The organism is Candidatus Amarolinea dominans, assembly GCA_016719785.1.
Lineage (GTDB): Bacteria > Chloroflexota > Anaerolineae > SSC4 > Amarolineaceae > Amarolinea > Amarolinea dominans.
On sequence record JADJYJ010000013.1, the window covers coordinates 1 to 56,754 of the forward strand.

Consider the following 56,754-nt stretch of genomic DNA (forward strand, 5'->3'; position numbering starts at 1 on the left):
TAAACACCGCTGCTAAGTTCATGTCCCTGGTCATCAGCCCGATCTGATCTCCGAAATCCCCGCGAGGATGCCGTCGCCTGCGGTGGCAGGTGGTCGGGTCCTTGCTGATCCTGTAGGGGCCTCACCTCTCTTTCTAATCCACACGGATCTGTGCCCAGACTCACGTTGCATTACCCCGAGCCAGTGGAATCTCATACACCTCCCACAGACGTCCCTTGGTGCCGGGAGCTTCGACCTTATGTGCTCACTCTATACCGGGAAGTGATCCTCTGGACGACAACCGGATCGAAATATAGCCTTTTTTCTTGTTCGAGATAGCATCCGAACAGGATTTGCGAACCTGGAGTAATGCCCACGTACCATTGGTCGCCCGCGGGTGCCCGACACCGAAGTAGTCCAGAGTCAAGTGCTCGTAGAATCAACCGGTGTTCTCAGACGGGTTCTTCACTCCTTGCGCACAACCGAAATCGGCCCATCGCAAGCCGTTGAGTGCCACGCAGGCAGCAACCTGGTTCTATCCATCAGCGCACCTATACCCCCGCTGACTACCTGACTTCGCTGCTGAACATGATTTCCGATTCTATTGAGTTCCCACTGGGCGCCACAGGAACCTCAACGAGCTTTTTGGCCGCAACGAGTCATGGCGCTTCGCTGGAAAGCGTCGTTTGAGGCCAATCGGCTTCAGCCTGCTCAACGTGCGATCTGGCGTGCCGCGACGCCCAGCTTGAAGCAGATGCTTCCTGTACTTCCATCTGTTTCTCCTGATCCGGGTTTTTTGAATACGAGAGGCGATTTTACGAATGGTTCGATAGCCACCCAGTTCTGCGGGGAGTAGATGCCCAGACCGTCCTGGCCCAGGGGGATGTACAATCCTCTAAAGCTCTACCGGCCAATTGGTGGGCTAATCCATCTCGGCTTGGCAACACTGTGAATGTCAATTGTACTTCTGACAAACGCCCCCGCAGGCAACGCTGGGTTCCCATGGACATTGGGTACCGGGCAACACCAAGTAATGTATGCTGCACAGGCCGAACAGGTGATGCCTCGTGACTGGGACTCGTCTGGCTACGGGTACCGAATGGACGTCCACACCTCGAAGTGAACTCTATTTTTATTGAGAGCCGCGTGTATCGCCATCTCTACGCCCATCTGACGAGTTTCAATGTGGCACTGAACGACAACGTCGCGATACCATCATTTGCGAAGTCAGGCGCAACCACTGGTCCCCCTGTTTCCGCCTGCGACCCCGCCCAAGTGCCTATCGCCCCGCATCTTCATTTCCACATCAACCCCCACAATGCCAGCACGGACGCCGTGGATGCTTCGCCGATGTTGGGCTTCGTGCCGATGACCACCTATCCAAATTCAGGCGCTACGTGCGGCACAATCTATCCGCTGAACGGCGCCCAGAGCCCTGCGTATCCTCGGCCAGACCGGTGGCATTCCGCGAAGACGTTGCAACCGCGCTCTCGGATCATTACTGGTTCTGTTATCAAGAGCGATTCCCTCACTTCTCAACGCACGGCTCCAGATGCTTCATGAAAAGGATGCCAAACAACGGCCCAGGCTGGAACGCCAATCCTGGGATTACTGGCTCTCCCTGAATTGCGGTATGCCAACGTTTCATTCAAGCAGACGGGACACACTGTATTTGGGTTTGCGGCTGGGTGGAACCGTGAATGATGATTCCGCCGCATATGGGCCGTGATGATAACCCATACGACACGTCGCGAAATCACAGGCTGTGCCTCGGCCTCGTGGCAGTGGCAAAGCATCAAGACAACGGGGCGCGTCCCTACCTTTGACGTCAGCGAAGGCGAGCGGAGTCATCAACATCTGGATGCGTGAAGATGGCATGAGAACTTGCCTGCGTCCTTCTGACCCGGCAGGTGGGGATTGTAATCCCACAGGCAACATCAGGTGTGGGGGGGATACTGACCGAACTTCTTGCTTTCTTCGCTCACAGAGAAAAGTATGGGAACCATGAGATTAGTGCATTGCCGACAAGACAGGTTGGGTGCTGTTATGCAGTGTGGCGCTGGACCACATGTTCTGGTCTCCTACAACCTCCAGAACAGACCGCAACGCCCGCTGTCGCCCCAATGACGCGGTGGCGACGGCGCGTTGTCGCCACCCGCAAGCGCGTCGCCGACGGTGACAACATTGCCAAAGGACACCCCAGTCGTTGCAGTTGCCGGTCCCTTGCCTGCCACAATTGCAGTCGCTACTTCCGGCCCAACTGGTCAACCCCAGCGCTGGCTGGCGCAGATACACGACAATCTCCCCTATGTGGGCGTGTCCTTTGCCTATCCGGCCGATTGGAGTTCGTTCCAGTGCGTGAAAAGCCAGACCAGATACATCACCCTATTTCCAATTGAGTGCTCCTGTGTGGATCACCTGGGTGGCAACATACGGGTCGCCATTGTATATATGGGGTCTGAGTTTGCTAAGGAGGAAGCCTGCGCTCTTGGGTTGAGAAGTAGCCTGCGAATGACACTGCCCGAGCAATCCTTCGGGGCTACACATTGTCTGCGACTTCCGAGCCACCTTTGTGGAGCCCAATGGCAGCTGCGTAGATGGTCCGAAGCTCACTTGCGGACAAAAGCGGCGCCGCAACGCTGGAAAGTATCTTCATAAAACAAGGAGACAACGTAGTAATTCAGATCAGCAGCGCCACTTGGACCGAATATGCCCCTGCCCTACGGGCCGTCCTGGAAGACATCGCCCGATCCTTTCATTCTCAGCCGTTGCACCCAGGACGTTGAACGAGATGTATGGGGGTAGACCCACGAGGTACTCCACCGATTTCACCCCCGATGTTCAACACTTGTCCAGAGCCTTCTGGCGAGCAGACAGATCGATCTGGTTGTGCATGATCGGCCAATCGGCGCTCGTGGCCGTGCGTCCCGGATGTTTGGCAACCTGCGCAGCGTCTCGGGAGCACCGGTTCGTATGGCGGTCGGCCAGCCCAATCCCTGACCTGGGGCAGCCAGGCCACACACGCTACAGCTACGACGTGGCCAGCCGGTTGCTGACGGTGCAGGATCACGCGCGAGCAACCAGACGACGCTGACCCACGACCTGTTGGGCCGCAAGACGAGCATGAACGATCCGGACATGGGGCGGGCGAAGTATCGCTACGATGCGGCGGGCAACCTGATGAAACCAGCGTCGCGCTACCAGGCGATCTGCTTCTAATACGACGGCCACAATCGGCTGGTGGGCAAGACCTATCATGCGGGCATCGCAACCTGGACATCCTGACGTGCAGCGGGGCTTATGCCGTCGGCTTCAGCTACGACAGCACGGGCGCGAACGGCAACCTGGGGCAAAGAGGCCGACGCACGGGCATGAACGATCCATCGGGCGGGCAGCAGCGCTGGGCCTATGATCTGCGGGCCGGGTGATCACCGAGACCCAGGTGATCAGGTACAGGGGGCGGCGCCTTCGTGACGGCCTGGTGGTTGACCCCAGCCGACCGGCCGCTTGTGTGGCGAATATCCTGGCGGCGCAACGGGTAAATAAAGGCGAGCAGTGATGTTCACCTACAACACCCCGGGGCTTGCTGCGCCAGGTGCAGAGCAACGGCAGCACTTACTATGTGGGCGACATGCCACAACGCCGTGAGCCAGACGACGCAACGCTGGCTGGGCAGCACGACGGGAGTGCAGCGGCCTACACCCACCGCGGCCGAAACTTCCGGCTGGTGACGCGGAAGACCGGCAACGTCCCCCCTACACCAACCTGCAGAACATCAGCCACCTACGACGACGGGGAAGTGACGACGATCACGGATGCGGCGGCGTATGGCGGCACCGACGCAGACCTTCGCCTCACGATGCGCTGCACCGGCTGAGCACGGCGCAGCTAGCGGATCGCGGCTATGGCGGTTACAGCCTGAAGAACTTACGGCTACGACGCCATCGGCAACCTGACCCACTTCGAGAGCGCGCGACGCAGAATCCATTACCAGGACGCGGGCGCACAAGCATGCGGTGACGCACATCGGCGGCACGGCGCCCGGCAACCAGAAATACTGGTACGACGCCAACGGCAACGCGCGCGGCGCATCAGCGGCAGCCAGGACATCACGCTGAGTTACGATGCCGAAAACCGGCTGACGGGCATGTCCGGCGGTGTCACGGCGAGTTACATCTACGACGGGGACGGAGCAGGTCAAGGAGACGGTCGGCGGCGCAACGACGGTCTACATCGGGAACACCTTCAGTGGACGGGCAGCACGGCCACGATGAAGAAGTATTACTACGCCGAAGCAGTGCGGGTCGCCATGCGCACGGGGGTCAGCCCGGGCACAGTGAACTACCTGCTGAGCGATCATCTCGGTTCGCAGGCGCTGACGCTGACCAGCGCCGGCGCGCGGCTCAACACGAACACCGAGCTGCGCTACATGCCTTACGGCGTGGCGCGCTATACCGCTGGCGTGACGCTGACGACGTTCAACTTCACCGGTCAGCGCAAGGACAGCGGGAGCGGTTTGCTGTTCTACAACGCCAGGTGGTATGACCCTTATCTTAACCGGTGGATCCAACCCGACAGCATTATACCCAATCCTGGCGATCCGCAAAATCTCAATCGCTACTCTTACTGCCGGAATAATCCTCTACGCTTTATCGATCCATCAGGCCACGATCCGCTGGATCAGGCCTGGCAAGAGGAATTTGAGCAGATGCATCATCGTGCGCCGACGGCCGAAGACATCTTGATTCGTCTGTTCTCGATAGCCTTTCCTGGCGAGTGGAATTGGTCAGTCTTCTACGACGCTGACGGTAACTACGTCCAGGGAAACCTGGAGAGCGTATTCCGTGACAACCGACCTGCTAACTGGTCATGGAATGACATGCCAAGCGCATTAGAACGATTGACCGGTTGGTACAAGACTGGCGAAGAGGGTATGTTCACCAGAGACATTGGTAGCCTGTTCGGAGGTCTAGCCAATCGCTTGGAAGCGCCAAACGCTTGGCCGGCGGTCAGCAATGCAGGGAATCCCATACGGACCTGGGTTTATTTTGATCGGCAGGGGTTGCCTGCCTCGTTCATGGGCACCTCAGATGACGATGCGAATGTGCATCATTGGGCTTGGGCGCTGACCATGGGGGCGGAGTACGGCCCGGGCGGCAGTTTGCTCAACACGGGGCGCGAAATCACGCAATTTCATGGCGATTGGCGCAATAGCTGGTCAGATGTCAGCATCGGAAATCGCGGGGCTGCGCTCGGTGTTCGATTCCGTGTCCTGGGGTTGACGGACATCACACACGCATGGAACCTCTTTATGCTGGATCGTTGGTTCTGATGGACGCTGCCAGGAGGCTTGTTATGCAACATATCAGTGTTGCCGGCAGACTGGGAGCAGTGAGTGTCGTGATCTTGTTGGTCACACTGGTAGCTGGATGCTATTCATCGCCGTTGGAGGAGGCGAGAAAACAGGTGTCCGTAGGCACGCTGCGCGACGATGCGATCCGGATTCTGAGCGAAAAGGCCTGGTACCATCAGCCATGCCCCAATCTCGTAGGCGGCAAGCTTGAAACAATCACGGATCTTTTCTTCTTCGGCCGTCATAAGTATGACCAAGCCGACATCGTGATTGTCAAGAGTAAACCTGTCAATGGCGTATTCGTTGTGGGCGATGATCTCGGTAGCTTTGAGCCATACGTCTGGCATGCCGTCTACCGAGACTGTTTGCAGCGTGAACACTTCGAAGATTAGGTTTGTTGGTCTTGCCCTCAAGGCAGGTGGGGGGGGGAAGTTTGCGTTAAGCGCTTTCGGAGCAGTGCGGCTGCGGCAATTGGAACCTGGGCAGAGCCAGTTTTGACTCTGCCCAGCGCCAACATCGTCGGTGATGACGTTCGCCAGTTTCTGCCGTCTACGCCGGCAGCTTGCCTGAATCACGGCGTTGGTGCGGCACACGTGGGGGGTACGACCGAAGGTGGCGGCGCCAGCGGTGTTGGGGACTGAAGCAGACGGCGCAATTGCGCTACCAGGGTCAGCCGTTCTGCGTCAGGCAGGGCCGGCACGGCCAGGCGCGCGAGCAGCGCCAGCGAGGTCTCCTCGGTGACAACGTCGTTGACTGGCGGGGGTGGGTCGGCTGGGGGCGCTGGAGTCAGATCGAGGCGTTGTTCGACCCGTATCATGGCGGCGAAGTAGTCAGCCGCGACGGTCTGGTCGTGGACGCGAGCGTAGATCAAGGTGGAGTTGAGCCGACGGTGTCCCAGCAGCTTTTGGATCGAGGTGATGCGGCAGCCGGCGTTGAGCAGTTGCGTGGCACAGGTGTGGCGCAGGCGATGGGGGTAGACTTTGATGCCGGTGCGTACGCCAGCAGCCTTGATGCGACTGCGCAGTAAGTCCTTGCAGACCGGTTGGTTGCGGTAGAGAAAGACGTGGTTGGTTGGCCCCATACCGCGCCCGGCCAGATAGGCTTGGAGCGCCTGCACGGTGATATCAGTGAGATAGACGGTGCGATCCTGCTGCCCCTTGCCCCGGCGGACGGTGAGTTGGCGGGCAGTCAGATTGAGATCGTCGAGGCGCAGTTCTTCGACCTCACCCAGGCGCAGCCCGCCCTGCCACATGAGGTAGAAGGCGGCGCGATCAAGCAGGGCATCGCGGTGCTGATGCGATAGCTTGGCCTGAGCGACGCGTTGCTCGCAGTCAGCGCGCAAACGACGCACCTCATCGTCGGTCAAGAAACGGGGGAGGCTATCCGGTTCCTTGAGATAGCGCAGGCGCAGCAACGCCTGCGGCACCCGGTGATCGTTGTCTTGCAGGAAGAGCACAAAGGCGTGCAAGGCGCGCAGGTCTTGGTTGATGCTTTTGGCGGCATAACCGGCAGCCAAGCGGTGATCCACATAGTCCAGGATGTATTGGCGTTTGACATCCGTTAACTGGGTCACGGCATGGTGTTCGCACAGCCAGCGCCAGAGACGGAGGTGGCCGCTCCAGAAGCGTCGGATGTTGTCTTCCAGCCGAGCGGGGCGCCAGTTGGCTTGACGGAGGTGTTGATAACGCCTCAGTTCGGACACAAGCCACTGCGGTAGACCGGCGGTATGTAGGGTCACCTCAAACGGGTGGGCCTTGCTTTCGAGTTGACCCCGCTCATGACGTAGGAAGCGGCGAAACTTGGGCCAGGGCGTTACGACACATGTCGGTCCATTCGGCACTCAGTTGTTTGGCTTGGATGTAGGCGAGCGCGCCACGGGTCGGTGTCCAGGTCGAGTTGGCTATGTGGCTTAAGATTGAGGCCCAAGACGTGACCGGCCATGGGGATGTAGAGGATTCTGATAACGGGCAGACTAGCGCCGCCACTGAGCAGCCACGCCTGATAGCGTTCCAGGAATGCAATGTTCTCGGTTGGCCAGGCGGCCGTGGGCTGGGGCCGCGGCACAGCAGGCGGCATACGTTGATCGTGGCCGTAGTGCAGGGCCTGGTCGTAGCGTTGGGCAACTAAATGATCGGGAATGCGTTTAGGGTTCATGATGCGCCTCCCGCGGGCGCGGTGTCAGCCCAATTCTCGATTTGTGCGCAGGCGGCATTGTAGTCGGCTTGCACCTGACGATCATTGGCAGCCACGTAGATCTGCGTGGTTTCCAGCCAGGCGTGGCCGAGCAGTTTCTGGATGGTAGTCACCGGCACGTCAGCGTTGAGCAGGTCGTTGGCGAAGGTGTGGCGCAAACGGTGGGCGGTGAGGGTGACACCGGCTTGTGTACGGTAGGCGAGCAAACGCAGATGGATGGCCGTAGTGGAGAGACCCTGGCCTTGGTAGCTGACGAAGAGGGCGTCGCAGGTGACGTGCGGGCGCACGGCCAGATAGGTACGTACAGCCTGTTCAGCCTGCGGCGAAAGGTAGGCCGTGCGATCCTTGCTGCCTTTGCCGTGAATTATCATGCGGGGCAGCGTTTCGTCCAGAAAGAGGTCTGTGAGTCGCAGCGTCGCGACCTCCGAGATGCGCAGGCCACAGCGTAGCATGAGGAGAAACATCGCCCGATCGCGCGGGTCAGTGATAACGGCGAAGAATTTGCGGATGGCATCTTGCTGAACGGGTCGTGGCAGGCGCTGTGGCTCGCGTAACCCATGCCGGTGCGGCAATACAGGGCAGACCAACGTGGTGTCTTCGTCAGCAAGAAATGTGTAGAAAGCAGTGATGGCAGCCAGGCGGCGGTTGATTGTGCTGGGTTGACACCCTTGGCTGGCCTGTTGCCTCACGAAGCGGTCAATATCCCGCAACGTGACGGCGGCCGGTAGCAGGTCGCCGACGAGGTCTGCAAACTGTCGCAAATCGCCACGGTAATCCCGCCAGGTGCGCGCATCAGGGTTGCGACGGCGCACCCAATTGACGAAGCATTCGATCTCGGTTAGCATAACGGTACCTCCTGTGGAATGAGATGGGTGTGATTGGAATCCCCACCCATTCTACTCCCAGGAGGCGCACATGTGCCCCAGCAGTGAACGGCTGCCGGTTAAGATAAGTGATCGGCGCTGGGGAGGTTTGCGAGCGCGGATACGCTGATCCCCCAGCCGCAAAATCCGCAAAGTTTCAACAGATACACCTACGCGGCCAATAATCCTCTACGCTTCGTCGACCCCTCGGGCCATTATGAATGTGAAGGCGATCGTGATTGTCAGGTTCCTAAACGGCCCCCGCGAGGACGCGTCTTCCCTGATCGCGATCTCACGCAGTTTGCCGTTGCCCAGGCGCAATTCATGGCTCAGAGCCTGGTGACGAGCTGGCTGGCCTACGCAAATGCGCATCTTGCACGGACCGGCAGCCCAGGATTCAAAGCTGGCGCCTATTGGAGTTTTCGGGGGCTGGTGGGCGACGGCAAACGCTGGGATTTCAAGGATGTGATGGAGGATGAGCTTGGCAAGAGTTTTCTGCTCTGTTCCGCATCTCGCTGCTACTGGTTCGAATACTCTGTGCTCGGCAACATCCTGTACGGTTACGTGGGTATGCAGGCCGGCTTCGCAGAATGGGAGGTTCGATTGGGCGCGAGCTACGCCGAGGCGCGTGATCCAGAGAACAACGCCAAACGTAACTGGCCCGCCATTCACCCAATTGCCTATTTACCTGCGGAGCGCCGTGACTCCTGGCACGATGATTCCTTTGATTATGTCGCGGTCGGCATGGGCATCGAGATGAGCAGACGTTCTGGCGGTCATGTCACCTTGCAAGCGTTCCAGGCGCTGGTGGCAGAGTATCATGATTCCCTGGCGGCTGGGACGCCGAACTATGCTCCAGTACAGGGGTCTGGTGCGCCCTATGCCGTTGGTCACTTCGACAACAGGCCGAGGTGACGCCATGAACACACGGAGATTACGTTTGGCGATCCTGACACTGGCGACTTGTCTCACTGTGGCTGTCTTGCTCTCCATCTGCTCACCCGGCGCCCCGGCGCCGTTGCGGCCCTTTACCACTGAATCCATGCTGATGGATGCTACGCTGTTCCCTCCTGGTTGGAGTAATCGGCCCATCAGCCCAACCGCAGACTCGCATGGCGCCCTGGAGCACCCGTCACGAGACATGAATGGAGACGGCGTCGTCGTTCACGAGATATATCGTTACGAATTCGTGCGCAGTGCGCAGCGTGAGTACAAACGCCAACTGGACGTGTTTTACACATCTGGACAATGTGGCGCCTCTGGGGAATAAAGGTCAGAAATGACGGCACGGCTTGACTTCGCAGACGAGGCGTACGTAGCCTGTGCAAGCTACATTGCGCCCAATACGGAAGGCGCCAGTCGTTGCGGCATGTTGGCGCGATATGGCGAGTTCGTCGTACGATTTTCGGCCCAAATTGCCCCCGCGGCGCCGGCGGCGCTTGACGAGGATGAGTTGGGCGAGTTGCTGGTCAAACTCGACGATCGGTGGGAAGCGGCCATGGCATCACTCCCGACGCCATCGCCGTGATCTACCACGAGTGGCGCAATCAGCCCGGTTTTTGGCCACGAATTGCACGAATCGAAACGAAAAGCCCCTGGAATTCGTGCAAATTGGTGAAATTCGTGGCAGAAAAAGCTGGGCGGATTCTTGCCACGAATGACACGAATCGAAACGAAAAGACCCTGGAATTCGTGTCATTCGTGGCTGATTCTGCCCTGCAACGGCCACATGACCGGGCGCACGGTGGGCGGCGTGGCCTACACCCTGGTCTATGACGCCGAGAACCGCTTGCAGCAGGTGAAGCAGGGAAGTACGGTGCTGGTCAGCTACACCTATGACGAGGACGGCAACCGGGTCAAGGCGGTGATGGGGAGCAGGACGACGGTGTACGTAGGGGCCATCTACGAGAAAATGGCGGGCGGCAGCAGCGCGACGACGACGGCGGCTAGCGCCAATTCCGTCTTGTCCGCGTCAGGCCGACCCGGTGAAGGTCTGCGAGCGCGCGTGCGCGGCGTCGGCGCGGAGATGCCATTCCCGCGGCTGGAAGTTGGACTCGATCAGCCAGCGCATGGCGTCGCTGGAGGGCGCCGGCGCGAATGTGTCGGCGGCGGGCAGGAACGGATAGATGTCCGTTTGCCCGCCCAGCCGGGCGTAGAAACGGCGGTTTGCGCCATTCTTCTGCCTGGCGCCCTGCGGAAGAAAGATCGTCCCCTCCCACACCTCCTGGCCGCGGCGCTGAACCGGTCTGGCGCCAACCATGCTGGCCCTGAGCAGGATAGATGATCCAACGCCCAGGGCCAGCGAGGCCGGCGGCTGCGGTTCTAACTGCACCAGGCCGAAATCGTACGGCGTATCGAAGAAATTCCTTTCGGCCCACGCCAGCGGCCGCGATGAGTTGGTCGCGGCTACCAGGTAGGATGCATCCTGCCCGCGGCCATCCTCCTGACGGCTGACCACCACGGAGACGGTGAATTCCTGGAAGCGGATGCCCAGCCAGCGCAGGTCCGTGGCGGCCAGCAGCAGCAGCGCCTGCCCCTTGTCATCGTACGGCGCCAGCCCACGTGGTTTCAGCCGCGCCTGCCAAAACGACAGGTCGGCCGCGCCGAATAGATTGACTTCTTTGACGTTGTTGATCTTGGTGATGTAGGGGACGGCTGCGTCTGCCATGTCGAAACTCCTGGTACATTGGTTGTAGCACCCTCACTCGATCCCTCACGGCCGGTAGGTCACGACCAGGCGCGGTGGATTGGGCGGTGCGGTGCTTTCGCGGCTGGCAAAACCGCGCCAGCCGATGGTGATCTCGTTCTTGCTCATCAGTGCCAGGCCGTTGTTGACCGCGCCATCCACCCAGGTCTGCACCAGGCTGGTCACATTCCACGTGTAATAGGCCGGTGCGATGCCGACGCCCAGCACGTTGTTCGCGCCCGTGTAGCCGGGCTGCGTGTTCCAGGTGACGGTCATCTCCTGCCAGGCGCCGTCGCTGCGCTTCAGTTCGATGTCGAGCAGCGCCGGGCTGGCGCTGCTCGACACCAGGTAGGCCATGAATGAGGCGCTCTGCACGGTTGCACCGCTCGGAATGCCGCCGAGGTTGAAGCGGTAGAGCGCGCGGCCCGTGGCGCTGGCGCTCTGGCTGCCCACGTAGTGAATCGTGGCCGCGCCGTAGTTGCTGGTCGGCGCAGTCGAAAAGACGTAAGTGTCGGCCACAGGCGTCAGAATCACCGTCACCGGCGTGGCAGTCGGCGTCGGCGTGCGCGTGGGCGTTGGGGTGCGCGTAGGCGTAAACGTCGGCGTGCGCGTGGGGGTGTAGGTTGGTGTGAACGTGTAGGTTGGCGTGCGCGTCGGCGTGTGCGTGAAGGTCGCCGTCGGCGTGGCCGTCGGCGTATGCGTGAAGGTTGGCGTGCGCGTCGGCGTATGCGTCAAGGTGGCCGTCGGCGTAAAGGTGAAGGTCGGCGTGCGCGTCGGCGTAAACGTGAAGGTGGGCGTCGGTGTGAATGTCGGCGTGTGCGTGAGGGTAGACGTTGGCGTATTCGTCGCTGAGAACGTGGCCGTCAGGGTCGGCGTGCGCGTCGGCGTTGAGGTGGCGGTTGGCGTGCGCGTCGGCGTTGACGTAAACGATGGCGTGGCCGTCGGGCTTGGCGTCGGCGTGGGCGTTGGGCCGGATGGACATTCCTGCAGCCAGCGCTGAGCGCCGGCCGTGATATCGAGCACATCCACGTCGCCGTCGCGGTCCAGGTCGCGATGATAATCGAAGTCGGGCTGGCTGAGATCCAGGCCGAAGCTGGCCGCCACCCGCTGCACGTCCACGATGCTGACCCGGCAATCGCCGTCCAGGTCGAAAAAGGCGGCGCTGTGAGTCACCGTGACGACCACGGGCGCCACCACGCTGCCCGCCAGGGAGGCGCTGGTAAAGGTCACATGCCCGCTGTGAACGCCATCCTCCAGCTCATAGGCCTGCACCAGGATGGTAACGCCGGACACGGTGACGCCGGTGACGACCGTGGAGGCCAGCCAGTCCACATCGGCCGCCACGGTAAAGGTGGCCGGCCGGCGGCTGACTACCTGCAGCGCCTGCTGCGGCAGCGGGGTGTCCAGGGCAAGGTCGGCCGTGAAGCTGAGGCTGGGCGGGTAGACCGCCAACTGGTCGGGCGGCAGGGGTGGGTCGTTGGTGGCCGGGTCGGTGCCAGCCAGCAGCTCGTCGCCGTCGGAGCGGCCATCGCCATCGCTGTCAGGGTCGCCAGGGTCGGTGTGGCGCCTGATCTCCACCAGTCGGGAAAGGCCATCGCCATCGGCGTCGCTGAATAACTCCTGCGCGTTCAGCGGGCTGAGGCCCATCCCAGATTCCTCGGCGTCCGGGAGGGTGTCGAGGTCGTAGTCTCCCTGCACGGTCACGCTGATCGCGATGGGTTCGGTCAGCCCTACGCTGTTTTGCGCCTGCAGGACCAGGGTATGGGCGCCCACGCTGAGGATCACCGCGAAATCTGCACCGCTGCCCAGCTCGCCGTCCCGGCTGCTCCACCAGGTCAGATTGGCGCCGGCCACGCGGCGATCCTGGTTGTCATAGGCGCCGCCGCGAAGGTCAATCCGCCGTCCTTCCAGGAAACTGTCGCCCGCCTGGGGAAAGCCGATGTAGGGCAGGGGCGGCTGACCGGCCACCGTGAACGCGGGCGAAACCGCGCTGCCCTCATCGAAGCCATCGCTGGCCGTGACCCGGAAGCGGGCATTGCCGCTGCCGGCCAGGCGGGCGACCGGTACCTGCACCGTACCGCTGGCGCTACTGAAGGCCAGGGGCAGCCAGGAAGCGCCGCCATCGGCCGAATAGTCAATCGCAATCACCAGCGGGTCGGCGTCGGCGTCGCTGGCGATCCAGGTAACGGGGATGTTGCCGCTGCTGTAGGAGCCGCCGGCCGGGCTGCTGATGCTCACCGTGGGCGCGGCGCCGCCGGCTGTGAAGCTGTCGAGCAGGGTGTCGTCGTGGCGCAGTTCCAGACGGGCCACGCCGGTCTGGCGCAGGATGGTGGCGGCAAAGAAACCGCTGTCGTTGAGGCCGGTCTCCGGGGTGCGAAAGGCCGGAAAGACGCCGTTGCGGGCCAGTTCAGCGCCGCCGCCATCGAGCTGCACCAGCCAGTAATTACTGACAAAGTCCACGCTGAGCGGCGCGTCCTCCCCCAGGGTTTCGACGCGGCGCAAGACGCCAGCTTCCACCGTCCGGCTGACCAGGCCGGAGACGTAGAGCCGCGGGCCTGGCACAGGGGATGTCACCGGGATGCTTGCCGGCCCGGTTGGCGCGGCGCGGCCAGCGCTGTCATTCGCTCCCGCCAGGCGCAGCCCGCCGAACGGCCGCAGGTCCTCGAAGCCGAGCCGCGTCGAGATCATGCCATATTCAGCCCGAACTGCCTGCTCGTCCACCGGCTCGAAGAAGACGTTATCGTCGTCCCGGCCGCAGGCATAGCTCATCAGGGCCTTGCCGCGGCGGGTGTCTTCGTCGGCCGGGTCGCCGTCGTCTTCTACAATCCATTGCGCGCGCATCTGCCGGCCGGACATCGGGTTAACCACCGGTTCCTCCACCCCCGGTTGGAGATAGATCGTCTTGGACACGTCGTAGCTGGCGCCGCCATCGTTGCATTCTCCGTTGTCCAATTCGTCGTTGACCGAATGACTGAGGTTGTCGGTGTAGGAGCCGTTGGCCGCGGTGGGGCCAACCAGCCCCATGATATGGCCGATCTCATGCCCCAGGCGCCGGCTGTACTCGGTGTTGTCGGCGCCATCCGTGACGCTGCCCACAGCCCAGCCGACATAGAGCGGCACTTCGACCTCGCAACTGCCAAAATCGGCCAGACCCAGGGTAGCCACGGTCAGCGCGGCGTCGGTCAACTCGCAGAAGGCATCCAGTCCGTCCAGGAAGATGATGTTGATCAGGTCGCTGACATCGGCCCACAGTCCGTAGCCGTTCTTGTCGCCGGTTTTCAGCCGCTCATCCACGATGCCGAAGGCGATGATCGCGTCAGGATCATGAAGATCGTTCCAGCGGCGGCGAATGGGATCCATGTCATGGGCGGCTTCGAGCAGCTCGCCCCAGGACCCCAGGGTCAGCGACACGGCGCTCGTCAGGCTGACATCGGCCCACTCGAACTCCAGCCGGCCGGTCGGCATGTAGCGCTGGCGTAGCTCCTCCAGCCCGTTGCTGACGTTGACCCGCAGATGGAATTCGTCTGTCGCCCCGGCCTGATCCCACATGATCGGCACCAGCAGCACGCGCAGGGGCAGGTTGCGGCGGAACTCGGCCGTCGTGTCGAACGCGGCGACGGTGAAGCCGCGGCGGCGCAGCACGGCATGAACCTGTACGGTCGTGCCCTCGTCGCTGACGAAGTCGTTGAGCAGCGGCGTCAGCGACACTTCGACGCTCTGCGCGATGTCACGCAGGGCCTGCGGCGGCAGCGGCTCCGGGTTGTAAGGAATCACATGCAGCGCGTCCTGGGTCTCGCTGTAGCTCTGGCCGCTGCCCGGCTCGGTCAGGCTGATCTCGATGCTGTCCACCTCCAGCACATCATCGTCGTTCGGCCACAGGGCGTGCGTCAGATAGAACTGGATCATCGTCGGCCGGTCCGCCACCAGGTCGTAGGCGCTCAGGCCCTGGTTGAGAACGATGGCGTCCGCGTGCAGCTCCACCACGCGCAAGAAGTCGGCGCTGGTGGTGCTGTAGGTGGGGCCGCCCGGGCAGGCGTTACGCACATGCACCGGGCCGGACTCGTCGCCGGGCTGCACGATCATCTGCAGATGGCGAGGGCCGATGTAGGTCGGGCTGCGATAGGGGCCATCGCCCACGGCCACCATCGCGCCAGGATCGAAGTTCGAGCCAGTGATGTCCACGAACAAGCCCACGTTGCCCCCTTCCGGGCTGACGGTCAGGATACTCGGCTCCGCGCAGAAGGCCGGCCGGCCCACGCCGGTGAGGGTGGCGCGACGCCGGCCCACGCTGACGGAGACATCGCCGTTGACGTTGTCGCGATTCAGGCGCACCTCGATCTCGGTCTCGCTGATGCTCTCGATCTCCACAACCGCGCCGCCGATAACCACCGTGACATCGGCCGGGTTGGAACCGAAACCGGTGCCGCTGATGGTGATGTGATCGGGCGAATGGCCGTGGTCCGGCGAAATGCTGTTGATGGCAGGGATGACATCGGCCAGGGGCGGCAGGAACGCGCCGCGCACGCTGACCCCGTTGGCCGGCGCGTGGCCGAACCAGACCCGGTCCGCGCCGTCGGCCGCCACGTCGCTGATGGTGCTGCTGCGCAGGCCGGAGTTGGTCCACCAGTAGCCCTGCCAGCCGTTGACCGTGCGCACCGCGGCGCCGGCCCACAAACGACCGAGTTCATCCACCGCCAGGGGCAGGCTGTAGGCCGCAATGGGCGGGGTTTCGTTGGCAAATCCGTTGCCGTCGAAGAGGCTGAGGCCGTTCGCGGTGCTGATGGCAATGTCGCCATCGCCGGTCTGCGCCAGGTCGCGAATCTGATTGGAGGGCAGGCCGGAGGCCGTGGTGAACACGATCAAGGTGTTGCCCTGCAAACGGGCCAACCCCTGGTTGGTGCCCACCCACAACCGCTGCTCACGGTCGGCCAGCAGGGCGCGCACGGTCGTGGCCGGCAGGCCGGAATTGCCCGCGTCGAAGGTAGTCACGAAGCGCTCCCGGTCGAAGAGGGTCAGGCCGCCCGCGCCGCCGATCCAGATGCGGCCGTTCATGTCCTGGGCCAGGGCCTCGATGGGGCCGGCGGGCGGCGTTCCCTCGGCCCAGGCCAGCAGGTCCCAGCCGCCGGCCGTGTAGAGGCGCACATCGGTCGCGGTGCCCACCCAGATGCGGCCGCGGCTGTCGCCCAGGACGCTCAGCGCCTGCACGTTGTTGCGGTTGTCCCAGGTCTGGCCGTCGGCTTGCAGCACATGCAGGCTGGAAGCGGTCGCCAGGAAAGCCCGGCCCCGCACTGTCCAGACGTGCGCGATGGCCTTGCTGTCCAGGCTGTTGCTCTCATCCAACTGCTGCCAGCGCTGGGCCACCGTCACCAGGCGACCGTTCTCTTTGCCGGCCCACACGCGCTCATCGGCCGCGCCGACCGCGCTGACGCCGCTGTCCCAGACAGTTGCGGGGCCTGACGAGTCGGCCGTGCGGCTGCCCAGCGGCGCGGCCGTCCAGTTGTACTCTTCGGTGTACAGGGTGGCCTGATTGGGCGGCGCGCCCACCGCCTGGTAGGCCACCAGGCCCCCGCTCTCGCCCGGCTGCGCTTCGACAGCCGTCCAGATGCGGCCGTCCGCGTCCACATCCACGGCCGCGGCCGCCACGCCCAGCAGCGGTTCCAACAGGTTGCCTGCGCCGGGCGTCACCGCGCCGGGAATGCGGCAAACGCCCTGGCCGTCTACATCTGGCCGCGCGCCCAGCACGAAGTAGTTGGGCGAGACGACCCACCAATCGCTGTTCGGTCCCAGGGCCAGATCGTCCGGCTCGAACAGGTTGCACTGGCTGCCGCTGTAGTTGGTCTCGGTGTAGAACGGATCGAACTGCATACGCCGCAAGCCGCCGTCAGCGATCACCCACACATCCTGCACAGGCTCGGCGCGCAGGGCGATGGCGTCGAGGCGGCTGCCCACGAAGTTGGTATGCCATTGATAGCCGGGAAAGGGCCAGAGGATGCGGTCGCGCCAGCGCAGCCCCTGGCCGTCCGTGCCGAAGAAGGGAATACTGTCAGCGCTGGTCGCGCCGGGCTGCACATCCACGGCCAGCACACGGTTGGCGCCGAGCACCCCGGCATCGAAGGTGGTCACCGCGCCGGCGCTGGTGATTTGCTTGCCGCCCGCGTCATCGGTCGCCAGCCAGGTCTCGTCGTTGACCGCGTCGTAGCGCACATCGTTGATGATGCCGCTGGCGCTGCCCAAGTCGGCCGGGGTGTAACGGGTGCGGCCGCTGTTGGCGTTGTAGCGATAGGCGCCGCTGCCATACGTAGCCACCACCACCCGCGTCTCATCGCCCGCGATGGCGTTGACCGCATCGCCCACTGTCATGGGGAAATCCCAGCGGCCCAGGGGAATGGCCGGCCCGTCGCCCAACGGCGCCCGCCAGATGCTGGCCCTGTTCCCGCTCGTCCAACCGCCCATCAGCAGCGCGTGGCGGTTGCGGCTGCTGTAGATGACGCTGGCGTAGAGGCGCTCTTCCGGCAGCGGAATGAGCGTCGGCCAAAGTTGGGCAGTCGCCGGGTCGAAGACCAGCACGCGGTCCACATCAACCCCGCCCAGCAGGTAGATCAGCCGGCTGGCCGGGTCTTCCACCGCGGCGAAGGCGTAGGTCTCGACCGGCAGGGCGACGCCGGCCACCAGGCTAACCGAGCCGCCCAGACCGTCGTCATCCAGCGCCAGCTCGTAAATCGTGCTGGTGGGGTCGAGACTGCCGTCGAGGCCGCCAAAGAGATAGATCTTGCCGGTAGCGCCGGCGTAGGCCGCGGCCAGGTTGTAGCGCGGCGCGGGCAGGGTCAGGCCGGGCAGGCTGCTGAGCGTTTCCGTTTCGGGGTCGAAGACGCTGATGCGGCTCTGCACGCTGCCGCCGTAGCCGCCGATGATGGTGATCAGGTGCAGGTCGGGATGATAGACCGCGGCCGCGCTGCGCACAGAAACGGGCAGCGTCGGGGCCAATGTGCGCACCGCGCCGGTGGCGCGGCTGACCGCGTAGATCGTGTTCTGATAGTTGACGCCCGCCTGCCCGCCAAAGACGTAGATGGTGTCGTTGTCCGGCGCATAGGCGGCCGCGGCGTAATTCAGGGCCAACGGCAGGTTGCCAACGGCGCTGGTCGCACCGGTGGCCGCGTCCACCGCCTCGATCTGATCGCTGACCGCGCCGCCGCGGCTGCCGCCCAACAGCCAGGCCTGATTGGTTCCGGGGATGTAGACAGTGGCCGCGCCGGAGCGCGTGGTCGGCAACGTGTTGAAGGACTCATCCAGGGGAACCAGGGCCGGCTGCGGCGGCGCGGCCGGGCCGCTCAGATCAGCCTGACCGCGCGGCGCGCCGTGGTGCTCGCCGATGCTGTCGTTGTAGTCATCGGCCAGATGCCAGACGGCCACCAGGCCCGGCCGCGGCTCGTCCAGGGCGATGTGCATGGTGCGACGAATCTCGTCCTGGCTGCGGGCCACCGTCCACAGCCGCACTTCGGCGATGTTGCCGGCGAAAAGAGAGAGATCAGCCGAGGGGCCGGGGTCGGCGCCGATGGCGACCGGATAGGCGTTGACCGCGGGCGTCGGGCCAGCGTCGCCCGTGTACTCCAACTCGCCGTTCAGATAGTAGTGGCGCTGGTCGCCATGCTCCCAAACCACCGCAATGTGCGTCCAGACGTGGGCGGGGATGACCGTGCTGCCGTCCTGCCAATCGCCATTAGAATAGTAGCGAATGTGCTGATTGCAGATGCCCAGCCAGTACGAGTCAAGCAGGTCCTTGCTGATGACGGTATTGCAGGCGTCGAGGTTGAGGGGGTAGAGGCTCACCCAAGCTTCGAGCGTGATGGCGTCGCTGTAGGGCACCAGGGCGGGGTCGTGTGGAATCTCAACGTAGTCATCGGTGAGTTGCAGAGGCGAATCGTTGAGCGCCAGGGAATGCTCGAAGGCGGCGGGGACCAGACGTGTCATGGCTGCTTCTCCCGTCAAACTGCCGAAGAGGAGGGCGCAGAGCAGCACAAAAATAACAACCAGCGGTGGGGCACATTTGCAGCGCAGCGTACGCATGGCAACACCTCGCACGTGGGGTATCTGGTTCTCGTCAGTGGGCACCATCAACCATACATCAGGATCGCGCAAAAGTCAAGACCAAATACGCGCAATTTCCTGACCCAAAAAACAGCCCTGTACCGCAATCCTCCGGGTTGCAGCCCCAAACCCATGCAAGCGCCCACAACACAAACGAGTAACAAATTATAAAAAACGGGATCAAAGTATTGACTTTTATAACAAAAAGTTCTATAATGCTCTCGTAGACTCCCGATGAGCATTCCCCCTTCTGGGCGAAAGGCGAGCGAGACAATCATGCCTGACAAACTGCTCACGACCCGTGAATTGCAGGATCACCTGCAATTGGACCGCGTCACCATCTACCGGATGGTCAAAGAAGGCGAGCTGCCGGCGCTGCGCGTGGGCGGCCAGTGGCGCTTCTCGGCCGACGCCATCGAATCCTGGCTGGGGGACCGCGACACTGCACGCTTGCCAGCCGTCGTTCCCGCTCCCGCTCCTGCAGCCGCCCTTCCGCAAAACCTGCGCCTTTCTGATCTGATCCCGCTCAAGATCCTGCAAGGCATTCAGGACCAGTTTGCGGCCGTGCTGGGCATGTCCTCCTTCATCACCGACCTGGACGGCCTGCCATTGGTGCCATGCAGTCGCTGCAGCCGCTTCTGCCGGTTGATCCATACCACCGGGGCCGGCATGGCAGGCTGTCAAGGCTCGTGGCGGTCCGTGGCTCGCTCGGCCAAAGAAGGCGCCAACGTTCACACCTGCCATGCCGGCATCCGCTACGCCAGCGCGCCGGTCGTGGTTGCCGGCCAACGCGTGGGCATGGTGACGGCCGGTCAGTTCCTCACCGAGGCGGCCGATCCGGCCGCGTTCGAGAAGCAGGCGCTGGTCACGGGCGCCCGCATCGGGGTGGATGGCGACGCTCTGGCTGCAGCCCAAGACTCGCTGGTCATCGTCAGTGCGGAGCAAGCCTTGCGCATCACCGAGCTGCTGGCGGTCATTGCCAATGCCCTGTCTGGCATCGGCTATCAGGCCTATCTGGCGCGCCTGACGCTGACCAGGATCGCCCAACTCAGCGGCGCGGTAGCGCCAGAACTCATTAGCTGAGGGTTCGCAGGGGAATTAGTTCCTGTATTTTGCCGAGAAAACGCTGAGAAACACAGGAAGTTATATTTTTACGAACCCTGAGCGCCGGGGATTGCCGGCGTCATCTCGATTTTCAGGAGCCTTTCATGCACCTTCCCGCCTTCATCAAGAAAAACGCCGCCTGGGCCATCGGCCTGACCGTCACCCTGGCGGTGATCCTCGTGCCGCTGATCCTGCTGCGACCGCAGACCACCACCGCGCCCGACGCGCCCAAATCAGCCCTGCTCACGCGCGTCCCTGAGACCGATCACTCGCATCTACTCACCGGCCCGTATGCCAACGGCCCGGAAGTGACCGCAGCCTGCCTGACGTGTCATCCCGATTCCTCCTCGCAACTCATGGCCACCACGCATTGGACCTGGGAGAGCCAGCCGATGATCGCTACCTGGCGCACAGACCTGGTGACGATCGGCAAAAAGAATCAGATCAACAACTTCTGCATCAGCGCGCAGGGCAACGAAAAGAAGTGCATGAGCTGTCACACCGGCTACGGCTGGGAGAACGATGGGTTCGACTTCAGCAACCAGCTCAATGTGGACTGCCTGATCTGTCACGCCGATCTCTCCACCTACGGCAAGGGCGATTTCGGCTATCCGGCCGAAGGCGTGGATTTGACGGCTGCGGCCCAAAGCGTGGGCAGACCCGCCCGTGAAAACTGCGGCGCCTGCCACTACGATGGCGGCGGCGGCAACAACGTCAAACATGGCGACCTGGACACCAGCCTCAACTTCCCGGCGGCCAATCTCGATGTCCACATGAGCAGCCTGAACTTGCAGTGCATTGACTGCCACCGCACGCAGGACCACGTTATCCAGGGCCGTCTGCTGGCCGACAACATCGCCATCGAGCCTGCTGAGCAGGTGCAGTGTACCGATTGCCACGCCAGCACCCCGCATGAGGACGAACGCCTCGATGCCCACACGGGAGCGGTGGCCTGTCAGTCCTGCCACATCCCCGCGGTCGCACTCAAGAACCCCACCAAAGTCTACTGGGACTGGTCCGCGGCCGGGCAGGACATTCCGGAGGATCACTACACCTATCTGAAGATCAAGGGCGAGTTTCATTACGAAGAAGACGTGGCCCCCTCCTACCACTGGTTCAACGGCAGCAACGCCTACCGCTACCTGCTGGGCGACACGATCACGCCCACACAGCCGACGATGATCAACCTGCCGGCCGGCGACATCAACGACCCCAACGCCAAAATCTTCCCCTTTAAGATCCATATCGCCAAACAGCCCTACGACACCGCGACCAACACGCTGTTGGCCCCGCGCACAGCCGGCGAAAACGGCTACTGGACCACCTTCGACTGGCCCTCGGCCCTCGCCCTGGGCGCGCAGGATGCCGGCATCACCTTCTCCGGCCAGTACGGCTTTGCCGAAACCTGGATGTACTATCCGACCACGCACATGGTGCAGCCTGCCGAGAACGCGCTGCAGTGCGAATCGTGCCACGGCGCGGACGGCCGCATGGACTGGCAGGCCCTGGGCTATCCCGGCGACCCCATCACCTGGGGCGGGCGCTCGCAGGCGAAGTGAGGGAGCATCATGAAAATTCCACGCCACTCCGCGCTGTTGACCATCCTCGGGCTGTTGCTGCTGGCCGCGTTGACCGGCCTGCCCTGGGTCGCGGCTCAGCCCGCCGCCGCGCCGGTCTCACAGCCGCCGCCGATTCACCCGCAGTTCGCGCTGCTCGATGAGGCAGGCGCGCCCGTGCTGATCTCCGGCAATCCGGTCTCCACCCTGAAAACCTGCGGCGCGTGCCACGACACCGCCTTCATTCAGAGTCACAGCTACCATGCCACCCTGGGCCTGGATGAATTCAACCCATCCGGCCATACCGCCGGCGCCCGCGCCTGGGACAGCAGCGCCGGCGCCTTTGGTCGTTGGGACGCCCTGCGCTACCGCTACCTCTCCCTGGCCGGCGACCCCTTGCTTGACCTGGGCACGCCTGAATGGGTCATGGACTTTGGCGATCGGCACGTGGGCGGCGGCCCGGCCCTGATCACGCGTGACGGCGGGTCGCTCAGCGCCCTGCCCGCCGACGCCAGCAACCCGGAGACGGCCGTGCTCGATCCCGTCAGCGGCCAGGCCACCGCCTGGGATTGGGCCGCATCGGGCGTGGTTGAAATGAACTGTTTCCTGTGCCACCTGCCCAATCCCAACAACGCCGCCCGCATCGCCGCCCTGCAGAGCGGTCAGTTCCGTTGGGCCAACACCGCCACCCTGCTCGGCACCGGCCTGGTGGAGGCTGACGGCAACGGCTTCCGCTGGAATGCCGCCGCGTTCGAGGCTGACGGCCAGCTCAGGACCGAATTCATCACCGTGCAGGACCCCAGCAACGCCAACTGCGGCCAGTGCCACGGCCTGGTGCAGACCGGCATCAGCACCCCCGTTTCCCTGACCCAGGCGACAACCACACTGTGGAGCACGCTGACCACCGGCCAAATCATCTCCGGGCAGCGCATCTCTGCCTCGGGCCTCAACCTGGCCGACAAGGCAGAATTGAACCGGCCCTGGGACGTTCACGCCGCGCGGCAGCTTCAGTGTACCGATTGTCACTTTGCCCTCAACAACCCCATCTACTTCCGTGAAAGCGCCGCAACCCGGCCCGCGCACCTGGCCTTCGATCCGCGCCGTCTCGACTTCGGCGAGTATCTGCAGCGCCCAGTGCATGACTTTGCCAAAGGCATCACCGCCCAGCACGCCATCGCGCCGGAACTGACCGACACCATGCGCCGCTGTGATAGCTGCCACAACGCCGCCAGCACTCACCAATGGCTGCCCTACACCGACCGCCACCTGGCAACCGTCGCCTGCGAAACCTGCCACATCCCGCAGGTCTACGCGCCCGCGCTGCAGAGCGTGGACTGGACCGTCCTCACGGCAGACGGCGAGCCGCGGCGTGAGTACCGCGGCGTGGCTGGCGACCCACAGGCCGCGGCGTCCCTCATCAGCGGCTTCCAGCCTGCGCTGCTCCTGCGCCAGGATGTGGATGGCAAGACGCGCCTGGCCCCGCACAACCTGGTGACAGCCTGGTACTGGGTCTACGGCGATCCGGCGCAGCCGGTGCGCCTGCTCGACCTGCAGGCCGCCTGGTTCGATGGTCAGAGCTATGCGGCCGCAGTGATGGCCGGCCTGGACGCCGATGGCAACGGCGCCTTGAGCGAAACCGAGCTGGTGCTCGACACCCCCGCCGGTCAAGCCATCATCGCCGACCGCCTGGCGGCCCTGGGCCTGGCCAATCCCCGCATCGCTGGCGACGTGCAGCCCTACACCATCAGCCACGATGTAGCCAACGGTGAGTGGGTGACCCGCGAATGTACCGCCTGCCACAGCGCAGATTCACGCTTGGCCCAGTCGTTCACGATCGCCAGCGCCGGTCCGACCGGGATTACGCCGGCCCTGCTGGCAAACGGCAGCACGGTCATGGACGGCAGCCTGGTCAACACCGCGGATGGCGCCTGGCGCTACGAGGCAAACGCCGCCAGCGCCGACCTCTACATCTTCGGCAAATCGAGCGTGTCCTGGATTGACTGGTTCGGCATGATCGCCTTTCTTGGCACGCTGCTGGCCGTTGGGGCGCACGGCGGGCTGCGCTTTGCCTCCGCGCTGCGCCTGCCCAAACACACCCCGCAGCTCAAGCAGGTGTACGTGTACACCGTCTACGAGCGTTTCTGGCACTGGCTGCAGACATTCACCATTCTGGGGTTGATCTTCACCGGGCTGGTCATCCACAAGCCGGATCTGTTCGGCCTCTTCGCCTTCAAGTCCATGGTGCAGGTGCATAATATACTGGCCGCCATCGTCGTCATCAACGCCGCCCTCTCGCTCTTCTACCACCTGGCGAGCGGCGAGATCAAGCAGTTCATCCCGCGGCCGGCCGGCTTCTACGACCAGGCCATCGTGCAGGCCAAATTCTACCTGCAGGGTATCTTCAAGAACGAGCCGCACCCGTTCGAAAAGGTACCCGAACGCAAGCTGAACCCGCTGCAGCAGCTTACCTATTTTGGCTTGCTCAACGTGCTCCTGCCCGGACAGGTCATCACCGGCGCGCTGATGTGGGGCGCGCAGCGCTGGCCTGACCTGGCCCTGAGCGTGGGCGGCCTCCCCCTGCTGGCCCCTGTGCATTCGCTGATCGCCTGGCTGCTCGCCACCTTCGTCGTCCTGCACGTCTATTTGACCACCACCGGTCACACCCCGCTGGCCAACATCCAGGCGATGATGAACGGATGGGATATGGTGGAAACGCATGAAGCACTCCCCGCGCCCGTTGGCGCGGACCCAATCATTCTAGCCCAGGAGGCGCCATCTCATGGCAACTAATACCGAATCTCTCGCTCCCCGGCCCTCGCTCAGGGCTGCGGTCGGCCGCGTCTTGTTTGCACGCCCGGCCAAAGACTACATTCACCCCTATCTGGCCGCGGTGCTGCTCGGCCTGGTGCTCTTCCTGGCCTTCTTCCTCACCGGTAATGGGCTGGGCGCGTCTGGCGGCTTGAACAGCATCATCGCCTTCATCGAAGACCTGGTCGCGCCCGGCCACATGGACCGCCTGCCCTACCTGGTCAAGCTGGCCGGCGGCAACAAGAACCCGCTCGACTCCTACCTGGTCTACATGGTCATCGGCACCCTGATTGGTGGGTTTCTGTCCGGCTGGCGCAACGGCCGCCTAAAAGTAGAAACGGTGCGCGGCCCGCAGATCACCCCGCGCACCCGCTGGTTCATGGCCTTCCTGGGCGGCGCGATCATGGGCTACGGCGCCCGCCTTGCCCGCGGCTGCACCTCCGGCCAGGCGCTCTCCGGCGGCTCCGTGCTCTCGGTTGGCTCGTGGGCTTTCATGTTCGCCATCTTCGGCGGCGGCTACGCGGTGGCCTACTTCGTACGCAAACTCTGGAACTAGATTCAGGCACCCAAAGGAGACATCATGGCGCCTTTTCCGCTTTCGTTGGCAACCCTACTCGGCCATTGGGGCCAATATGTAGTTTATCTGTTGATCGGCGTGGGCTTCGGCTACGTGCTGGAGAGCGCCGGCTTCGGCAACTCGCTCAAGCTGGCGCGGCAGTTCTACTTCCAAGACCTGACGGTGCTCAAGGTGATGTTTGGGGCCATCATCACCGCGATGCTGCTCATCTTCACCGCCTCCGGCCTGGGCCTGCTCGACTATAACCTGGTTTGGGTCAACCCCACCTACCTGTGGCCCGGCATTGTGGGCGGTCTCATCATGGGCGTGGGCTTCATCATCGGCGGCTTCTGCCCCGGCACCTCGCTGGTGTCGCTCGCCACCTTCAAGCTCGATGGCCTCTTCTTCGTCCTGGGCGGGCTGTTCGGCATCTTCCTCTTCGGTGAAACGGTGGACTCCTTCGCGGTCTTCTGGAATTCGTCCTACATGGGCCGTTTCACCATCCAGGACTGGTTGGGGCTGCCCGTCGGCGTGGTCGTCCTGCTCGTCATCCTGATGGCGCTCTTCATGTTCTGGGGCGGCGAGCAGTTGGAGCGCCTCGTGGGCGGCAAGAATCTGAAACTGGAACCGAAGATGCGCTACGCCGGCGCCGGCCTGATGGTTCTCGGCGCGGTGATCCTGATCGTCATCGGTCAGCCTACGACCGCAGACAAGTGGCAGGCGCTGGCCCCCGCCAAAGATCCGCTGCTGGCTGAACGCAGCGTGCAGATTCCGCCGGCTGAACTGCTGGACACGCTGCATAACGACGCGCTGAAGGTCATCCTGCTCGACGTGCGCAGCGAAGGAGATTACAACCTGTTTCACATTGCCGGAGCAGAACGGGTGACCCTGGCGGCCCTGCCAACCCTCATTCCTGATCTGCTGCTGGAGCCGGCCAACACCATTTTCGTCGCCATGAGCAACGATGAAACGGCTGCGACAGAGGCCTGGAAAATGCTGACCGCCGAAAGCGTACCCAACGCCTACATCCTGGAGGGCGGCCTCAACCACTGGCTGGAAACCTACGCCAGCGCCGATCCCGCACTGCCGCCGGCCACGCCGTCTCCGGGCGACGACCGTCTGCGCTACGAATTCGCTCTGGCCCTCGGCGCCCAATCGCCGGCCGCCACGCCCGACCCGCATGAGTTCGCGGTAGATTACACCCCCAAGATCCAGCTCAAACTCAAGCGCGGCCCCAGCGGCGGAGGCTGTGGGTAATTCAGGAAATCAACAAACTGCGCAGGTGGCGGCGGACTTCGGGCTGGCGCACCTGACGCAGGGCGATTTGCGCTTCGTGCAGGTCATCCAGGCGGCGCGAGTCGGCCCAGCGCCCCAGGCGCAGGCCAAACTCACGCAAGCTGTCCAGATCGGCCGTGGGTACCTGCCCCAGCAGACCGGCGCCCACGGCCGCGGCCGCGCACAGGATGGCATTGGACGACCACGCGCTGGCGGGCGCGCTGCCCAACTGCTGGCGCACCTGCGCCTGACTGATGGCCTGCAGCGTCTGCGCAAACAGCGCCACCACGGCCGGCAGTTCGGCCTGCGCGGCAAAAACAGCCGACTGCGCAAAAAGATGATCGCCCAGCAGGACCAGGCCGCCCAACAGTTTGCTGTTGGCGGCCTTGCCGTTGGTGGGCAGGGCCTCGTGCGCCTGGCTGGCGGTGAAGAGCGCTTCCAGGGCCGCGGCCAGGGCCTGGCGCCGCGCCGGCGCCACATGCAGCGCGCGGCCCACCGTCAGCACCACGCGGGCGCGCAGGCGATCCGCATTAGCCGCCAGGGCCGCGCTCAGCGGGTCAGCCAGGGGCGCAAAGGGCACCACCGCGGCCTGCGCCAGCATGGCCTCGATGCGCACCAGCTCGCTCGGATCGTAGGGAAGCGCCGTCTCCGTCACTTCTGTCAACAAAGGCTGAGGCTTGCCCCACAGCGTGGGCAAAGTCAGCCGTGCCGTTGCCGTCGTCATCATTGCGTCCTTCTCATATGAAAATAGCGCACCCTACCTGTAGGTCACGTCTCCGGCGTGACGGCGCACCCAATTTGTAGGGACGCACCCTTGCGGTCGCCCACGCGGGCAGGCGCAAGGCTTGCAGCACATTCGATGCATTATCGCGCCAATCTGCCGGCGTGTCGTGAGGCGAACGGCCCGGCGAACACAACAATCGTCCCAACCTTATTTTCAGGCAATCAACCCGCGACGGTAGCCTTCGGCCACGGCCTGGCTGCTGTTGCGCACATCCAGCTTGCGGTAGATCGTGCCCAGGTGATTCTTGACGGTCTTCTCCGCCATGAACAACTGCTCGCCGATCGCGCGCGCGGTGAGACCGCTGGCGACAAGCTGCAAGACCTGCTGCTCCGCGGCGGTCAAACCAAAACGGCCGCCGGCCTCCCGATTGGCGCGGCGGTAATCGCCCAGAACGTGCTGCGTGACGTCCGGATCGAGCCAGCCCTTGCCGCCATGCACGTTGCGAATGGCCTCTGCAATCCGTTCGGCTTTCGAATTCTTGAGGACATAACCCTTGGCCCCCGCCAGGGTGATGGCGCGCACATCGTTCTCATCGTCAGACTCGGTCAGGGCAATCACCTTGACGCGTGGGTAATTCAGCGCCAACTGCTGTGTGGCCCGAATTCCCCCCTTCGGGTCATGCCGCGGCATGCGCAGGTCCATCAGCACCACGTCCGGCTCGCGTTCCGCCACCCGCTGCAGCACCTCTTCGGGCGAACAGGCTTCGCCGATGACCTCGATATCGCTCTGGCGCTCCAACAGGCGCCGCAGCAGTTCGCGGTGCAGCCCCATGTCATCGGCAATCAGAACCCGAATAGGCGCCATACATCCTCCCAGACGCTTGGATTTCGCCCGGCATCGCCCGGCTGAGCGCGTAGCGGAATCTGGATCAACACACGCGTACCCTGACCGGGCGCAGATTCGATCTGACACCGACCGCCAACCTGCTGCGCCCGCTCGCGGATATTCTCCAGACCCCAGCCTTTGCTCCCCTCTGGCCAGGCAGCCACCGCGGCCGGATCGAAACCTTCGCCGTCGTCGCCGATGGTGACCTCGATCTGCTCAGGCTGCGTTTCGATGGCCACCCAGGCCGCCTGGCAATTGGCATGCTTCCAGACATTGACCAGCGCCTCTTCCACGATATAGCCCAGGTGACGCAGCGTGTCGAAAGGCAACGCCGGTTCCAGCGCGGGCAAACGCACCTCCACCGGTAAATTGGTGTTGCGCTCGAAACGTTCTACAATACTGCGCACCACGGGGAAGAGACGCATCTGCGTGGGATCGTCGCGCAGCGCACGCACGGTCCAGCGAATGTCAGCATGGATGTCGGAGGCCATCGCGGCCACGTGATTCAGCTCATCGCGCATCGCTTCCGGTTCTTCGGTCGCCAGCAGTTCGGCGAACTCCACGCGGCGGCTGAGCGCAGTCAGCCGGCTGAGCACGCTGTCATGAATGTCCATGGCGATGCGGCGGCGCTCCGCTTCGATGCCGGCGTCGGCCTGCAGCGCGTTCATGCGCTCCAGGCTGCGCTGCCAGAGCACCATCAGCAGGGCGATGAAGCCTAAGACGAGCGCCAGGACGGGGTAGGTGCTGGTGCGCAGGATCACTTCATCCACTGCGCGCTGCTCGATGACCGAGGCGAACGTATAGCCGTTGAGCCACAGCGACAGGGCAAAGCCGAAGGTGCCGACGCCGCCGACGAAGATCAGGAGCAGGCCGCGGCGCCAGAGCGTGGGCGAGGCAGGGATCGAGAAGGCGGTCGTCAGCACCGGAATGGCCGAGTGCAGCGCAAAGACGTTGCGATAGCCGCCGTCCGTGGGGATCAGAATGGCGCTGCAGATCAGGGTGTCCAACAGCAAGAAAAATGGCGCCCGCAGAATCGCATCGCGCACGAACAGAAGAACGATCAGGCCGGCGGTGTAGGCGGCCATCGCCCACCAAACGGTCATGATGATTTCCTGACGCGCTTCGATGACCGGATGCGGGTGAAAACGCGTCAGCACCAGGGCATAGGTCAGGGCCAAAATCCGACACAGCATGGCAAATGCGCTCAGCCAGCGGTTGATGCGGCGGCTATCCAAGTCAAAAACAATCATGGGATCATCTTACAATGTCTATTTTCGATCTGCAAATCACCCTGTACAGCACGGCGCTCTATGCCACCTGGATCTTCATTGACCAGTGGAAACTGCTGTTCGATGCCGGTGATGGTGTGACGGCGGGACTGTTGCACAAGTCACGCAAGGTGCAGACCGTGGCTCTGACCCACGCTGACCGCGATCACCTGGCCGGGCTGCTGCAATTCCTGCAGCTCAACGGCCGGCCGGGCGCGCCGCGGCTGCTCTATCCGCGCGATTCCAATTCCTTCCGCAGCCTGGCCGCGTTCACTGCGCAGTTCGACCCCACCACCAGCGCAGGGGTCGTCTGGCAAGCGGTCGCGCCCGGCGATGTCATTCCCTTGCAGAAACAACTGCAACTGCGGGTGCGCCCCAGCCTGCACTGGCGCGATGTGCCGGCCGACCAGGTGAAGGTCGTCGCGTACACCGTTCAGCACGCGGCGTCGAGCCTGCGTCCTGACTTGCTGGGCCTGCCACAGGCCGAGTTGGACGCCATCCGCCTGCGCGACGGTCGCGACAGCCTGATGACCACGCGCACGCACGATCTGTTGACCTTCAGTGGAGACACGCCGCTCATGCCCGCGGACGCCTGGGGTCAGCCGCAGCTCCTGATTCACGAAGCCACCTTCCTGGACGACGAAACCGCGGCCGACGCGGCCGCCACGCGTTACAACCGGCACAGCGGGCTGCCCGGCGTGCTGGACATGGCGCTGGCGCTGGCGCCGCAGGGCCTGATCCTGACTCACTTCTCCCTGCGCTATGCGCCTGAGGAGATCGTCGCGATCATTCAACGCGAGGCGCAGCAGCGCCAGCTTCCGTTCCCGGTCTGGGCCGTCATGCCAGGCGAGATCCAGCGCGACATCCTGCACACCCCGCCCGTGTGGGGGTGAGGCCCCCTGGCCCCCAAGTATGGGGGGATTGGGCCTCCACACCCCGCCCGTGTGCGGGTGAGGGTTGGCGATTGACAAACCGCTCAATTTAGTATGAATTAGGGGAGTCGTCCCACCTGATTAAGGAGAATTTCATGATTCAATACGTTCGCGCCATGGCCTGGCGCTTAAGCTGCTGGCCGACAACTTCCCTGACCTGCAGGTCATCACCACCGGCTGGCTGCATTAAAGATGACAGGTTTTCGTGCAAAGATGACAGGTTTTCGTGCAAAGATGACAGACCCATGAAAGACTCTTTCTGGTACAATGAGTGCGCGCAGCCGAGCTGGCGGTGATCAAATTCCCCGATGGTAGCAGGGGTTGACAATTTATCAGAAAGGAGGACAGGATGCAAGCCAAAAGCCACACGACAGCCATTCTGCTGTCTATCTTCGTTGGGGTATTGGGGATAGATCGGTTCTATCTCGGATACACGGGTCTCGGAATTCTCAAGCTGGTGACCGGGGGCGGTTTCGGCCTCTGGTGGTTGGTGGACATGATTTTGATTGCCATGAATCGTTTGCCGGACGCCAACGGTCAAGCGCTCGTCTAGTCAGCAGGAACGTAAGAATGGCATTGCGACGCCGACGCTCGGCGACATGAATGGTGGCTCCGACCCTCCGACCGGAGCCACCTCGATCCCGCACTGCTCTAAGTACCTGCACATCAGCCAGCTGTTTCCTGAAAAAGCAGGGGCTGGAAAGAACCCGCCCTCTCAGCAGCGTACGTCTCGCGCTCAAGTCCGAGCCGCTCCAGGGCCATCCGGCAAAACCTGGGTTCGATCTCAAAGCCGATGTAGTTGCGCTTGGCTTGACCGCGGCTGGCCGTGGTGCCGCTGCCCATGAATGGATCCAAGACAGTTTGACCCTCGATGGTTGTCAACTTGGCCAGGAACTCGATCAGGGCCAACGGTTTCTGGGCTTCGTGCAGCCTGATTTCGTCTGCAGCAAACCCAAACTCCAGCACATTGGTTGGGCTTGCGCCATTGACAAGGCATTCCTCGATATTCATGGCGCCGACGCCATTCTCGAGCAGGTTATCCACGATGGTGCCGCCAATTCGATACGGCTTCACAAACCAGGCAATCGGCTCGTAGGCTGGCGCGAGATTGCCGAGGCGCCAACCGCTCCATCGGTCAGCCTCTATATTGAGACCCCGTCGTTCGAACACAATGCTGACGCGCTGTGCTCGATGGTGCGCCGACGGTTTGCGCCAGGCAAGCGTGTCCTTGAGCAGGAATCCCGCGTCTTCAAAGGCGTTGATCACTCTGTGCAGCGTGCGTCTGGCCCCAAAAACAAATAGAGAGGCGCCACGCTTCATCTTGGATTGCAGAGGCACACACCATGCCTGACACCATGCCTGGTATTCTGACCCGATATTGCGATCCGCTTGTGACCAGCCGTTGATTGGCTTGCCCCGACGTTTGAATCCCGATTTGCCTATTTGCGCCGGAGACTGGCCCAGGAGTGCTGAATTCGTATTGTCGTGCAGCACATCCCAGTCATCCAGACTGATGCCGTAGGGAATATCTGAGAGAAACAAATCAATCGAATCATCCTCAAGGTGATGAATGTGCTCCCGACAATCCCCTTCGGTAATCTTGTTGAGATATGAATCGTTCACCGATCCTCAAGTTCATCAAAGGCATTGCGCTTACTGGCGATCTGAAACATTAGATCAATGAGTTGTTGGCGGTTCATAAGCATGATACCTTCGGTGTCGGGCTGTTCGTGGGCACAAACATTACACTCCGTCCTCGTGCGCCCATGATACCCGCGCGTCTTCCTTGTGTCAAACGTGATTCTCCGAATCCGCTTGCGCGCCGGATGTAATCAGACCAGAGATGCTCGCCACGAGCGCGTCGCGCTCCCAGCCTACTTCGAGTGCAAACGCGGGGTGGCGCGCCAATAGGGTGTGCGCGTGGTGCAGCACGGTTTCCAGGAAGGGCAGGCTGTCCCACCAGCCGAGCGCAGGAATGGCCCGCTCGAGCGCCTGGCCGGCCGTCAGCGGGGTGATGTGCGTGGCCAGGCGCTGTCCCACTGAAACGAACAGAGGCAGCAGACGCGTGACCCGCGGCGACGCGCTGGTGTAGCGCCCCGGAAACACCTGCGCCAGGTCGAGGCGGTATTTCTCCCCTTCCCAGGTGTTGAGCGCCACCGCCTGCTGGCGCAGATGAGGGAAAAAGTCGAACGCGCCCGGCCGCACCCGTAATTCGCCCACCGGGCTGGCCAGTACCTCCACGCCCGCGGCATCCAGCCGTGTGTAGATCAGCCCATCGGCCAGCAGCGTGAAGCCCGCGTGCAGCAGCGTCAACGCGGTGGTGGATTTGCCGCTGTTGTCGTGGCCGATGAGCAGCAGCACAGTATCCTCATGCACCAACGCCACCGCATGCCACTGCAGCAGTCCGGCGCGGCGTGTGAGCAGATTGTAGAGGACGGTGCCGAAGATGAACTTGCTGACCAGCGCGGTTTGCGCCGCCAGAGACGGCGCGACGAAACCGATTGCCTCCTGCTTCCGCAGATCGGCCAGCACATGCCCATCCCTCCCGGCGCTGATCGCAATCCAATCGCCATGCCCATCGTAGGTAAACGGCGATTCACCCTCCAGGTTGACCGCGTCCCACTCTGCCGTCTCCGCCCGGCCACGCGATCGGTCAGCAGCCTGGCGCTCGAACAGACTGATCTGCATCGGCGCCTCCGCCGCGGCCAGGGGCGCTGTGCTGAACTTCGCTACCCACGCCGCACAAGCCGCGACCAGCCGCTGACTGTTGGTCGTCAGCAGCAACGGGTAGCCGAACACATTGAACTGCTGCGTCGTTGCCCCCTCCGTCGCCCGACGCTGCCAGAAATCAGGCATGCGCTGGCGTAAAACTTCCATATCCAATCTCCCTCAATAATGCGCCAGACTGCCATCCTGACGAGCGCGATGCGTGGCATAGCGGAAGAGCGCGAGGCTGACAGGCAGCAGCACCACCGTGAAGGCGAGCAGGGCCAGCAGCGGGCGTCCCAGTTGCCCCAGGGAAAGGCCTTGCAAGAGCGCGCCGCGGATCGCTTCCAGCGCATGCGTGACCGGCAGCGCGTAGGCTACGACCTGCAGCCAGCGCGGCAGGATCGAAACCGGGAAATAGACGCCGCCAAAAATATAAGTCGTGCCCGACACCAGCCAGGCGATGGGATCGCCTTTCTTGAAGATGAGCACGAACGCCGCCGAAGCAATGCCCCAGGCGCTCAGGCAGACCAGCGACAGAGCGATGGTGATGACCAACGTCGGCCAGTTGGCGCCGAGAAAACGTGCCCCCAGCAGCCAGCCCGCCAGCAGTTGCAGCGCCAGGATGACCAATCCTTCGAGCAAGGCCCAGAAGGCGCCGCCCAGCAGCGCCAGCGACGGGTGTGTAACCGTGACCAGCAGCGGCTCGATGGTGCCGGTCAGCATTTCCTCGCGCAGGCCCAGGGCAAACTGGCGCAAGACGGTGTTCAGGTACTGGGAAAAGACGGTGCCGACCAGCGCGAAGGTGAAATAGTCAACCCCGTACGCGGCCACGGCCGCGGGCGGTGTGCTGAACAAGCGGCCCAGGAAATAGACAAAGACCAACCCCGTGAATGCTTCGATGTAGCGTGCCCAAAAATTGGGACGATAGCTGCGTTCCAGCGTGTAGCCCTTCAGCACGAAGGCCAGAAATTTCTGCCAGCTCAGCCCGCCGGCGATACCGATGAGGCTTCTCATGCGGCCGTGACCTCTTTGACGACATCGCGCAGGCTGCGCCGGCGCACCTGCTCACAGCGGCGCAGTTGCGCGCCGTGCAGCATGACGGCCTGCCAGACCTGGGGCCATACCTCGCCGCCATCCTCATTCAAGGTCAACTCCCAGGCCACCAGGCCCGCGGCTGCACCGCCGTTGATCGGCCTTAGCTCCTGCACGCCGGGCACGGCCTGCAGGCTGACGCCCAGCGCCGCGCCCTCGTCGGTCGCTACCTCCAGCAGGTAGGTGGAGAGGCCCGGCAACGCCTGCAAGACCGCGGCCGGGGTGCCTTCGAGCACAATTTCGCCCATGCGAATCAGGGCCACGCGGTCGCACAGGTCCTCGACGCCGTGCAGCTCATGCGTGGTGTAAAACACGGTCTTGCCCTGGCGTCCCACCAATTCCTGGCGAATCAGATCGCGCAACTGATCCGCGCTGGTCACGTCGAGGCTCTTCGTCGGCTCATCCAGGAAAAGCAGCGGCGGATCGTGCAACAGGGCGCGTGCCACATTGAGCTTCTGGCGCATGCCGGTGGAGAAGAACTGCACCGGCAGGTCGCCCGCCCGCTGCAGATCGAACCAGGCCAGCAGTTCTTCGATACGCGGGCGCAGCCGGCGCCACGGCACTTCCTGCAAGGCGCCGTAGAAGGTGAGGTTCTGGCGGGCGCTCAGGCGCGCGTAAAAGCTGCGGTCTTCACTGGAGCAAAAACCGATGGAAGCGCGCACCGCGGACGCTTGCGTCCGCGTGTCGAAGCCGTTGACCCAGGCCTGGCCCGCGCTCGGTTCCAGCAGCGTGGTGAGCAGGCGAATCAGAGTGCTCTTGCCCGCGCCATTATTGCCAAACAGCCCAAACAAAATGCCCCGCACGCCTGCGGCCGCCCTCTCGCAAACTGACCCCCGTCCCATCGCCACCGCCTCTCCCCTCGGTACGGGGGGGGGGGGGGGGGGGGGGGGGGGGGGGGGGGGGGGGGGGGGTCTATACCCAAACCCCGTCTCCGCTCTCAATCTCCGCTCTGCAATCTCCAATCTCACTCTCCGATCTCAATCTCCGATCTCTGCTCTCCAAAGCGCGTGCGCAACAGCCGCGCCAGTTCGCGCAGGCCGGCGACGGCGTAAGGGCCATAGGCTAAAAACCACCAGCGTGAGGCGGCCAGGGTGGGGTAATGATCGGCCAGGCGCCAGCGGTGCGGAAAGCCTTCGTACCAGGCCAGGCGCAGCCGCTCGCCGTTCGTGTTGCACCAGCGCAGGCGCTCACGCACCGGGCGCCAGGTGGCAAAATCGCTCAACGGCGCCGGCTCCCGTTGGGTAGCCAGCCAGGCCTGCAGCAGCGGCGACAGACGACCGACCAGCCGCGCCAGATCGGCGGCCGGCACGCAGTCTGGAAAGAGTTCGGCTGCCATCGTCAGCGCGGGCGCGGTCAGGCGGGCGTCCAGGCGGTCGAGCCAGGCTTGCGCGTCTGACCACAGGCCGGTCGCCTGCACTTGGCGCGCCAGGTAGGCGGTGTCCTGCAGCCAGATCAGCCGCGGCGGCCCCTGGATGATGTGCGCGGCGGCATGGGCCAGCGAGTAGATGAAATGCGTCACGAGGTCGGGCAGCAGGGTGTTGACGCCGAGCAGCACGCCGGGCCGCGCACCGCGCCAAAGGGCCTCGGTAAAATCCACTGCCAGCCACTCCATGCCCTCCTGCGCCTCGAGGTTGATGTCAACCAGGCGGGCGTTGTCAGGGTGCCAGGTCCAGGGCACTTTTTGCGACCAACCGGGCCGGGTGAAGGTGCGATTCTTCCAATTCTGCTCGCGTTCGACATAGCCCAGGCTGTGCAGGCCGGCGCTGAGCCCCGGCCAGTCGTCCGGATGCGCCAACAGATCAAGGTCTGCCATCTGGCGTTGGTCCGGCGAGGCGTAGAGGGTCTGCGCGGTGACCGCGCCTTTGAGCGGCAGTACGGCAATGCCCGCCCGCTCCGCGCTGCGCAGAATCGCCGCCAGCTCGTCCTGTTGCAGCCGGCTGCGCTCCTGCCCCCACGCGTGCAGCGTCGCCAGGTGCTGGTGCAACCACTCCGGAAGCGCCGCGGCCAGGGCCGGCTGCTGCGCCAGAATGGGCACAATCCAGGGCGTCAGCGTATGCAGATAGAGCACGCGCGGCGCCTGACGCCAGGTGGCGTCATCCCAGCCCCGCACGCGCGCGGCCGCGGCGTCCCAATCCGTTGTGCGCAGCCAACGGGTCAGTTCGGTGGCTGCCAACGCAAAACGAACCGGGTCCAGATTCGCGATGTTGTCCACTGTGGCTCTCTCCTTCAGATCATCCTCACCGGCGCGGGATTGTACCGCAAAAGGCACAGGAAGCCAAGCGTGGGGCTGCGCGAGGGCGCACCCAAATGTAACCTGATTGTGTAGCTTACCCTACAAAGATGAAGGGCGGCCCCTGCCATAATGACTTCAGTCACCCCTTCATTGCTCGCATTGCTCGCATTGCTCGCATTGCTCGCAGCCAATGGCACGTCATCATCCCCCGGTGTTTTGGAGGAAAAAAATGAATCGGTCATTACAATATACCCTATACGCAGGTGTTGCCGCGCTCATTGGTCTGCTCGTGGTGCAGCCGTTGGTACATGCCGGCGCGCCACGGAGTGCAGGCGTCATGTGGGCGGCGCGGGCACAGGACCAGCAATCTGCTGCCCAAGCGCCGCAGGTGACGCGCACGGTCTGTCCGTCCGGCTGTCCGTACAGCGTGATCCAGACGGCCATTACGGCTTCTAGCAGCGGCGATGTGGTGCGGGTGCTGGCCGGCGTCTATCAGGAGAACATCACGCTCAAGGCAGGCGTGTCGGTCATCGGCAGCGGCCCAGGTCAGAGCATCATTGACGGGCGTGCGCTCAACGCCACCGTGTTGGCAACCACCAGCACAATCGGAAACAGCACGGTGGTGTCCGGCTTCACGATCCGCAACGGCTCGGCCACTGCGGGGGGCGGTGTACGCCTGGACGGCGGCGCCTCGCCCACGATCCGGGACAACATCATCGAGAACAATGTGGCAACCACTTTCTTTGGCGGCGGCATGTCGCTATCGGGCGGCTCCAGTGCGCGCATCGAGTACAACCTGATTCGCAACAACAGCGTCAGCGCTGCCACCGGCTCCGGCGGCGGCGTCTTCATCCGTGAAAGCTCCAACGCCACCTTGATCGGCAATCGCATCGAGGGTAACACGGCGAACAACGGCGGCGGGGTGTACGTGCAAGGTTCAGCGCCCATCCTGACCGCGAATCGGCTGGCCAACAACCAGGCCGCCAACCTGGGCGGCGGCCTGATCCTGACGCAGAGCAGCCACGCAACGCTTTTGAACAACGTCCTGGAGTCCAACACGAGCGGCCTGGACGGGGGCGGCGCCATCGTTCAGAACAGCAGCAACGCCATCTTGCGCAGCAACGTGCTGCGCAACAACACGGCCAACAACAACGGTACGGCCGGCGGCATCAAATTTTACGGCGCCGGCACGCCCACCTTCGATGGCAACTGGCTGGAGGGCAATGAGGGCAAGGACGGCGGCGGGGCGTATCTGGAGTTGGGCAACAACGTGCTCTTTGCCAACAATGTGCTCGTCGCGAACCGCGCCCGCAACTTCGGCGGAGCAATGGTCGCCAATGGCGTACCCGCGATCATTCGCAACAACCTGATCCGCGAGAATCAGGCGGCGCAGAATGGCGGCGGGGTTTATCTGCAGGCAGGGACGCCGCAATTCAGCAACAACACGGTGGACAATAATGATGCGCAGGGGCCAGGCGATGGCCTGGTGGTGCAGGGCGGCGCCGTTGCCACGGTGCGCGAGAACATCATCACCAACAACGCCAGGGGCATCAATGTGCAGGGCGCCACCGTCACCCCGATCGCCAACGATGTCTGGAACAACACGACGAACTACATCAACCTGGCCCCGGATACCGCCAGCATCTCGCAGAATCCGTATTTCACCAGCGGGCCGTTGGGCGCATTCTATCTGAGTCAAACCGCGGCCGGGCAGACCGTCAACAGCCCGGCCATGAACGCCGGCGCGCGCACGGCCGTCGCGGCCAGTGTGGACACCCGCACCACGCGTACCGATGAGGTGTTGGACAGCGGGGTCGTTGATATGGGCTTTCACTACCCGCCGCAGGCGCCTCAACTGCGAGTCGAACCGTCCGAACTGGTCTTCCATGCGGACAGCGCGGGCGTCACGCTGCCGAGCCGCTGGCTGCTGCTGCTGAGCGACAACGCCTTTCCCCTCACCTGGGGCCTGACCGAAGAAGTGGCGTGGCTGCGCTTGAACGTCAGCACCGGCGCGACTCCTGCTGTGGTCGAAGCCACCGCGCTTTCCGCCAATCTGGCCGAGGGGGTTTACGACGTGTGCGTGTTGGTCGAGGCCGGCGGCGTCAGCACCAATTGCCTGCCGGTGCGCCTGGAAATCGCCCGCACCTGCAGCCTGCCCACCGACCTGGACTGTGATGGCAGCCTGGCGGCCGCGGATCTGGTTCTGCTGGCCGGGCATTGGGGCGAAGCGAGCGGTTCGCTGCCGTTCGTGCCGCGCTTCGACCTGAACAGCGATGGTCGAATCTCCGTGGCCGATTTCATTCTGGCGACGGCCAATTGGGCGCTGGCGCAGTAGAATTGACAGGCATTTCCGGCAAGGCTATAATCGTTCGTAGATTCTGGCACAAATCAGGACGCAGCAGGGGGGAACGATGCCTGTGAAGGGAACGCTCTACATCACCGGACAGAAGAAGCCGGTGGCCGATCTCACGTGCGATGTCTTCGAATACACGGATAATCATCGTCCAGGGGACCGCTACCGCATCAACTACGAGTATGTGAAACGCCATCAGAAAGTGCGGATCGAGTTGATCCGGGAAACACCGATGCGCCTGGAGCTGGAGGATGGTCGCAGGGCCGATGTGACCGTGCAGTGTGAAAGCACCGCGCCCAACGGCGGCCAGTTAGGCGTCCTGCGCGTCAAGGGCGATTTTACGCACTGACCTGTATTTTCTGCCACGAATTTCACGAATTTTCACGAATTGGTTTCGTGTGTATTCGTGGCATTCGTGGCCCTCGAAAGAAGACCGTTGTATTTTCTGCCACGAATTTCACGAATTTTCACGAGGCATTCGTGGCCCTCGAAAGAAGACCGTTGCCCCTGGCGCGATAGAAGACACTCGCCATTTTGCGGATTCCACCAGCGGAGAGTGCCGTCACTGCCCGCGCTGACCAATTGTTTGCCGTCCGCACTCCAATCATACGTAAGATAGAAATTGGTGGTCAACAAACCGCTAGTCTACAGTCAATTTGACTGGACTGACAGTTGCTTCATTGGTGGCATAGATGCGCCAACCTGTCTCAAACTCAGCGGTTTTGATTGCCGGTTGATTGCGACTGACCGTCACCTGATAACGCACCTGGCGCTCCATGTGCGCCGGTTTGTCTTTGTAGGCGCGTACTCGGCGCTCGGTCACCTCTTCTTTGAGGTCGTGCTGGAAGAATCCTTGCACCCGGTTTGATTCCGACCGCTACTGAGGGGCTTCACAGAATCTTCACAGTGTGTACATCACGCCAGCACAACTCGCACCTATACTGAGGGCTGTGTTACCCAGGGCGCGATTGCAAGCGCCCTGCGCGGCAACTGAAAACCCAAAGCACGCGTATCGGAGGAGTTCATGAAGCAGGTCGGGAAGAAGAAGCGTCGGTTGAGTTGGCTGTTTATCGTTTTGCCGTTGGTCGTGGTTGCATTGGCCGCCGGTGGTTGGTACTATTTCGGCCAGCGCGCGGCCGCGACCAAAACGCCGGCCACCCCCGCGCTGCAAACCGCCAAAGTGCGCACCGGCGATATCACCATCACTGCCAGCGGCGCTGGCAACCTGTTGCCCGCCAGCGAAACGGCGTTGGCCTTCCGCACCAGCGGCCTCCTGGCCCAGGCGGCTGTCAAAGTGGGGGATCGCGTGGAAGCCGGACAGGTATTGGCGCGGCTGGATGACGCGGATGCACGTGCCCAGGTCGCCCAGGCCGAGGCCAATTTGCGGCTGGCCGAGCTTAAGCTGGCCGATCTGATGGCCGGGGCGGATCCGGCCGCAGTGGCAGCCGCGCGGGCCAGCCTGGCCGCGGCCCAGGCGGATCTTAGCCGGCTCATTACGCCCGCCACCGCGTCCGAGCTGTTGGGGGCGCAGGAAAACCTGCGCAGTACACAGGAGGCTTTGGCTCTCCTGCTGGCCGGCCCTGATCCGGCGAAACTCACGGCCGCCAGAGCCACCTTGACCCTGGCCGAGATCAACGTGCGGGCCGCGCAAGCCGCCTACGACAAGATCGCCGACCGTGCTGACGCTGGCGCGACGGCGCAGGCCGCCGCACTGTGGCAGGCGACGACCAACTATGAGAAGGCCGCGGCGGACTATGAGACGGTGCAGGCTGGCCCGGCCGCGGATGTCATCACCGCGGCGCGCGCTAAGGTGGCCGTGGCGAAGTCCCAGCTTGATGCTGCGAAAGCTGCCCCCGATGCCGCGGCGCTTAAGGCGGCCGAGGCCAAGGTGGCGCAGACCCAGGCGCAGCTGGACGCGCTGCTGGCCGGGCCTAACGCGAACGACAGCGAGGCCGCCAGACTCAGCGTGACCCTGACGCGCTACAGCCTGGAGAATGCCCAGCGGGCGTTGAACAACACGCAGTTGCGCGCGCCGATCTCCGGGACGGTGCTGGCGGTGAACGCCGAGGCCGGCGAGACGGTCGGGACAGCGCCAATCATCACGGTGGCCGATCTCTCCGCTTCGCAGCTGCGCTTCTGGGTCGAAGAAAGCGACCTGATGAGTGTCGCGCCGGGCAACCCCGTACAGATCGTCTTCGATGCGCTGCCCGACCTGGTCTTCGCGGGCAAGGTCTTGCGCGTGGATCCGTCGCTCGTCACGGTGGAGGGCACGTCCGCGGTGCAGGCCTGGGCCAGCATTGATCTGGCGCAGCATCCGGTCAAGCTGCTCTCCGGCCTGACCGCGGAGGTGGAGATCATCGCGGGCGAGGCCAAGGGCGCGCTGCTCGTGCCGGTGCAGGCGCTGCGCGAGCTGGCCCCCGGCTCCTATGCGGTGTTCGTCGTGAAGGCCGACGGCCAGTTGGAGATGCGGCCGGTGACGGTGGGCCTGCGTGATTTCGCCAACGCCCAGATCATCAGCGGCCTGGCGAAGGGCGATGTGGTCAGCACGGGCACCGTGGAGACGAAGTAGCGGCGGCCAGAGCGAGGTGAGTCGAGATGGAACCGAATGCAAATGTGATCGAAATCCGTGGCTTGACCCGGGTCTACGGCATGGAAGACGCGATGGTGTATGCGTTGGCCGGCGTGGATCTGCAAGTCAAGCGCGGTGAGTTTGTGGCAATCATGGGGCCGTCCGGGTCGGGCAAGTCCACCCTGATGAACATCCTGGGCTGCCTGGATCGGCCGACGGACGGCGAATATCACCTGGATGGCGAGGATGTCAGCCAACTGGACCGCAACGACCTGGCGATCGTCCGCAACCTGAAAATTGGCTTTGTCTTCCAATCGTACAATCTGCTGCCGCGGTTGAGCGCGGTGAAGAACGTGATGCTGCCGCTGCTTTACAACGTCGAAGAGCGGCTGACCGAGGCGGAACGCTACGAGCGCGGCGTCGCTGCGCTGGCAGCGGTGGGGCTGGGCGACCGGCTGCATCACCGGCCCAACCAAATGTCGGGCGGTCAGCAGCAGCGGGTGGCGATCGCGCGGGCGCTCATCAACAAACCGGCGATCATCCTGGCCGACGAGCCGACCGGCAACCTGGACACCAGGTCCAGCGTGGAGATCATGGATCTGTTGAACAAGGTGCATGGCAATGGCGGCACCATCGTCATGGTGACGCACGAGCCGGACATCGCGGGCCATGCGCAGCGCGTGGTCTGCGTGCGCGATGGGAAGATTGTCTCGGACGGCCGCGACGGCGCGGGCCATTGCCTGGAACGGGGAGGGCGTGATGACGCTTAATGAAACACTGCGGGTGGCCTGGGAAGGGCTGAAGCTCAACCGGGTGCGCTCCTTTCTGACAACGTTGGGTGTGATCATCGGCGTGGCGTCGGTCATCATCATGTTGGCGGTCAGTGCGGGGGCCGAGGCGGCCATCGCCGATCAGATCAACGCCCTGGGCGCCAACCTGATCATCGTCAACCCGGTGCGCGGGGTGCCGGGCGCATCGCAGACCCTCACCTACGACGACGCGCTGGCAATCAAGGAGGCGGTGAGCAACAGCGAAGGCGTGTCCGCCGAATTCCAGGTGGTGCAGGATACGAGCACCGCACGCGCCAGGCTGGAAGGGATCACCATCCTCGGCGTCACAGCCGACTTCCCGATCGTGCGCGATTATGCAGTCGGGGAAGGCCGGTTCTTCACCGCCGACGAGAACGAACGCAAGCTGAAGGTGGTCGTCCTCGGCTATGGCATGGCGCAGGATCTGTTCGGCAGTGACAGCGCCATCGGGCAGGTAGTTACCGTCGGTTCAACCAGGCTGACGGTGGTGGGCGTGATGGAGGAGAAGGGCGTGGTGGCCGATGTGGATTACGACGGCCGGCTGTACATCCCGCTGCAACTGCTATATCAGAAGTTCAGCCCATCCGTCCTCGCCGCGGATCGGGTGCGCACCATCTACATCAAGGCGGAGAGCCAGGAGGCGATGACCAGCGTCACCAACCAGATCAAGGCGCTGCTGGTCGAGCGCCACGATGTGGATCCGGCCAAACCCGACTTCGTCCTGCAAACACAGCAGGACATCATCAGCACGCAGCAGGCCACGACCGAGGCGTTCCGCGATCTGCTGGCGTGGGTGGCGGCGATCTCGCTGCTGGTGGGCGGCATCGGCATCATGAACATCATGCTCGTGTCGGTGACGGAGCGCACGCGTGAGATCGGCCTGCGCCAGGCGTTGGGCGCCCGGCCGCGCGATGTGCTGCTGCAATTCCTGATCGAGGCGGTCACGCTCAGCCTGGTCGGCGGCCTGGCAGGCGTCATTCTGGGGATCGGCGGCGCGGAGCTGTTCGGCCGGCTGGGTGACATGCAGACGCAGATCGTCCCGGTCTCGGTCCCGCTGGCGTTCGGCGCGGCCGCGGCCGTGGGCATCTTCTTCGGCTATTATCCCGCCACGAAGGCGGCGCAACTCGACCCCATCGTGGCGTTGAGGCACGAATGATAGGAGAAAATATGAAACGATTCGTTTTGGTTATCAGCCTGATGACCCTGGCCGCCCTGCTGTTGGCGGCGTGTGGCGGCGCAACGGCGCCGCAGGCGGCCCCGGCGAGCGCCAGCGCACCTTCCGGGGCTGCGACGAGCCTGGACACCAGTTATCCCAACGCGCTGCCCATCCGCAATCAGCTCCTGCTAGGCATGCTGAAACTCGAGGAGAGCGCGCAGCCGCTCAGCGCGCCGCAAGCGGCCCAGCCTGCTGCCCTTGTGGCAGGGCATCCGCGGCACGATGAACAGCGGCGCGGCGGCCCAGGCCGAAACCGATGCACTGCTCCAGCAGATCGAGGCGGGCCTGAGCGCCGAGCAGCGGGCGGCGATCCGCGGTTGGAAGCTGACCCAGGCTGATCTGCAGGAGTGGGCGCGCAGTCAGGGAATCACAACGGGGAGCGGCGATACGGCCGGCAGCGGCATGGGGTCGGGCGAGCCAGGCGGCGGTCAGGCGCTCTCCGCCGAGGCGCGCGCCACACGGCAAGCCGAACGCGGCGGCAGCGCCGAAAGCGGCGGGTTGAGCAAGGCGTTGGTGGATGCTATGATCAAGTTACTCGAAAGCAAGAAAGCAAACTGAGGCACAAACCATGAAAATCCTGAAGACATTCGTGATCGTACTGAGCCTGGCCGTGATGGTGGCAGGCTGTGGTGGGGCGCCGGCCCCTGCACAGCCGGCAGCGGCGCCTGCGGCGGCGAGCAGCGGCGGCCTGGTTGAGGATTATCCCGACGCGCTGAGCGTTCGGAATCAGTTGGCCTTCGGCACGCTCCGCCTGGAGGGGACGGCCAATGCGGTCACCGCGGCGGAGGCAGCCAAGCTGGCGCCGCTGTGGCAGGCGCTCAAGACACTGGCTGCCAGCTCGACCAGCGCGACCGAAGAGGTGATCGCGGTGCAGAACCAGATCAGCGCAGCCATGACCCCCGCACAGATCAGCGCCATCGCCGGCCTGAAGTTGACCAACGCCATGCTCCAGGCGTACTACGTGGAGATCGGTGTGAGCGTCGCGAGCACACCGGAGCCGGGCGTCACGCCGCAGAGCGGCAGCCTCAAGGATTTGCCGCCCGAACAGCGGGAAGCCGCCAAAGCGACCGCCCAGGCGCAAGGCACGCCGGTGGGCGGCGGCAGCTCCAGCGCCAAGAAGGATGCCCTGCTCGACAATGTCATCCTGTTGCTCACGAACCGGGCGAAGTAGGCAACCACCGCCGCCGTGGGCAGCCCTGATGGACCGTTCCTGGGATGTCACGATGCTCCGGCCGCGTACGGCCGGAGCATCGTTTTTTTTTACAACCGTAAAATCTGCTTTGTCACCCTTCACTACCGTACAGAACACCTGTTCATCAATCCACTGCGTTGATCTACCCTGACAAGGGTGCCTGATTGAGTCGGAAGTCGCCCGGAATGGGCATATCCAGCACGGGGAGCTGCTTCAGATCGGGCTGAAAGACACCGGCCCACTCATGAAGGTGAGCATACTGAAAGTAAGCTTCCCGGCCCGCATGAGCAGGCCGGGAAGCCGTGGCTCGCCCTGTAGAATGTCCTCCTACTCGTAGCGCAGCGCGTCCGCCGGATAGATGCGCGAGGCCTGGATCGCGGGCAGGATGGTGGTGAGCAGCGAGAAAAGGTACGCGCCCAGGACGATGATCCCGATCTGGCCCCACGGCACGGCCAGGGTGCGCCCGGCCGTGATGACGCTGAATAGTTGGCCGATGATGGCCTGTCCCATCAGGATGCCCGTGCCCGTGCCCAGGCCGATGCCCACCAGGGCGATGAAGCTGGTCTCCAGCACAAAGGAGAGCGCGACCATTTCAGGCTGGTAGCCGATGGCCCGCAGCATGCCCACCTGCTGCCGTCGCTCCACCACGGTGCGGGCGCTGATCACACCCAGCGCGGCGATGCCCACCAGCAGCCCGAGGGCCAGGAAACCCTGGAACAGTTGCAGGATGCCGCGGGTCAACGCCTGGCCCTGGGCGGCGCTGTCCGCGATCACCGTGGCGTCCAGCGCGGAGCTGAGGAAGGCCCGCTCCACTTCCTGGGCAACTTCCCGCACATTCGCGCCCTCGCTCACCTTGATGAAGAAGGTGTCCGGCCGCACATCCTCGCCGCTGACGGCGGCTATCGCCCGGCCGTTGACATGCACCTGGTTCATGCTGACCGTGGTGATGTCCGACAGCACGCCGATCACCTGCACCCGGTGGGTGCGCACCTGTCCGCCCGACTCATCCCGCAGCTCCAGCCACACCTCCGGCAGATCATCCGCCCGTGTGAAGCCGGTCAGCCGGAATCTGAACTCCCCCTGTGTGGCCGGCGTGTCAGCCTGAGAGCCGGCCTCCTCGGCCAGCCCGCCGATGGTTGCCATCGGGTCATTGCCACCGCCGCCTCTGGAGATTTCGTAGCTGCTGTCGGGATTGGCCACCAGGAACGGGGTGACGATCGCCACGTCGTCCCGCTCCAGCAGCGCCTGCCAGACCGCGGCGTCGTCCTCGAACCCCGCCGCTCGCTGCTGGAAGGTGTAGATCCCTCGGGCCTGGGCCATGAAGCGTTCGTCCATGCCCGTCAGCGCGAGAGAGCGCCACGGCCCGATCGCGCCGGGGCCTGCCTGGCGCACATCCACCGAGCGGTTGACGATGGCCCCCACTGCGGCCACATCCCCGTGGGGAAAGTCCTCCAGCCCGGCTATTTCCGCTTCCAAATCCGTCACCCGGTCGAAGAAGCTGAGCAGCCCAAACGACGTGCTGATCTCAAAGCCGGCGCTGCCCTTGGCGTCCGGCGCGATGACGCTTTCCGTGGCCTGGATCACCACGGCCATGAGCACCACTGTGGTGATGATCATGGCGAACATGACCATGGCCACGCCGGTGCGGAAACGACTGGTCAGGGGATAGGCGATGGCGGTCTTGAGCACCGGCGTCAGCGCGCCGATGCCGCCCAGCGCCCGGCTCACCGCCTGCAGCAGGATGTCCGCGCTGAACATGATGACCAGGATGCCGCCCAGGATCAGCGCTGGCCCCTTGACCACCAGCGAGAGGACGGTCCAGCGGGGATCCTGCTGCAGCAAGCCGAAGCCCCTGCCGGGCAGCAAGGTCTCCCAGGGCAGCCCCCAGATGAGCACCAGGCCCAGGCCCATGGCTGAATAGACCAGCCGCCGCCGGCGTTCCGTGCGCATGGAGGTGGCCGAGAGCGCCCAGCTCACGCTCAGCAGCCCGCCGACCAGCAGCATGGAGAGCGCGATCAGCAGCAGAACGCCCGACCCTCCGCCCGCCACGCCGAAGGTGAGCCACGCGCCCGCAGCCACGGTCAACGGGCCGGTGATCAGCCGGCCGATCAGCTTGCCTGCGCCCCGTTGGCCCCCGTCCGGTTCCGGCGTGTCCAGGATCGCCGAGACGATGTTCAGGCGACTGACCCGCCAGGAGGAGACGGTGACGACGGCAAAGGTCAGGAGCACGCCCAGGGCGTAGGCGATCACCACTGACGTGGGCGCGACGTTGAAGTGGAAGGTGAAGAGGCTGCTGGAAATTTCGCTGCTGACCTGCTGGGCCGCCGTGTTGAAGATGCCGCCCAGGAAGCCGATCATGGCGTAGGAGATCGCCAGCCCCAGGACGATGCCCAGGGCCGCGGCCACCAGGTCGTAGATCATGCCCTCGGAGACGAACATCTGCACCAGGTGGCCCCGCTGCATACCGATGGCGCGGGCCATCCCCATCTCGCTGCGCCGCTCCGCCGCCAACATGACGAAGATCAGGAAGATCAGCAGCACGCCGGCGAAGATGGAGAAGATGCCAAAGATGGTGAAGACCGTGGTAAAGACCGTGCCGCCGATCCCTGCCGCCGCGACCACCGTGTTCTTGCTCAGCACATCCAGCACTTCCAGATCGCTGATCCGGCCCAGGATCTCGTCCAGCTTGACGCCGGTCTCACCGGCGAGGGGCAGTCTGCGCAGCCAATTCTGCATGTCCGGCTGGGCCACGAGCACCCGCAGCTCCGGGGAGACGCCAGCGCCCGTCAGTTCCGCGACCAGGCGGGGCGTGCGCTCGGCCAGGGCCACGTTGCCCATCCCCCCGCCACCCCCGCCGATAAAGGCCATGAAGTCGGCCATGTCCGCTTCCTCTCGACTCAGGGTGGACGGGGCAGAGCCGTCCGCGCCGGCCGCGATGGCAGCCAGCACGTCCGGTTCCCGCAGCAGGGCAAGCAACTCCGTCAGGGCGTCCTCGTTCAGGGCCAGCGCTCGCAGTTGCCGGGCCGCGGCCGCTGTGTTTTCCATGCCCGTGTAGGCATCCCCGGTGTTGGAGACGAGCACATTGTTCACCCGCCCCGGCATGAAGAGCAGTTCCTGGGCTTCATCCAGCCGCAGCATGACCACCGGCTTGAGCGCGCCCAAGGGGCCGGCCTGCTCCACAATGGCGCGCACCCGGAAGGGCACGGGGATGGGGCCGATGAAGATGTCCAGCACGTCTCCCGGCTGCGCGTTGAGCTGCTCCGCGCCCAGTCGGTTGAGGTAAACATCCCCCTGGCGCAGTTCCAGCCCCACCTGCTCCAGGACGCGGTCAATCTCCATGCCCAGGGTGTTCAGGTTCACCGCGCTGAGGATCGCGTCCGTGTTCAAGCCCAACGCCGCTCCCGCCGCGGCCAGGTCGAGATTGCCCCCCGACAAGGCCCTGCCCAGGGCGGCGATATCCGGCTGGCCGTGCCCGGCGCCGGGGGGGCCAGGGTCTCAGTCAGGGCCGGGGGGGGGTGCCCCGGGGGGGGGGGGGGGGGGGGAGGGGGGCGGGGGGGGGGGGGGGGGTAGGGGGGCCAGGGTCTCAGTCAAGGGCCGCGTGGGTGTACCGGTCGCTTCACCGGTCGCTTCATTCAGCAGTCCCTGACCCTGGGTGATCAGCGCGCCGGCCTGGGCGATGCCCGCGGCCACGCTGTCCACGTTGATGCCGATGCTGTCCGCCCAGCGAAAGAGGTTGCTGGCCTGGGCAAAGATGTTCCCCACGCCCGTGCGCAGGTCCTCCATCTGCACCGGCTTCCCATCCACCGTCGTGAGACCGAACTGCTCGTCGTATTCGTTGTTCACGGCCACGATGAAACCCAGCGGGATGCCCTGGCCGCTTGTCCGGTCACGGATAATGGTCGGGAAGGCGATAGAGGGCGCCAGCCCATCCACCACGGCGGCGGTGGCCGGGTCTGCCTGGGCCTGATCCCGGAGTTGGGCGTAGCGCGCCTCGCTGATGCCCGGCAACCCCTTCTGGAGCAAGCCCAGGATGCTGAGCAGGTCCCCGTCCAGCAAGCCGGACAGCTCGGAGCCGGCCAGGGCGTCGGCCGGATTATCCCCTTCCGCGGCATTCGTGGCGAACCCGGCCAGCACTGAGAGCAAGGGCGGCGAGATCACCTGATCAATGGCGCCGTAAGCGTTGATGGCGTGGCGGCGCACCGAGTAGCTGAGCGTGTCGCCGATACTGAGCGCGCTGACGATGATGATGGTGCTCAACGTCAGACCCAGGATGATGAGGGCGGACTGGGAGCGTCGCCGGGGAATGTTGCGCACACCCAGTTTGGCAATGGTGCGGTTGCGCAGCCCCATCACGACCAGATAGAGCAGGACCAGCGCCACCGCGGCCAGGAGTCCGATGGCCCATGTTTGGGCCGGGCTGAAGCCAAGTTGAGTTGTCATGTTGCCCCTATTCCCCTGCCGCCACAGCGCCGGGCGTCCCGGTGCGGAGATCGGCTGTCTCGTCGCGCACATCTGCCACGATCTCGCCATCCTGCATGTGGATGACGCGGTCGCACAGGTCACCGATTTTGGGGTCATGGGTGACGATCACGAAGGTTTGACCTTGTTCCCGGTTCAAGTCGCGCATGAGCGTGAGCACATCCGCGGCCGACTTGGTGTCCAGGTTGCCGGTAGGCTCGTCGGCCCAGACGATCGCGGGGCGACTTGCCAGCGCCCGCGCAATAGTCACCCGTTGGCGCTCGCCGCCGGAGAGTTCCGCCGGGCGATGCTCCGCGCGATCAGCCAGTCCAACTTGGGTCAGGCCACGCAGGGCACGCTGCCGGGCCTCCCGCGGGCGGACGCCGCTGAGCAGGAGGGGCAGTTCGACATTCTCCACCGCCGTGATGACGGGGAGCAGGTTGAAGGTTTGGAACACGAAGCCCATGCGCCTGGCCCGGTAGCTGGTGCGCGCCCGGTCGCTCATTGCCCGCAGGGCGGCGCCTTCGATCTCTACCTCGCCCAGATCGAAGCTGTCCAGGCCGGACAGGCAGTTGATCAAGGTCGTCTTGCCGCACCCCGATGGCCCCATCACGGCCACCATCTCGCCGGCCGCGATGGACAGATCCACGCCGCGCAGGGCGTGCACCTCGATCTTGCCGTTGCGGAAGGTCTTATGTATGTTTCGAGCCAGGATGATTGGTTTTTCCACGAGATTACTCCTTTGCATCACATCTACTCCACGCCGGGGAAATTGCGACAGTTTGTCTTCTGGCGATTGGTTACTCTTCAACCTCAATGCGGTCCACCTGGACCTGCGAGCCGTTGACATCGGGCACGTTGCTCAGCAGTGTACCATAAAGATGCACGATCTTGCCACTGTCGCGCAGCGCCTTGATCCGGGACTGTACCGCCGGGTCCAGGGAGTCAATGCCAAACAGGATGACCTGTCCCAGGTCCTGCCGCTCGAAGTAGTCATCGAACTGCGCGCCAGGCCCCGTACTCCTGATGACGCCCCACCAGTTAGCCAGCTCTTCTGCGGTTTCTGGTGGCTTGTAGCCGCCTGAGGCATTTCCTCCTGGGCCACCGCTTGCTGTTGGAGTTGCCTCAACGGTCATGGCAGGTGTCGGGCCGCACTCTCCCCGGAAATAGGCCCACTCGTCACATGTGCTGCCATCTGGAAAAATACATATTCCGTTTTGGCTGCCATCGGCAGCAGTGCGAATTTCGAGTTTATTGCCACCCTGCGTGCAATAGACCGAGGCAGGATTGGGCATACCCGCCTGAGGCATGTCTGTCGCCGCAGGTTCAGGCGCCACCTGAGTCGGGGGCACCGCCGTGCAGGCTGTCAGTGCTGTCAGAATGATGATGAGTGTAACGATCCTTTTCATTTTCTTCCTTCCTTACGTGGGCAAATCACTTCCTTCCGGTCTGCGCCACTTGCTCAATGCACAAGTAGAATATCTTCAATACGGTGTTAGTGTATAGACACTTTGGTGTTGGTTGGAGGTGTTGTTTTGGATTAGCCCAAGGGGAGAACCCAACATGATGACATCAGTCTGGAGGGATAGAGGGGCTTCTTGTCTAGTCCTTGGCCGTGGCCCAAGTGCCCAAGTGTTTTGGGTTTTCTGACGCGCTGCGTTTATGATATAATACTTGGAGCGTATAGCGAAGGAAATTCCTGTATGCTCAGCATTTGGGACGCCGAATTCCAGTCCGTGCATATCGCTCTATAGTTGTAAACCGGCGGAGATCATCTGTCCATACGATGTTGGGCGGGAGGGCAACAATCCGCTTTTTGCGCCCCACCGGGGGATTAGGTGAAATGGTTTCCGCATAATAACAAGTTGAACTAAGCGCTTTGCGCAGGTAGTCATCCCGACGTTTCGTGCGCAAAGGGTTTCCATATTCTCCTCGCCAGTTTTTGCTTCTGCGAACGATCTCCATTTTCATCTTCGTGTAAATGAGCTATGCTTTCTGTGCGGGTAACAGCCCGTAAACAAGCACAGGAGGGATGGCGATGGGTGAGTTACGCCAACGGATGTTGGAAGAGATGCAGTTGCGCGGCATGTCGGTGCGGACGCAGGAGACGTACCTGCATGCGGTGACGCAGCTGGTGCGGCGCGTGGGTAAGGCGCCGGATCAGATTACGGTGGAGGAGTTACGGTCGTATTTTCTGTACCTGACGAACGAGAAGAAGGCCGCGCGCGCCAGCGTGACGATTGCGCTGTGCGGGATCAAGTTCTTGTATGAGCAAGTGCTGCACCAGGCGTGGCAGCGGTTTGGGTTAGTGCGGCCGCAGAAAGAGCACAAGCTGCCAGTGGTGTTGAGTGTGGAGGAGGTGCGGCGGGCACTGGCGGTGGTGGAGCGGGCGCCTTATCGAGTCTACTTAAGCACGCTGTACGCCTGTGGGTTGCGGTTGCAGGAGGGACTGCACCTGCAAGTTAGGGATATTGACAGCGGTCGTATGCAAGTTCACGTGCGGGGCGGCAAAGGGAGCAAGGATCGGTATGTGCCGCTGCCGGAACGCACGTTGGCGATGCTGCGCCAGCACTGGTTGACGCACCGCGATCCAGTTTGGCTGTTTCCGGCGCGTGGCGGGTACATTCTTGGCGAGAGCGCGGCGCGGCAACCGTTGTGTGATAGTACGGTGCAGCGGGCGTGGCAGACTGCGATGAAGGCAAGTGGACTGCACAAGCATGCCACGGTGCATACGCTGCGCCATTCATGGGCGACGCATCTGCTGGAGGAAGGTGTGAGCCTGCGCCTGATCCAGATCTGGCTGGGCCACAGTTCGCTTAAGACCACGGCCATCTACACCCATCTGACGACGAAAACTGAAATCGCGGCCACGACTGTCATCAACCACTTAATGGCCGATTTGCCATGAGCGAACTGGCCGACATCTTTCGTCAGTTCGGCCCCGCCTACCGAGACAAATACAGCCAGCACATGTTGCCCAGCCACTTGGCGGTGATGCGGGCGATTGAGGCGTGCCGGACGGAGGCGTTGGGCGGGCAGGTGTACCATTGTGCTACGTGCGATGAGACATGGTACTGCTATCACTCGTGCAAGAATCGTCATTGCCCCAAGTGCCAGCAACAGGCGGGCCAGGTTTGGTTGGAACAACAACAGAGCCTGCTCCTACCTGTGCCCTACTTCCTGGTGACCTTCACGTTGCCGGCATCGCTGCGGGACCTGGCGCGGCGCAAGCAGGAGTTGGTGTACAACCTGTTCTTTCGAGCCTCGGCCGCAGCTTTGCAGGAACTGGCCGCCGATCCGCGCTTTGTGGGCGGGCAGATTGGTTGCATGGGGGTGCTGCAAACCTGGACACGCGATTTGCGCTATCATCCTCACATCCACTACTTGGTGCCAGGCGGTGGATTGGCTGCGGATGGGCAACGCTGGCTGGCATCAGATCGGAAGTTCCTGGTACGGGTAGAACCGCTGGGTCGTCTGTTTCGGGGCAAGATGCGAGCCGGGCTACGCAAGGCTGGTCTGCTTGACCAGGTTCCGCCGGCGGCTTGGCGCCAAGACTGGGTGGTGGACTGCCGTTCGGTGGGGCGAGGGCAGACGGCGCTCAAGTATCTGGCGCCGTACATCTTTCGTGTTGCGCTGAGCAATAAGCGCATTGTCAAAGTGGAGGATGGCAAGGTCACGTTCACTTATCGGGAAGGTGACACAGGGCGCCGGCGCATCAGTACCGTGACGGCTGAGGAGTTCATTCGACGTTTTCTGCAGCACGTTCTGCCCAAGGGTTTCGTGAAAGTGCGCTACTACGGTCTCCTGGCGCCAGGGAATCGCCATCGGTTGCGGCAGGTGCAGGCGTTGTTGGAGGCGCAGGCTCAGCCAGGGTTGTCGTCAGCGACTTCAGAACAGAGTGCGGAGCAGATCGCCCAAGACCACACCGTGCTTTGTCCACGCTGCGGTCAACCCATGCAGGTTGTGCAGAGCATCCGTCCAACCGCCCAGCGACCGGCCATGCCCGTGCCAGCAAGCGCCAGGCCCGCGCAGAGCTCCTCACCCTAACCGTACAACAGCGCCTGGTTGCGCAAACGCAGCGTTGACGAATATGGCGACCTGTCTGTGCGAGCGCCTGCGCTGGTGCATCTTGTTCGACGCGCCCATCAGGCGCACCTATGCGCTCGCCGAGGCCGACACCTAGACTGCTGGTGCTCGCAACCGGCCCTGCCGGATTGTCAAAGTTGCCAAGAAAGGGGCTTGATATTTCTCTCGCTGTGGTGTAGAATCGTGTCAGGCGTGTTTGCCGCTTCGTTGTGCATCGGGTAGGCACGCAAGTCGGCTCTCAAATTCCATATCCCACGTTTTCCGGACGGCTCAGTTCAACTCAGGTTATGCGGCGGCTCAACCGTTACGGAAAGCGCGATGCTGTCTTATTGGCCACCGCATAACCCATATTCCGTTTTTAGCCCGCCCCGTAAAAATTAGGTGTTTCGCTTGAGTTGAAAACTGGAACTCACCGCACTACTGACTCGAAGCATTAGATTACTTTTAAAAAGGCTAGATATGAATACAAAAACATTGATGACGGTAAGTAGTTTTATTCTTGGGTTGGCAGGCATATTTGCATTATTCGTCCCATATGAATTATTAGGGGCGTTGAACTTGCAGTTGACAAATCCTTTGCCTGTCATAATACAAATTCTAGGGGCGCTCTATTTATCTTTCGCACTTACCAATTGGATCGCAAAAGACAGTATCATCGGTGGGGTTTATGCTAGACCGACTTCCATGGGGAATTTTGCCCACTTCACTATAGGAACGCTTGCTCTCGCAAAGTTTCTATTCACTGACGGAGTTAATATACCCCTCTTCATCGGGCTGATTGTGTATGCTGTCTTCGCAATTATTTTTGGATGGCTTGCTTTTGTGTATAGCGGCATAGCAAGAAAGCACGAAGTTCAAGAGTAGTTTCTTGTTCGTCATTTTGTTTGTTTGCATTAGGGTTGTTGGTGTAGCTTTGCTTTTACATTGAACCTCGAAAAAAGTGCGGGCTAACAAAGCGTGCACCCGACGTGTGGGATTCTGCGGCATTTTCGAGCATTTTTCTGGCTTCGAGTTTTTCCTGCTCCCAAGCAGAGTCCACGCCCGCCCACACGCAGGTAACGCAAACCGTTAGGCCGCTAATCATGCACATGACTCGTCGCGACTTCATTGCAACAGCTGGGGCGTCCGCGGTGGCTGCTGCGGTCATTCCCGGTTGTGCTTCACTGAAAGGAACAACAGACATGTACGGTTTGATCGGAAAGATGAAAGTTGTGCCAGGGCAACGCGACGCGTTGATCTCCATCCTCATTGAGGGTGTCAGCGGCATGCCGGGGTGCCTTAGCTACATAGTCGCGCAGGACCCGGCTGATCCTGATGCCATCTGGGTGACTGAGGTGTGGGACAGTCAAGAACGTCATCAGGCTTCTTTGTCACTGCCTTCAGTTGAACAAGCCATCTTACGCGGCAAACCGCTCATTACAGGCTTCGGCGAACGATTCGAGACAAAGCCTATTGGTGGCCACGGGCTTGGTGCTCGGGGCGCGGCCTAACAACAGCATGCAGCGGACGGCGCTTTGCGCCGCCGCTGATGCTGGACGTTAGGCACCAGTTATTTTAGCAATTGAAAAAGGAGATTTGAAAATGGCAGAGGTAGTATTGTTCCATCACGCACAAGGGCTAACCCCTGGTGTTGTAGCGTTTGCTGATGAGCTGCGACATGTCGGGCACATCGTCCACACCCCCGATCTCTTCGAGGGCCGCACATTTGACTCCATTGAAAAAGGCATGAGTTTTGTCAAAGAAATCGGGTTTGGCGAGGTAATGGCGCGTGGGGAGCGAGCTGTGGAAGCGCTGCCTGCGGAGTTGGTCTTTGCTGGTTTCTCTCTTGGTGTGGTCCCAGCCCAGAAGCTAGCTCAAACCCGGCCTGGAGCACGTGGGGCACTTCTGTTCTATTCCTGTATCCCGGTTTCGGAGTTTGGACAGGCTTGGCCGAAGGGGGTGCCTGTTCAGATACATGGCATGGATGCTGATCCTTACTTCGTTGGTGAGGGAGACATTGACGCAGCTCGGGCACTCGTTGAGGAAGCCGAGGATGGAGAGCTCTTTCTCTACCCAGGTGATCAACATTATTTTGCGGACAGCTCGCTTCCATCCTATGACGCCGAGGCAACCGCGCTTCTACTGAGAAGAGTTTTGAAATTTCTCTCTGCATTATAGTATAGCGAAAGTATGAAAAAGTCTCACATTCTTCACGCTGGCCTGAGTGAGAAGCAAAGCGCCTAACACAGCATGCACTGGACGCTGGGGATTCTGCGGCATTTTCAAGCATTTTCCTCGCTTCGAGTTTTTTCTGCTCCCAAACAGAATCTCAGCCCGCCCACACGCAGGTAACGCAAACCGTTAGGCGCTTGGCAATTGTTACCAAAGCTACTGAGACCCTAGAACACGTGTACTATGATCTCTGCTAGGGTATCTGGCGACACACCAACTTCAACAAATGGCAGGAGATTCTCATGAACCAAGCTAAGAGCACCACCGCGGTCGGCGAGACGGTCAAAGGATTTACGGACGAAGAGAAAGCCGCGATGAAGGAGCGCGCTAAAGAGCTGAAGGCGGAAGAGCGCGCGAACAAGGACAGGGCGGCAGGAGAAAGCGACTTGCTCGCGAAGATCGTCGAGATGCCGGAACCAGAGCGCACCATGGCCAAGCGGCTCCATGAGATCATCACAGCCAGCGCGCCTACCCTCTCGCCGAAGACCTGGTATGGGATGCCCGCGTATGTCAAGGACGGCAAGGTCGTCTGCTTCTTCCAAAGCGCGCAGAAGTTCAACACGAGGTACGCGACACTCGGCTTCAGCGACACGGCTAACCTCGACGAAGGCGCCCTGTGGCCAACCGCCTACGCGCTGAAGGAGTTGACTGCCACTGAAGAGAAAAGGATCAGCGCGCTCGTGAAGAAAGCGGTGAGCTGAGGACGGATCGCAAGTGTAAGAGACCCCGACGGTAACATCATCGGGCTTATTCAGTAGCCCGGTTCGCCGTTGTGGGCGGCCGGTCTCGTTTTGTGGGGTTGGGGCCAGGGCGGGGCTTAACATTTGCTTCCGCCTGACGCCCTGGGCGGCTCGATCAGCAACCATTTTTCGTTTTGAGCGGCGTGCGAGTCACAACCCGAATTCGTAGTGACGGGCGGCAGGTGAACCGCAGACCGTTGGTCAGCAAGCGGAAAGCCTGTGGTCATACCAGCAACCGCGCCGCAAGTGATTGTCTACGCCGGAGCCTGATGACAAGAGGTGGAAAGGTGAGAGAACCTGAGAAGTCAATCGAGCGAGTGTTGGATGCCTACAAAGCCGCCGTCTTCGCGAAGGACGTTGAGGCATTCGTTGCCCACTATGACCAAGACGTGTGCGTCTTTGATATGTGGGGCACATGGTCGTACAGCGGCGTCGAGGCATGGCGCGCAATGGTGACGGACTGGTTTGGCTCGCTGGGTGACGAGCGGGTGGCGGTCGCCCTCGATGATATGCAAACAACTGTGGCGGACGATCTCGCGGTCGCTCATGCGTTTGTCACTTACAAGGGTCTGTCCGCCGAAGGCAAAGAGCTACGAACCATGTGCAATCGGCTCACATGGGTGCTCAAGCAGAAAGACGATGCGTGGAAGATTGTCCACGAACACTCTTCCGCACCGGTTGATTTCGAGACATTGAAAATTAGCCTTCGTCGCTAACAAAACATAGATGAAAATGCCACGTCGCATGAGCACCCAAGCCGCCCACAACGAAGAAGGCCTGGATCTTGGCTTCACTTACCGTATCAGAAAGAGCGGCGAG

45 protein-coding genes and 1 pseudogene are annotated in these 56,754 nt (G+C 62.8%); 29 read left to right on the forward strand and 17 right to left on the reverse strand.

What is annotated here, in order from left to right; genetic code table 11:
- Nucleotides 1-3,610 precede the first annotated feature (3,610 nt).
- From IPM84_15050 to IPM84_15060, 3 genes are all read left to right on the forward strand, one after another.
- Nucleotides 3,611-3,856, forward strand: a complete 246-nt coding sequence (locus IPM84_15050; GenBank protein MBK9094057.1) for a hypothetical protein — start codon at nt 3,611-3,613, stop codon at nt 3,854-3,856.
- 393 nt (nt 3,857-4,249) lie between these two features.
- Nucleotides 4,250-5,311, forward strand: coding sequence for an RHS repeat-associated core domain-containing protein (locus IPM84_15055; protein MBK9094058.1), 1,062 nt, complete (start codon nt 4,250-4,252; stop codon nt 5,309-5,311).
- Nucleotides 5,312-5,334: 23 nt separating this feature from the next.
- Nucleotides 5,335-5,724 (forward strand): hypothetical protein, encoded by a 390-nt coding sequence (locus IPM84_15060; GenBank protein MBK9094059.1) that lies wholly within the window; start codon nt 5,335-5,337, stop codon nt 5,722-5,724.
- Nucleotides 5,725-5,903: 179 nt separating this feature from the next.
- On the opposite strand, the gene IPM84_15065 is transcribed toward IPM84_15060, so the two are convergent.
- From IPM84_15065 to IPM84_15075, 3 genes are all read right to left on the reverse strand, one after another.
- A complete protein-coding gene (locus IPM84_15065; GenBank protein MBK9094060.1) occupies nt 5,904-7,034 on the reverse strand; it encodes a tyrosine-type recombinase/integrase in 1,131 nt (376 codons plus the stop codon).
- A gap of 110 nt (nt 7,035-7,144) precedes the next feature.
- Nucleotides 7,145-7,486, reverse strand: coding sequence for a hypothetical protein (locus IPM84_15070; protein ID MBK9094061.1), 342 nt, complete (start codon nt 7,484-7,486; stop codon nt 7,145-7,147).
- Nucleotides 7,483-8,370 (reverse strand): tyrosine-type recombinase/integrase, encoded by an 888-nt coding sequence (locus tag IPM84_15075; GenBank protein ID MBK9094062.1) that lies wholly within the window; start codon nt 8,368-8,370, stop codon nt 7,483-7,485. The genes IPM84_15070 and IPM84_15075 overlap by 4 nt, the downstream gene beginning before the upstream one ends.
- Before the next feature lie 117 nt (nt 8,371-8,487).
- Here IPM84_15075 and IPM84_15080 point away from each other — a divergent pair.
- The 5 genes and pseudogenes from IPM84_15080 to IPM84_15100 all read left to right on the forward strand — a co-directional run bounded on the left by IPM84_15080 (nt 8,488) and on the right by IPM84_15100 (nt 10,672).
- Nucleotides 8,488-8,604, forward strand: a pseudogene (locus IPM84_15080) (RHS repeat-associated core domain-containing protein).
- Between the two features lie 123 nt (nt 8,605-8,727).
- Nucleotides 8,728-9,303, forward strand: coding sequence for a hypothetical protein (locus tag IPM84_15085; GenBank protein ID MBK9094063.1), 576 nt, complete (start codon nt 8,728-8,730; stop codon nt 9,301-9,303).
- 25 nt (nt 9,304-9,328) lie between these two features.
- On the forward strand, nt 9,329-9,658 hold the full coding sequence (locus IPM84_15090) for a hypothetical protein (GenBank protein ID MBK9094064.1): 330 nt from the start codon (nt 9,329-9,331) through the stop codon (nt 9,656-9,658).
- A 9-nt stretch (nt 9,659-9,667) separates the two neighbouring features.
- The gene (locus tag IPM84_15095) at nt 9,668-9,916 is read left to right on the forward strand and encodes a hypothetical protein (GenBank protein ID MBK9094065.1); all 249 of its coding nucleotides are present in this window, start codon (nt 9,668-9,670) and stop codon (nt 9,914-9,916) included.
- A 129-nt stretch (nt 9,917-10,045) separates the two neighbouring features.
- Complete coding sequence (locus tag IPM84_15100; protein ID MBK9094066.1) at nt 10,046-10,672, forward strand: RHS repeat protein; 627 nt, start codon at nt 10,046-10,048, stop codon at nt 10,670-10,672.
- 429 nt (nt 10,673-11,101) lie between these two features.
- On the opposite strand, the gene IPM84_15105 is transcribed toward IPM84_15100, so the two are convergent.
- Nucleotides 11,102-19,042, reverse strand: a complete 7,941-nt coding sequence (locus IPM84_15105) for a DNRLRE domain-containing protein (GenBank protein ID MBK9094067.1) — start codon at nt 19,040-19,042, stop codon at nt 11,102-11,104.
- 393 nt (nt 19,043-19,435) lie between these two features.
- On the opposite strand from IPM84_15105, the gene IPM84_15110 reads away from it, so the two are divergent.
- The 5 genes from IPM84_15110 to IPM84_15130 all read left to right on the forward strand — a co-directional run bounded on the left by IPM84_15110 (nt 19,436) and on the right by IPM84_15130 (nt 26,440).
- Nucleotides 19,436-20,242 (forward strand): PocR ligand-binding domain-containing protein, encoded by an 807-nt coding sequence (locus IPM84_15110; GenBank protein ID MBK9094068.1) that lies wholly within the window; start codon nt 19,436-19,438, stop codon nt 20,240-20,242.
- Nucleotides 20,243-20,367: 125 nt separating this feature from the next.
- Complete coding sequence (locus tag IPM84_15115) at nt 20,368-21,822, forward strand: tetrathionate reductase family octaheme c-type cytochrome (GenBank protein ID MBK9094069.1); 1,455 nt, start codon at nt 20,368-20,370, stop codon at nt 21,820-21,822.
- A 9-nt stretch (nt 21,823-21,831) separates the two neighbouring features.
- Nucleotides 21,832-24,609: a cytochrome b/b6 domain-containing protein gene (locus tag IPM84_15120; GenBank protein MBK9094070.1), complete on the forward strand. Its 2,778-nt coding sequence runs from the start codon at nt 21,832-21,834 to the stop codon at nt 24,607-24,609.
- Nucleotides 24,599-25,183 (forward strand): YeeE/YedE family protein, encoded by a 585-nt coding sequence (locus tag IPM84_15125; protein MBK9094071.1) that lies wholly within the window; start codon nt 24,599-24,601, stop codon nt 25,181-25,183. The genes IPM84_15120 and IPM84_15125 overlap by 11 nt, the downstream gene beginning before the upstream one ends.
- A 24-nt stretch (nt 25,184-25,207) precedes the next feature.
- Nucleotides 25,208-26,440 (forward strand): YeeE/YedE family protein, encoded by a 1,233-nt coding sequence (locus IPM84_15130; protein ID MBK9094072.1) that lies wholly within the window; start codon nt 25,208-25,210, stop codon nt 26,438-26,440.
- Nucleotide 26,441: 1 nt separating this feature from the next.
- Here IPM84_15130 and IPM84_15135 read toward each other — a convergent pair whose 3' ends face one another.
- From IPM84_15135 to IPM84_15145, 3 genes are all read right to left on the reverse strand, one after another.
- Nucleotides 26,442-27,185, reverse strand: a complete 744-nt coding sequence (locus tag IPM84_15135) for a hypothetical protein (protein ID MBK9094073.1) — start codon at nt 27,183-27,185, stop codon at nt 26,442-26,444.
- Nucleotides 27,186-27,395: 210 nt separating this feature from the next.
- Nucleotides 27,396-28,046, reverse strand: coding sequence for a response regulator transcription factor (locus IPM84_15140; protein ID MBK9094074.1), 651 nt, complete (start codon nt 28,044-28,046; stop codon nt 27,396-27,398).
- Nucleotides 28,025-29,317, reverse strand: a complete 1,293-nt coding sequence (locus tag IPM84_15145) for a sensor histidine kinase (protein MBK9094075.1) — start codon at nt 29,315-29,317, stop codon at nt 28,025-28,027. Before IPM84_15145 ends, IPM84_15140 begins: the two co-directional genes overlap by 22 nt.
- 14 nt (nt 29,318-29,331) lie before the next feature.
- Here IPM84_15145 and IPM84_15150 point away from each other — a divergent pair, with 14 nt between their 5' ends.
- Entirely contained in the window at nt 29,332-30,228 is an 897-nt protein-coding gene (locus IPM84_15150) for an RNAse Z (GenBank protein ID MBK9094076.1), read from the forward strand.
- A 388-nt stretch (nt 30,229-30,616) separates the two neighbouring features.
- Nucleotides 30,617-30,820, forward strand: a complete 204-nt coding sequence (locus tag IPM84_15155) for a TM2 domain-containing protein (protein MBK9094077.1) — start codon at nt 30,617-30,619, stop codon at nt 30,818-30,820.
- A 113-nt stretch (nt 30,821-30,933) separates the two neighbouring features.
- Here IPM84_15155 and IPM84_15160 read toward each other — a convergent pair whose 3' ends face one another.
- From IPM84_15160 to IPM84_15180, 5 genes are all read right to left on the reverse strand, one after another.
- The gene (locus tag IPM84_15160) at nt 30,934-31,890 is read right to left on the reverse strand and encodes a site-specific DNA-methyltransferase (GenBank protein MBK9094078.1); all 957 of its coding nucleotides are present in this window, start codon (nt 31,888-31,890) and stop codon (nt 30,934-30,936) included.
- Nucleotides 31,891-32,058: 168 nt separating this feature from the next.
- Nucleotides 32,059-33,144, reverse strand: coding sequence for a hypothetical protein (locus IPM84_15165; protein MBK9094079.1), 1,086 nt, complete (start codon nt 33,142-33,144; stop codon nt 32,059-32,061).
- Nucleotides 33,145-33,156: 12 nt separating this feature from the next.
- Nucleotides 33,157-33,990, reverse strand: a complete 834-nt coding sequence (locus IPM84_15170; protein ID MBK9094080.1) for an ABC transporter permease — start codon at nt 33,988-33,990, stop codon at nt 33,157-33,159.
- Nucleotides 33,987-34,871, reverse strand: a complete 885-nt coding sequence (locus IPM84_15175; GenBank protein ID MBK9094081.1) for an ABC transporter ATP-binding protein — start codon at nt 34,869-34,871, stop codon at nt 33,987-33,989. Before IPM84_15175 ends, IPM84_15170 begins: the two co-directional genes overlap by 4 nt.
- Before the next feature lie 161 nt (nt 34,872-35,032).
- Nucleotides 35,033-36,280, reverse strand: coding sequence for a nucleotidyltransferase family protein (locus IPM84_15180; GenBank protein ID MBK9094082.1), 1,248 nt, complete (start codon nt 36,278-36,280; stop codon nt 35,033-35,035).
- Between the two features lie 250 nt (nt 36,281-36,530).
- On the opposite strand from IPM84_15180, the gene IPM84_15185 reads away from it, so the two are divergent.
- Together IPM84_15185 and IPM84_15190 are read left to right on the forward strand one after the other, a co-directional pair.
- Nucleotides 36,531-38,636, forward strand: a complete 2,106-nt coding sequence (locus IPM84_15185) for a right-handed parallel beta-helix repeat-containing protein (GenBank protein ID MBK9094083.1) — start codon at nt 36,531-36,533, stop codon at nt 38,634-38,636.
- Nucleotides 38,637-38,712: 76 nt separating this feature from the next.
- Nucleotides 38,713-39,003, forward strand: a complete 291-nt coding sequence (locus tag IPM84_15190; GenBank protein MBK9094084.1) for a hypothetical protein — start codon at nt 38,713-38,715, stop codon at nt 39,001-39,003.
- 291 nt (nt 39,004-39,294) lie between these two features.
- Here IPM84_15190 and IPM84_15195 read toward each other — a convergent pair whose 3' ends face one another.
- A complete protein-coding gene (locus IPM84_15195) occupies nt 39,295-39,513 on the reverse strand; it encodes a hypothetical protein (GenBank protein ID MBK9094085.1) in 219 nt (72 codons plus the stop codon).
- Nucleotides 39,514-39,678: 165 nt separating this feature from the next.
- On the opposite strand from IPM84_15195, the gene IPM84_15200 reads away from it, so the two are divergent.
- The 5 genes from IPM84_15200 (at nt 39,679) to IPM84_15220 (ending at nt 44,419) form a co-directional block, all read left to right on the forward strand.
- On the forward strand, nt 39,679-41,223 hold the full coding sequence (locus IPM84_15200) for an efflux RND transporter periplasmic adaptor subunit (protein MBK9094086.1): 1,545 nt from the start codon (nt 39,679-39,681) through the stop codon (nt 41,221-41,223).
- Nucleotides 41,224-41,249: 26 nt separating this feature from the next.
- Nucleotides 41,250-41,993, forward strand: a complete 744-nt coding sequence (locus IPM84_15205; GenBank protein ID MBK9094087.1) for an ABC transporter ATP-binding protein — start codon at nt 41,250-41,252, stop codon at nt 41,991-41,993.
- Nucleotides 41,983-43,188 (forward strand): ABC transporter permease, encoded by a 1,206-nt coding sequence (locus IPM84_15210; GenBank protein ID MBK9094088.1) that lies wholly within the window; start codon nt 41,983-41,985, stop codon nt 43,186-43,188. Before IPM84_15205 ends, IPM84_15210 begins: the two co-directional genes overlap by 11 nt.
- 258 nt (nt 43,189-43,446) lie before the next feature.
- Nucleotides 43,447-43,806: a hypothetical protein gene (locus IPM84_15215; protein MBK9094089.1), complete on the forward strand. Its 360-nt coding sequence runs from the start codon at nt 43,447-43,449 to the stop codon at nt 43,804-43,806.
- Between the two features lie 10 nt (nt 43,807-43,816).
- Nucleotides 43,817-44,419 carry a hypothetical protein gene (locus IPM84_15220; protein ID MBK9094090.1) on the forward strand — a complete coding sequence of 201 codons (603 nt, stop codon included), beginning with the start codon at nt 43,817-43,819 and terminating at the stop codon, nt 44,417-44,419.
- 348 nt (nt 44,420-44,767) lie between these two features.
- Here IPM84_15220 and IPM84_15225 read toward each other — a convergent pair whose 3' ends face one another.
- Genes IPM84_15225 through IPM84_15240 form a run of 4 tightly spaced genes read right to left on the reverse strand, consistent with a single transcriptional unit; the run spans nt 44,768 to nt 50,307 of the window.
- Nucleotides 44,768-47,875, reverse strand: coding sequence for an FtsX-like permease family protein (locus tag IPM84_15225; protein MBK9094091.1), 3,108 nt, complete (start codon nt 47,873-47,875; stop codon nt 44,768-44,770).
- 60 nt (nt 47,876-47,935) lie between these two features.
- Complete coding sequence (locus IPM84_15230) at nt 47,936-48,880, reverse strand: hypothetical protein (protein MBK9094092.1); 945 nt, start codon at nt 48,878-48,880, stop codon at nt 47,936-47,938.
- A gap of 7 nt (nt 48,881-48,887) precedes the next feature.
- Nucleotides 48,888-49,646, reverse strand: a complete 759-nt coding sequence (locus IPM84_15235; protein MBK9094093.1) for an ABC transporter ATP-binding protein — start codon at nt 49,644-49,646, stop codon at nt 48,888-48,890.
- A gap of 52 nt (nt 49,647-49,698) precedes the next feature.
- Complete coding sequence (locus tag IPM84_15240) at nt 49,699-50,307, reverse strand: DUF333 domain-containing protein (protein MBK9094094.1); 609 nt, start codon at nt 50,305-50,307, stop codon at nt 49,699-49,701.
- Nucleotides 50,308-50,936: 629 nt separating this feature from the next.
- Between IPM84_15240 and IPM84_15245 the strand changes: the two genes are divergently transcribed.
- The 7 genes from IPM84_15245 to IPM84_15275 all read left to right on the forward strand — a co-directional run bounded on the left by IPM84_15245 (nt 50,937) and on the right by IPM84_15275 (nt 56,651).
- On the forward strand, nt 50,937-51,806 hold the full coding sequence (locus IPM84_15245) for a site-specific integrase (GenBank protein ID MBK9094095.1): 870 nt from the start codon (nt 50,937-50,939) through the stop codon (nt 51,804-51,806).
- Nucleotides 51,803-52,945, forward strand: a complete 1,143-nt coding sequence (locus tag IPM84_15250; protein MBK9094096.1) for an IS91 family transposase — start codon at nt 51,803-51,805, stop codon at nt 52,943-52,945. The genes IPM84_15245 and IPM84_15250 overlap by 4 nt, the downstream gene beginning before the upstream one ends.
- A gap of 516 nt (nt 52,946-53,461) precedes the next feature.
- Entirely contained in the window at nt 53,462-53,848 is a 387-nt protein-coding gene (locus tag IPM84_15255; GenBank protein MBK9094097.1) for a hypothetical protein, read from the forward strand.
- Between the two features lie 218 nt (nt 53,849-54,066).
- Nucleotides 54,067-54,474 (forward strand): antibiotic biosynthesis monooxygenase, encoded by a 408-nt coding sequence (locus tag IPM84_15260; GenBank protein MBK9094098.1) that lies wholly within the window; start codon nt 54,067-54,069, stop codon nt 54,472-54,474.
- A gap of 91 nt (nt 54,475-54,565) precedes the next feature.
- On the forward strand, nt 54,566-55,141 hold the full coding sequence (locus IPM84_15265; GenBank protein MBK9094099.1) for a dienelactone hydrolase family protein: 576 nt from the start codon (nt 54,566-54,568) through the stop codon (nt 55,139-55,141).
- Nucleotides 55,142-55,509: 368 nt separating this feature from the next.
- Nucleotides 55,510-55,896, forward strand: coding sequence for a DUF1801 domain-containing protein (locus tag IPM84_15270; GenBank protein ID MBK9094100.1), 387 nt, complete (start codon nt 55,510-55,512; stop codon nt 55,894-55,896).
- A gap of 308 nt (nt 55,897-56,204) precedes the next feature.
- Nucleotides 56,205-56,651: an SgcJ/EcaC family oxidoreductase gene (locus IPM84_15275; protein MBK9094101.1), complete on the forward strand. Its 447-nt coding sequence runs from the start codon at nt 56,205-56,207 to the stop codon at nt 56,649-56,651.
- Nucleotides 56,652-56,754 lie beyond the last annotated feature (103 nt).

Coding starts and splice junctions, on each gene's coding strand:
- IPM84_15050 (MBK9094057.1), top strand. CDS start 3,611: ATGCCACAACGCCGTGAGCCAGACGACGCAACGCTGGCTGGGCAGCAC.
- IPM84_15055 (MBK9094058.1), top strand. CDS start 4,250: ATGAAGAAGTATTACTACGCCGAAGCAGTGCGGGTCGCCATGCGCACG.
- IPM84_15060 (MBK9094059.1), top strand. CDS start 5,335: ATGCAACATATCAGTGTTGCCGGCAGACTGGGAGCAGTGAGTGTCGTG.
- IPM84_15070 (MBK9094061.1), bottom strand. CDS start 7,486: ATGAACCCTAAACGCATTCCCGATCATTTAGTTGCCCAACGCTACGAC.
- IPM84_15075 (MBK9094062.1), bottom strand. CDS start 8,370: ATGCTAACCGAGATCGAATGCTTCGTCAATTGGGTGCGCCGTCGCAAC.
- IPM84_15095 (MBK9094065.1), top strand. CDS start 9,668: ATGACGGCACGGCTTGACTTCGCAGACGAGGCGTACGTAGCCTGTGCA.
- IPM84_15100 (MBK9094066.1), top strand. CDS start 10,046: ATGACACGAATCGAAACGAAAAGACCCTGGAATTCGTGTCATTCGTGG.
- IPM84_15105 (MBK9094067.1), bottom strand. CDS start 19,042: ATGACACGTCTGGTCCCCGCCGCCTTCGAGCATTCCCTGGCGCTCAAC.
- IPM84_15110 (MBK9094068.1), top strand. CDS start 19,436: ATGCCTGACAAACTGCTCACGACCCGTGAATTGCAGGATCACCTGCAA.
- IPM84_15115 (MBK9094069.1), top strand. CDS start 20,368: ATGCACCTTCCCGCCTTCATCAAGAAAAACGCCGCCTGGGCCATCGGC.
- IPM84_15120 (MBK9094070.1), top strand. CDS start 21,832: ATGAAAATTCCACGCCACTCCGCGCTGTTGACCATCCTCGGGCTGTTG.
- IPM84_15125 (MBK9094071.1), top strand. CDS start 24,599: ATGGCAACTAATACCGAATCTCTCGCTCCCCGGCCCTCGCTCAGGGCT.
- IPM84_15130 (MBK9094072.1), top strand. CDS start 25,208: ATGGCGCCTTTTCCGCTTTCGTTGGCAACCCTACTCGGCCATTGGGGC.
- IPM84_15135 (MBK9094073.1), bottom strand. CDS start 27,185: ATGATGACGACGGCAACGGCACGGCTGACTTTGCCCACGCTGTGGGGC.
- IPM84_15140 (MBK9094074.1), bottom strand. CDS start 28,046: ATGGCGCCTATTCGGGTTCTGATTGCCGATGACATGGGGCTGCACCGC.
- IPM84_15145 (MBK9094075.1), bottom strand. CDS start 29,317: ATGATTGTTTTTGACTTGGATAGCCGCCGCATCAACCGCTGGCTGAGC.
- IPM84_15150 (MBK9094076.1), top strand. CDS start 29,332: ATGTCTATTTTCGATCTGCAAATCACCCTGTACAGCACGGCGCTCTAT.
- IPM84_15155 (MBK9094077.1), top strand. CDS start 30,617: ATGCAAGCCAAAAGCCACACGACAGCCATTCTGCTGTCTATCTTCGTT.
- IPM84_15165 (MBK9094079.1), bottom strand. CDS start 33,144: ATGGAAGTTTTACGCCAGCGCATGCCTGATTTCTGGCAGCGTCGGGCG.
- IPM84_15170 (MBK9094080.1), bottom strand. CDS start 33,990: ATGAGAAGCCTCATCGGTATCGCCGGCGGGCTGAGCTGGCAGAAATTT.
- IPM84_15185 (MBK9094083.1), top strand. CDS start 36,531: ATGAATCGGTCATTACAATATACCCTATACGCAGGTGTTGCCGCGCTC.
- IPM84_15190 (MBK9094084.1), top strand. CDS start 38,713: ATGCCTGTGAAGGGAACGCTCTACATCACCGGACAGAAGAAGCCGGTG.
- IPM84_15200 (MBK9094086.1), top strand. CDS start 39,679: ATGAAGCAGGTCGGGAAGAAGAAGCGTCGGTTGAGTTGGCTGTTTATC.
- IPM84_15205 (MBK9094087.1), top strand. CDS start 41,250: ATGGAACCGAATGCAAATGTGATCGAAATCCGTGGCTTGACCCGGGTC.
- IPM84_15210 (MBK9094088.1), top strand. CDS start 41,983: ATGACGCTTAATGAAACACTGCGGGTGGCCTGGGAAGGGCTGAAGCTC.
- IPM84_15220 (MBK9094090.1), top strand. CDS start 43,817: ATGAAAATCCTGAAGACATTCGTGATCGTACTGAGCCTGGCCGTGATG.
- IPM84_15230 (MBK9094092.1), bottom strand. CDS start 48,880: ATGACAACTCAACTTGGCTTCAGCCCGGCCCAAACATGGGCCATCGGA.
- IPM84_15235 (MBK9094093.1), bottom strand. CDS start 49,646: ATGCAAAGGAGTAATCTCGTGGAAAAACCAATCATCCTGGCTCGAAAC.
- IPM84_15240 (MBK9094094.1), bottom strand. CDS start 50,307: ATGAAAAGGATCGTTACACTCATCATCATTCTGACAGCACTGACAGCC.
- IPM84_15245 (MBK9094095.1), top strand. CDS start 50,937: ATGGGTGAGTTACGCCAACGGATGTTGGAAGAGATGCAGTTGCGCGGC.
- IPM84_15250 (MBK9094096.1), top strand. CDS start 51,803: ATGAGCGAACTGGCCGACATCTTTCGTCAGTTCGGCCCCGCCTACCGA.
- IPM84_15255 (MBK9094097.1), top strand. CDS start 53,462: ATGACGGTAAGTAGTTTTATTCTTGGGTTGGCAGGCATATTTGCATTA.
- IPM84_15260 (MBK9094098.1), top strand. CDS start 54,067: ATGCACATGACTCGTCGCGACTTCATTGCAACAGCTGGGGCGTCCGCG.
- IPM84_15265 (MBK9094099.1), top strand. CDS start 54,566: ATGGCAGAGGTAGTATTGTTCCATCACGCACAAGGGCTAACCCCTGGT.
- IPM84_15270 (MBK9094100.1), top strand. CDS start 55,510: ATGAAGGAGCGCGCTAAAGAGCTGAAGGCGGAAGAGCGCGCGAACAAG.
- IPM84_15275 (MBK9094101.1), top strand. CDS start 56,205: ATGACAAGAGGTGGAAAGGTGAGAGAACCTGAGAAGTCAATCGAGCGA.